At 42.7% G+C, this 57,671-nt stretch carries 44 protein-coding genes (1 of these 44 cut by a window edge); 17 read left to right on the top strand and 27 right to left on the bottom strand.

Annotated features, from left to right (window positions below; translation table 11 throughout):
• On the bottom strand, window positions 1-459 hold the 5' portion of the coding sequence (locus BN35_RS06660; RefSeq protein ID WP_028900913.1) for a CobW family GTP-binding protein. The gene continues 747 nt to the left of window position 1, outside the view; the window shows 459 of its 1,206 coding nt (coding positions 1-459); it begins with the start codon at window positions 457-459; its stop codon lies beyond the left edge, outside the window.
• 167 nt (window positions 460-626) lie between these two features.
• The gene (locus BN35_RS06655) at window positions 627-1,547 is read right to left on the bottom strand and encodes a helix-hairpin-helix domain-containing protein (RefSeq protein WP_025071885.1); all 921 of its coding nucleotides are present in this window, start codon (window positions 1,545-1,547) and stop codon (window positions 627-629) included.
• Between the two features lie 147 nt (window positions 1,548-1,694).
• On the opposite strand from BN35_RS06655, the gene BN35_RS06650 reads away from it, so the two are divergent.
• Window positions 1,695-2,102 carry a VanZ family protein gene (locus BN35_RS06650; protein WP_025071884.1) on the top strand — a complete coding sequence of 136 codons (408 nt, stop codon included), beginning with the start codon at window positions 1,695-1,697 and terminating at the stop codon, window positions 2,100-2,102.
• Here the strand turns inward: BN35_RS06650 and BN35_RS06645 are convergent.
• From BN35_RS06645 to mraZ, 19 genes are all read right to left on the bottom strand, one after another.
• Entirely contained in the window at window positions 2,050-2,550 is a 501-nt protein-coding gene (locus BN35_RS06645; RefSeq protein ID WP_025071883.1) for a CYTH domain-containing protein, read from the bottom strand. The two genes, BN35_RS06650 and BN35_RS06645, sit on opposite strands and share 53 nt — an antisense overlap.
• 2 nt (window positions 2,551-2,552) lie before the next feature.
• The gene (locus BN35_RS13815) at window positions 2,553-2,690 is read right to left on the bottom strand and encodes a hypothetical protein (RefSeq protein ID WP_169337608.1); all 138 of its coding nucleotides are present in this window, start codon (window positions 2,688-2,690) and stop codon (window positions 2,553-2,555) included.
• Window positions 2,691-2,713: 23 nt separating this feature from the next.
• Complete coding sequence (prfB, locus tag BN35_RS06640; protein ID WP_028900914.1) at window positions 2,714-3,838, bottom strand: peptide chain release factor 2; 1,125 nt, start codon at window positions 3,836-3,838, stop codon at window positions 2,714-2,716.
• Complete coding sequence (locus BN35_RS06635; protein ID WP_025071882.1) at window positions 3,835-5,643, bottom strand: AMP-dependent synthetase/ligase; 1,809 nt, start codon at window positions 5,641-5,643, stop codon at window positions 3,835-3,837. Before BN35_RS06635 ends, prfB begins: the two co-directional genes overlap by 4 nt.
• 70 nt (window positions 5,644-5,713) lie before the next feature.
• Complete coding sequence (gene nhaA / locus BN35_RS06630; protein ID WP_028900915.1) at window positions 5,714-7,048, bottom strand: Na+/H+ antiporter NhaA; 1,335 nt, start codon at window positions 7,046-7,048, stop codon at window positions 5,714-5,716.
• A 1,014-nt stretch (window positions 7,049-8,062) separates the two neighbouring features.
• Window positions 8,063-8,515, bottom strand: coding sequence for a GatB/YqeY domain-containing protein (locus tag BN35_RS06625; protein ID WP_025071881.1), 453 nt, complete (start codon window positions 8,513-8,515; stop codon window positions 8,063-8,065).
• A gap of 64 nt (window positions 8,516-8,579) precedes the next feature.
• The gene (ftsZ, locus tag BN35_RS06620) at window positions 8,580-9,911 is read right to left on the bottom strand and encodes a cell division protein FtsZ (protein ID WP_028900916.1); all 1,332 of its coding nucleotides are present in this window, start codon (window positions 9,909-9,911) and stop codon (window positions 8,580-8,582) included.
• 48 nt (window positions 9,912-9,959) lie between these two features.
• Complete coding sequence (ftsA, locus tag BN35_RS06615; RefSeq protein WP_025071880.1) at window positions 9,960-11,399, bottom strand: cell division protein FtsA; 1,440 nt, start codon at window positions 11,397-11,399, stop codon at window positions 9,960-9,962.
• 67 nt (window positions 11,400-11,466) lie between these two features.
• The gene (locus BN35_RS06610; RefSeq protein ID WP_028900917.1) at window positions 11,467-12,261 is read right to left on the bottom strand and encodes a cell division protein FtsQ/DivIB; all 795 of its coding nucleotides are present in this window, start codon (window positions 12,259-12,261) and stop codon (window positions 11,467-11,469) included.
• Window positions 12,258-13,631 carry a UDP-N-acetylmuramate--L-alanine ligase gene (gene murC, locus BN35_RS06605; RefSeq protein ID WP_025071879.1) on the bottom strand — a complete coding sequence of 458 codons (1,374 nt, stop codon included), beginning with the start codon at window positions 13,629-13,631 and terminating at the stop codon, window positions 12,258-12,260. The genes BN35_RS06610 and murC overlap by 4 nt, the downstream gene beginning before the upstream one ends.
• A 30-nt stretch (window positions 13,632-13,661) precedes the next feature.
• A complete protein-coding gene (gene murG, locus BN35_RS06600) occupies window positions 13,662-14,780 on the bottom strand; it encodes an undecaprenyldiphospho-muramoylpentapeptide beta-N-acetylglucosaminyltransferase (protein ID WP_025071878.1) in 1,119 nt (372 codons plus the stop codon).
• An 86-nt stretch (window positions 14,781-14,866) separates the two neighbouring features.
• Window positions 14,867-16,150, bottom strand: coding sequence for an FtsW/RodA/SpoVE family cell cycle protein (locus BN35_RS06595; protein WP_008123853.1), 1,284 nt, complete (start codon window positions 16,148-16,150; stop codon window positions 14,867-14,869).
• Window positions 16,150-17,481, bottom strand: a complete 1,332-nt coding sequence (gene murD, locus BN35_RS06590) for a UDP-N-acetylmuramoyl-L-alanine--D-glutamate ligase (RefSeq protein WP_025071877.1) — start codon at window positions 17,479-17,481, stop codon at window positions 16,150-16,152. Before murD ends, BN35_RS06595 begins: the two co-directional genes overlap by 1 nt.
• A 151-nt stretch (window positions 17,482-17,632) precedes the next feature.
• Window positions 17,633-18,901, bottom strand: coding sequence for a phospho-N-acetylmuramoyl-pentapeptide-transferase (locus BN35_RS06585; RefSeq protein ID WP_008123857.1), 1,269 nt, complete (start codon window positions 18,899-18,901; stop codon window positions 17,633-17,635).
• Window positions 18,902-18,932: 31 nt separating this feature from the next.
• A complete protein-coding gene (locus BN35_RS06580; RefSeq protein WP_025071876.1) occupies window positions 18,933-20,384 on the bottom strand; it encodes a UDP-N-acetylmuramoyl-L-alanyl-D-glutamate--2,6-diaminopimelate ligase in 1,452 nt (483 codons plus the stop codon).
• 19 nt (window positions 20,385-20,403) lie between these two features.
• A complete protein-coding gene (locus BN35_RS06575; protein ID WP_028900918.1) occupies window positions 20,404-22,560 on the bottom strand; it encodes a penicillin-binding protein in 2,157 nt (718 codons plus the stop codon).
• A complete protein-coding gene (locus BN35_RS06570; RefSeq protein ID WP_025071875.1) occupies window positions 22,557-23,045 on the bottom strand; it encodes an FtsL-like putative cell division protein in 489 nt (162 codons plus the stop codon). The genes BN35_RS06575 and BN35_RS06570 overlap by 4 nt, the downstream gene beginning before the upstream one ends.
• Window positions 23,042-23,977 (bottom strand): 16S rRNA (cytosine(1402)-N(4))-methyltransferase RsmH, encoded by a 936-nt coding sequence (gene rsmH, locus BN35_RS06565; protein WP_028900919.1) that lies wholly within the window; start codon window positions 23,975-23,977, stop codon window positions 23,042-23,044. Before rsmH ends, BN35_RS06570 begins: the two co-directional genes overlap by 4 nt.
• Window positions 23,977-24,453 carry a division/cell wall cluster transcriptional repressor MraZ gene (mraZ, locus tag BN35_RS06560; RefSeq protein ID WP_025071874.1) on the bottom strand — a complete coding sequence of 159 codons (477 nt, stop codon included), beginning with the start codon at window positions 24,451-24,453 and terminating at the stop codon, window positions 23,977-23,979. The genes rsmH and mraZ overlap by 1 nt, the downstream gene beginning before the upstream one ends.
• Before the next feature lie 344 nt (window positions 24,454-24,797).
• Between mraZ and BN35_RS06555 the strand changes: the two genes are divergently transcribed.
• The 4 genes from BN35_RS06555 (at window position 24,798) to BN35_RS06540 (ending at window position 32,837) form a co-directional block, all read left to right on the top strand.
• Entirely contained in the window at window positions 24,798-25,625 is an 828-nt protein-coding gene (locus tag BN35_RS06555; RefSeq protein ID WP_025071873.1) for a glycerol acyltransferase, read from the top strand.
• A 116-nt stretch (window positions 25,626-25,741) separates the two neighbouring features.
• The gene (locus BN35_RS06550; protein ID WP_025071872.1) at window positions 25,742-26,731 is read left to right on the top strand and encodes a GNAT family N-acetyltransferase; all 990 of its coding nucleotides are present in this window, start codon (window positions 25,742-25,744) and stop codon (window positions 26,729-26,731) included.
• A gap of 171 nt (window positions 26,732-26,902) precedes the next feature.
• Window positions 26,903-29,260, top strand: coding sequence for a GH92 family glycosyl hydrolase (locus BN35_RS06545; protein WP_025071871.1), 2,358 nt, complete (start codon window positions 26,903-26,905; stop codon window positions 29,258-29,260).
• A 673-nt stretch (window positions 29,261-29,933) separates the two neighbouring features.
• Window positions 29,934-32,837 carry a glycoside hydrolase family 27 protein gene (locus BN35_RS06540; protein WP_028900920.1) on the top strand — a complete coding sequence of 968 codons (2,904 nt, stop codon included), beginning with the start codon at window positions 29,934-29,936 and terminating at the stop codon, window positions 32,835-32,837.
• A gap of 162 nt (window positions 32,838-32,999) precedes the next feature.
• Here the strand turns inward: BN35_RS06540 and dgt are convergent, their stop codons facing one another.
• The gene (gene dgt / locus BN35_RS06535; protein ID WP_025071868.1) at window positions 33,000-34,337 is read right to left on the bottom strand and encodes a dGTP triphosphohydrolase; all 1,338 of its coding nucleotides are present in this window, start codon (window positions 34,335-34,337) and stop codon (window positions 33,000-33,002) included.
• A gap of 163 nt (window positions 34,338-34,500) precedes the next feature.
• On the opposite strand from dgt, the gene dut reads away from it, so the two are divergent.
• Genes dut through BN35_RS06515 form a run of 4 tightly spaced genes read left to right on the top strand, consistent with a single transcriptional unit; the run spans window position 34,501 to window position 39,276 of the window.
• The gene (gene dut / locus BN35_RS06530) at window positions 34,501-34,938 is read left to right on the top strand and encodes a dUTP diphosphatase (RefSeq protein ID WP_025071867.1); all 438 of its coding nucleotides are present in this window, start codon (window positions 34,501-34,503) and stop codon (window positions 34,936-34,938) included.
• Window positions 34,939-34,967: 29 nt separating this feature from the next.
• Entirely contained in the window at window positions 34,968-36,752 is a 1,785-nt protein-coding gene (locus tag BN35_RS06525) for a tetratricopeptide repeat protein (protein WP_051275174.1), read from the top strand.
• Complete coding sequence (locus BN35_RS06520) at window positions 36,749-37,648, top strand: DUF4292 domain-containing protein (protein WP_025071866.1); 900 nt, start codon at window positions 36,749-36,751, stop codon at window positions 37,646-37,648. The genes BN35_RS06525 and BN35_RS06520 overlap by 4 nt, the downstream gene beginning before the upstream one ends.
• Window positions 37,645-39,276, top strand: coding sequence for a murein hydrolase activator EnvC family protein (locus BN35_RS06515; RefSeq protein WP_025071865.1), 1,632 nt, complete (start codon window positions 37,645-37,647; stop codon window positions 39,274-39,276). Before BN35_RS06520 ends, BN35_RS06515 begins: the two co-directional genes overlap by 4 nt.
• Window positions 39,277-39,900: 624 nt before the next feature.
• On the opposite strand, the gene recO is transcribed toward BN35_RS06515, so the two are convergent.
• Window positions 39,901-40,626, bottom strand: coding sequence for a DNA repair protein RecO (gene recO, locus BN35_RS06510; protein ID WP_025071864.1), 726 nt, complete (start codon window positions 40,624-40,626; stop codon window positions 39,901-39,903).
• 219 nt (window positions 40,627-40,845) lie between these two features.
• Here recO and rpsT point away from each other — a divergent pair, with 219 nt between their 5' ends.
• Window positions 40,846-41,100 (top strand): 30S ribosomal protein S20, encoded by a 255-nt coding sequence (rpsT, locus tag BN35_RS06505; RefSeq protein WP_008123888.1) that lies wholly within the window; start codon window positions 40,846-40,848, stop codon window positions 41,098-41,100.
• Between the two features lie 59 nt (window positions 41,101-41,159).
• Here the strand turns inward: rpsT and BN35_RS06500 are convergent, their stop codons facing one another.
• On the bottom strand, window positions 41,160-41,852 hold the full coding sequence (locus BN35_RS06500) for a hypothetical protein (RefSeq protein ID WP_028900922.1): 693 nt from the start codon (window positions 41,850-41,852) through the stop codon (window positions 41,160-41,162).
• A 196-nt stretch (window positions 41,853-42,048) separates the two neighbouring features.
• Here BN35_RS06500 and gyrB point away from each other — a divergent pair, with 196 nt between their 5' ends.
• The gene (gene gyrB, locus BN35_RS06495) at window positions 42,049-44,022 is read left to right on the top strand and encodes a DNA topoisomerase (ATP-hydrolyzing) subunit B (protein ID WP_025071862.1); all 1,974 of its coding nucleotides are present in this window, start codon (window positions 42,049-42,051) and stop codon (window positions 44,020-44,022) included.
• A gap of 92 nt (window positions 44,023-44,114) precedes the next feature.
• Here gyrB and BN35_RS06490 read toward each other — a convergent pair whose 3' ends face one another.
• Window positions 44,115-45,155, bottom strand: coding sequence for a C1 family peptidase (locus BN35_RS06490; RefSeq protein ID WP_025071861.1), 1,041 nt, complete (start codon window positions 45,153-45,155; stop codon window positions 44,115-44,117).
• 569 nt (window positions 45,156-45,724) lie between these two features.
• On the opposite strand from BN35_RS06490, the gene BN35_RS06480 reads away from it, so the two are divergent.
• The 3 genes from BN35_RS06480 to BN35_RS06470 are packed head-to-tail and all read left to right on the top strand — an operon-like array spanning window position 45,725 to window position 47,975.
• Window positions 45,725-46,981 (top strand): peptidase U32 family protein, encoded by a 1,257-nt coding sequence (locus BN35_RS06480; protein WP_028900923.1) that lies wholly within the window; start codon window positions 45,725-45,727, stop codon window positions 46,979-46,981.
• Window positions 46,982-47,006: 25 nt separating this feature from the next.
• Window positions 47,007-47,429, top strand: coding sequence for a SufE family protein (locus BN35_RS06475; RefSeq protein ID WP_008123896.1), 423 nt, complete (start codon window positions 47,007-47,009; stop codon window positions 47,427-47,429).
• Between the two features lie 15 nt (window positions 47,430-47,444).
• Window positions 47,445-47,975 carry an RNA methyltransferase gene (locus tag BN35_RS06470; RefSeq protein ID WP_025071859.1) on the top strand — a complete coding sequence of 177 codons (531 nt, stop codon included), beginning with the start codon at window positions 47,445-47,447 and terminating at the stop codon, window positions 47,973-47,975.
• Between the two features lie 93 nt (window positions 47,976-48,068).
• Here BN35_RS06470 and BN35_RS06465 read toward each other — a convergent pair whose 3' ends face one another.
• Window positions 48,069-51,239: a glycoside hydrolase family 2 TIM barrel-domain containing protein gene (locus tag BN35_RS06465; RefSeq protein ID WP_028900924.1), complete on the bottom strand. Its 3,171-nt coding sequence runs from the start codon at window positions 51,237-51,239 to the stop codon at window positions 48,069-48,071.
• Between the two features lie 184 nt (window positions 51,240-51,423).
• On the opposite strand from BN35_RS06465, the gene BN35_RS06460 reads away from it, so the two are divergent.
• Complete coding sequence (locus BN35_RS06460) at window positions 51,424-52,419, top strand: YqiA/YcfP family alpha/beta fold hydrolase (RefSeq protein WP_025071858.1); 996 nt, start codon at window positions 51,424-51,426, stop codon at window positions 52,417-52,419.
• A gap of 65 nt (window positions 52,420-52,484) precedes the next feature.
• Here the strand turns inward: BN35_RS06460 and BN35_RS06455 are convergent, their stop codons facing one another.
• Window positions 52,485-52,952, bottom strand: a complete 468-nt coding sequence (locus BN35_RS06455; protein WP_025071857.1) for a nucleoside deaminase — start codon at window positions 52,950-52,952, stop codon at window positions 52,485-52,487.
• 171 nt (window positions 52,953-53,123) lie between these two features.
• On the opposite strand from BN35_RS06455, the gene BN35_RS06450 reads away from it, so the two are divergent.
• On the top strand, window positions 53,124-56,555 hold the full coding sequence (locus tag BN35_RS06450; protein ID WP_028900925.1) for a DEAD/DEAH box helicase: 3,432 nt from the start codon (window positions 53,124-53,126) through the stop codon (window positions 56,553-56,555).
• 158 nt (window positions 56,556-56,713) lie between these two features.
• Window positions 56,714-57,286, top strand: coding sequence for a porin family protein (locus BN35_RS06445; protein WP_025071855.1), 573 nt, complete (start codon window positions 56,714-56,716; stop codon window positions 57,284-57,286).
• The last annotated feature ends 385 nt before the right edge of the window (window positions 57,287-57,671 follow it).

Below are 57,671 nucleotides of genomic sequence, written 5' to 3'. Positions count from 1 at the left end.
GTCGTCTCCAACATTAAACTCATCGCGCAACCGCAAGGCATCAACCACAGTGACTATAGCATCCAGTTTCGCAATGCCGTTTTTAGCCAAATGAGGATACAGTTCGGGATATGCACAGATAGTTTGAGCTATCGGAGCTGGCTCACAAATGCCACTTGCCTCAATAACAATATAATCGAACTTATTCATCCGAACAATGTCATTCAGTTGTTCTATCAGGTCTACCTTCAGTGTGCAACAGATACAACCATTTTGAAGAGCCACCAAACTATCGTCTTTCTGACCCACGACGCCACCCTGTTCAATCAGGTCGGCATCGATATTGACTTCTCCAATATCGTTGACAATAACAGCGAACTTGATACCTTTCTTATTTGATAAAATGCGATTCACCAAAGTGGTCTTGCCACTTCCCAAATATCCTGTAAGCAATAAAACAGGAATTTCTTGTATTTTCATTTCTTCTTATATTTTACATTGTTCATGCAAATGTAGACAAAATTCTTGAATTCTCACCTTATTGGAATTAAAAACGGAAATAAAACTTGCCAAAAACTTAACGCCTAAAAACGCAAACAAATAGAACCAACGAGAGTACCAAAGGGCATCAAAAACGATAAAAACGGTTATTCCGAGAAAGAAACATAAGGCGAAAGTCGTGCTATCACGTCAGGTGTGAAATCTGGAAGCATGCTTAAATCCTCCCATCGATGTATGGGACCCTTCAAACGTCGATAATCTACTATGGCTCGAGCTCTGTAATAACCCATATAAGGATGTCGCTTGAGCTGATGTATGGATAACCGATTGATAAACAGACGTTGGATATGTTCTGTGTCGTGCGTTGAAATACGGAAATAAGGTAAAGATTCTTCTGGGAAATCTTCTATTTCTAACAGTTGTTGTGTCGAATAAAACCCTCCCAATCGGGTACGGTAACGAATGATTTGACGTGCGTAATAGCTCCCAATGCCAGGCACCTTTTTTAATAAATTGGTATCTGCCGTGTTCACCGAGATATGTTCTGAAGATTTTATTTTGACAGGAAAACGGAGCGTATCACGCCCATAGCCCACAGTTTTGTTCACCGATGCAACTGCTTCCGCAGCAGGTTGATAATCTGAACCAATATGGATATAAGGCTCAAGTGTTCGATATTGCTTCTGTGTTAATCCATAAAGACGTGCAAAATCGCTGCGTTGGCGATATACGCCTCCTGCTGCTCTATACTTATATATATTCCGAACTTGCCACGGCTGGAGTCCTAAGCGCAACAAGGCTGTGCTGTCTGCTGTATTAGGATCGAAAGGGAAAAGTTCTATTTGTCGACCTTCTACACGGTAATACACAGCAGGTTGCTGTCCATAGCGGTCAACATGAGCATCCCGATAAGCAAATATCGTATCATGAATGGGAGTATTGGCGTCAATATTCTTTGGGTCACTGAAGACATAGAACAGTATTGTCGCTCCAATACCTAAGAGCAACAGAAATAAAAGTGCCTTGCGATCTGACTTGTTAAAATAAAAAAAATCCTTGAAAGACATCACTATTCAAGATGATTGTTAAGATATGGGCGGACTTCCATAGCAGAGATAGCACCTCATCAGCACGAACAAATAACATTCACTCCACAATTGTTTCTTATCATGAACAAAATACTGTAACTTTGCACCGTACATTGTCGATAGCAAATGAAACAACAGGTCTCACATTTTTTGCGAACATATCCCGTGACTTTGACTTTGGTCATTGGCATTTGGATTGTATGTCTCATTCCAATTCCAGAGACACCACTGAGCGATGTTGCCTTAATGGATAAGTGGACACACATTGCATTATACTTTGTGCTCACGTCTTGCATTTACTGGGAGGACCTCAAGAGTCGACGACCGCTCACCTCTAAACGACTTTTCATCATCGCTTTTCTGACTCCTCTATTGATGGGAGGCCTCATTGAGATTGTTCAAGCAACATGCACCCATGGCAATCGAAGTGGAGATTGGTACGACTTCCTTGCCAACAGCATTGGTGTCATCTTAGCGCAACTTATTGGTATTCTTCTGGTAAGGTATTTTTCCAGTCGGAATAAGGATGATTGAGCATGTATTTGTTGTAAAACCGTGCATCTCCAGTCACCTCCATTCCAATAAAATCGGGCTTCACATAAGGCTCTTGTTCATGAGCCAATTCCACTTCTGCCAACACCAAACCTTCATTGTCTCCGTAGAATTCATCCACTTCAAAGGTGTGTGCTCCGCTTTTAACCAAGTATCTACGCTTATCTATCACACCCCCTTGACATAATTTGAAGAGTTGTGAAGCCTCCTCCATGGCTATTTCTGTCTCAAATTCATAGCGAGACAAGCCCCCATTGGTAGCCTTTCCTTTAATGGTTAAGTAAGCTTTATCGTCACGAGTTCTGATTCTGACGGTCGCCCCAATGCACGGAAGGTAGCCTTGTTGGATGTGACTGCTTGAGAAAGCAAACTGCTTATAGGCGTCACCTTTCTTTACCAAGAACTTCCGTTCTATTTCTAATCCGCTCATTATTAAACATTCAGCGCAACAATCATCCATATAATGGCACAAACAAGCAATGCGATAGAGAGCCATTTGATGACATTCTTTGCCTGCTTCTCTTGTCTTGCTTCACGCTTTGTTCTGTTGAATTTGTTTTTTCCACTCATCTTTGTATGATTTAAAAGGTTAGTTAATCTTCACTTTCCACAATGGGGAACTCCATTAAATAGGCTTTTATAAAATCATCTATCTTCCCATCCATCACTCCGTCAACATCAGTTGTTTGGAAATTGGTACGATGATCTTTCACTCTTCGATCGTCAAAAACATAACTTCGGATTTGACTTCCCCATTCTATTTTCTTCTTTCCTGCTTCTATTTTTGCTTGTGCTTCAAGCCGTTTCTTCATGGCACGATCGTACAGTTGGCTCTTCAGCAGCTGCATCGCCTTGGCTCGGTTCTTCGGTTGGTCGCGCGTTTCGGTATTCTCTATCAGAATTTCTTCCTCTTCTCCAGTGTCTGGGTCATGATATTGATAGCGAAGACGCACCCCAGATTCTACCTTATTGACATTTTGTCCACCTGCTCCACTCGATCTAAACGTATCCCAGGAAACACATGCGGGGTCTACAAAGACCTCTATGGTGTCGTCTACCAATGGAGAAACAAAGACACTGGCAAAGCTTGTCATTCGCTTTCCTTGCGCATTAAACGGTGAAACGCGCACCAAACGATGCACTCCATTCTCACTTTTCAAGAACCCATAGGCGTATTCGTTTCCCTCTATCTTCATGGTGACACTCTTAATACCTGCTTCTTCACCATCTTGGATGTCACTCACCGTACACTTATAGTCATGTGCTTCAGCCCATCGCATATACATACGCATGAGCATTTGCGCCCAATCTTGGCTTTCTGTACCGCCAGCGCCCGAATTTATCTTCATGACACAGTCCATAGGGTCTTCTTTCTGGCGCAACATATTCTTGAGTTCCAAATCCTCTATGGCGGCTATGGCTTTGACATAATCATGGTCCAACTCTTCTTCGGTGACCATTTCATCACGATAGAATTCAAACGCCAACTGTAACTCATCAGCCATCTGACGAACTTGCTCATAACCTTTCAGCCATTTCTCAATGCCTTTCACTTTTATCATTTGCTCTTGAGCGCGCTGTGGGTCTTCCCAAAAGTCAGGGGCTTGCGTTCGCAGTTGTTCTTCTTCGAACTCTATCTTCTTTTGGTCAATATTCAAATAATGATGTAACGCCTGTGTGCGCTCTATCACATCCTTGAGTTGGTCACTTGTTATCATTCTTCATACATCTTATTAATGATGTCCTTGTAATTCTTATTGATAGCAGGACGTTTAATTTTCAGCGTATTGGTTAATTCGCCTCGCTCCATGGTGAAATGATGAGGAACGAGTGTAATACGCTTCACTTGTTCGTAATGCGCCAACGATTGTTGTAACGTCAAAATACGGTCAAGCATCATCTTTACGATTCGAGCATCTCCACAAATTTCCTCTCGGCTATTAAACGCAATTCCATGATCGTGCGCATACTCTTCCAATAAGCGGAACTCTGGCACGATTAATGCTGAAACAAACTTGCGCTGGTCGGCAATGATGACCGCCTGATCGATGTATTTGTCTACCAGCATCATGGCTTCTATCATTTGCGGAGCGACATATTTACCATTGCTGGTTTTGAAAAGGTCTTTGATTCTTTCGGTCAGATATAATTCTCCGTCCTTCAAATAACCTGCATCACCTGTATGAAAGAAGCCATCTTCATCAAATGCTACTTCATTGATATGCTCTCGTTGATAGTATCCGCTTGTAATTGTAGGGCCCTTTAATAAAATTTCGCTGTTCTCTCCTATCTTGATTTCTATTCCTTCAATGGGTCGTCCCACCGAACCAATCGTATAAGGTTTGTCCACATGATCGCAAGATACTGTTGCCAAACTCTCCGTCAGTCCGTACCCTACCTGCATACAGATGCCAATAGAGTGGGTAAACATCTCGACTTCGGGAGAGACATAGGCTCCTGCCGTCGGAAAGATGTGCGCCTTTTCCAAACCAATTTGCTTACGCACCAATGCCATAACCGTCTTATTATACATCTCATATTCTATGGACAATGCCCTCGGAGGACGTTTGCCATGACTCAAATAGTCGATATTGTATTTCTTTCCTACAGCTAACGCACGGTTAAAGAGCTTTTTCTGGAGTGGATTAGAATTGTCTATCTTTTCTTTCACAGCGATATACATCTTTTCCCAAAAGCGAGGAACAGCACACATACACGTGGGATGCATCTCACGCATCGATTCTTGAATCTCTTTGGGATAGGTGTTAATAATGATATGGGCGCCCACCGTGAGACATAAATATAGCCACCCGCGCTCGAAAATATGCGTAATGGGAAGAAAATCCATCACACGGTCGGTCTCTCGAATAGGGACACATTGATAGTTGGCTATCATCGCTGCATGATATTGTCCATAGGTCAATACCACTCCTTTGCTATCACCTGTTGTCCCACTGGTGTACAGAATATTACAAATATCCTCATCATTCGCCGCTGCCCAGCGTTCTTCTACCTCTGTTTGGTGCGGATGATCCTCGCCCAACGCAATAAAATCTTCGAAATAGAGCGCAAAAGAATCTTGTTCTCCAATTTGTACACTACGGTCGAAGATAATCACTCGCTCTAAAGAAGGACATAAGGCAAAGATTCTGCGAGCTTTTTCAAATTGTTCTTGTTCGCCAACAAAGAGGATTCGTACCTGTGCATCATGAATCATGTACTTTATCTGTTGCTCACTACAGGTGGCATAGAAGGGAATAGTGATGGCTCGTACGCCATAAGCACCAAAATCTGCATACAGATATTGTACGCAATTTTGTGCAAACACACCAATGCTCTCCTGTGGCTTCACACCCAAATGTATCAGCGCATTTGATACTTGCATCACACGCAAGGAGAAGTGTTTCCAGGAGACTGTCTTCCATGATTTACTCCCAAAGTTACGGAAAGTCAAGGCGCCCCGTGCTCCGTATTTTTTTGCTTGTTCGTGTATCAGAACAGATAGATGACATCTTGTTTGCATAAAAGTCTGTATTTTTTTATCCTATGACAAAGGTACGATAAATTGCGAAACCTCCCAAGTATTGCTTCTCTTATTTTCCTTGCCGAGAGAGTTTCATCAAGAGATAACCAAGACATCCACCCACGATAGAGGCAGCAAAAATACCTATCTTGGCTTGCGTCAGCAATAAGTCGGTACGAAAAGCTAAGGTAGACACAAACATGGACATCGTAAAACCAATAGATGCCAAAAAGCCCAATCCAAATAAATGCCTCATCGACATGTCATGAGGGCGTTTGGCAATGTTCAGCTTATCCAACAACCACGTAATGCCCACCACTCCGAGAGGTTTCCCCAACAGTAAGCCGAGGGCTATACCGATAGCAACATTGGTAGCAAATATCGCCGACCAGTCGATGCCCACCAAACTGATGCCAGCATTGGAAATGGCAAAGATGGGAAGGACAAGGAACGTGACGAATGGATTCAAATGGTGCTCTATCAACTGCAAAGGCGGAATGGCTATCTTGGCATCTTCCCTAATGGTGGCTAATATCTTCACCTGTTCGTTTTCCAACGTGCGATGCTCATTGGTGTTGGCGGTCATAAAGCGTAGCCCCAATTTACGCATCCTATAAAGATAGGTGCTCTCGTCTATCGTAGAGTCGGCGGGGATAGTTAAGGCGGCTAACACCGCAGCAATAGTGGCATGAATTCCCGACAAGAGGAAAGCAATCCAAACACCTACGATGCCCAAAAATGCGTAGAAGAAAACATTTTTGACTCCCAATTTATTCCCAATAAACATCAATAATAGGAAGCCCAAACCCAATGCTAAATTGGCAACGGAGATTTCGGAGGTGTAGAAAAGGGCTATCACTATCACCGCTCCTAAGTCATCCACAATAGCCAAGGTGGTTAAAAACACTTTAATGGAGGTGGGTACATGCTTTCCTAAAAGGAACAACACGCCTAAGGCAAAGGCGATATCCGTCGCCATAGGAACTCCCCAACCAGCATATTCGGGGGTACCCGCATTGAAGAAAAGATATACCAAAGCTGGGACCGCCATTCCACCAATAGCAGCCCCAATAGGCAGAATAATGTTGCGAGGATTGGAAAGCTCGCCTGAAATAAGCTCACGTTTAAGCTCCAAACCTACATGGAAAAAGAAAATAGACATCAAACCATCGTTAATCCAATGGTGAAGACTAAAATACAGATAGGGTTCTCCATTCCATATAAAACCTAACTTTTGCTGGAAAAAGTCATAATAGCGATCGCTGAGTGCAGAGTTTGCCAACAAGATGGCGAGTAGCACTGCCACAGCGAGCACTATTCCTCCCGACTTTTCTTGTGCCATAAAGCGTTTGACACCCTTCACTACCTTATCATAAATATTCCTACTTCCTTGTTTGTCGGACATTAATATGTTGATTTTAAGTTGATCAATAATGTTCAAAAAGATATAATCTCTAAAGAATTCGATACAAAAATAACAAAAAATCAACTAAATACAAGTAATCTTGTTATTTATTCATGTAAGCATGCCACGACTCGCTCATTGAAGAAAGGTAGTTGATTGTGAAAACAATCTTTTCTCTTTTGTCTCAACAACAAATGCGAGCGAAGCAAAATGCATGATTTTTGTTCACAGTTTTCCTTATACTCTTTCATTAATCGTCACAAAAATTACCTTTCCATTTTGCTCAAGCCAGTAGTTGTTTTTGTCCTATCATTTTACCAAAAAAAGGTCATTGAAAATCTTCAAAATAGAAAAATTTAATAGGCAAACGATGGGCAAAAATGCACTGATTTTAACAAAATAAACGTCTTTTTAAGTTAGAACATTGATTTATCGGTCTTGGAAACATGTATTAGAGGCATTATTCACATGCTTCCACAACATTAAAGCATGCAAATAGTAAGCTTATCTCAATGCTTCAGTCGCCAAAAAATGGTAAAAACAGGCAAGAAAAACGACATCATAAACGTAACGTACTCAATCACAACAAATTACAAACCTTTCTCATTTTTCGCGTATTTGCGACCAACTTTGCCCTTGGTGGTTTACACGCGAGTTATGAGAGGCGCTTTGTAAAGAAAATTCAGCATTTATTTTCATTTCATGCAGCGTACCACCCATCTTACAAATAGTGTTTTCCTGATGTTTTTCTCAATAGAAAAATCATTCTCAAATGAAAAAGTTGCGATTATTCCATACCATTAACGTTTTTCCATCTGTGGACTGGAACTATATCTAATAGAGGTGTGTTAGAGATGAATAAACGATTGATTTTCTTACTTTTTTGGAAACCTCAACAAACATGCTTATCCAACAGAAAGTAAAAGCCCATCAAATCGAATGGATTTGATGGGCTTTTACAAAGAATATTGTTCCCACATGAACGAGGGATTACACTTCCTTAATGTGTGATGATTATTGGGCGAGTAACTTCTTTACTACCTCAGAGATAGCACGACCATCCGCTTTACCAGCCAACTTTTTCGTGGCTATCCCCATTACCTGCCCCATCTCTTTCATACTTGATGCGCCCACTTGCTCAATAATTTCTTTGACTGCTGAGGCAATTTCTTCCATAGACAACTGCTGTGGCAAATAACGCTCAATCACTTGAACCTGCTGCAACTCTACATCTGCCAAGTCTTGTCGACCCGCATCAATATAGGTTTGTGCGGCTTCTTTACCTTGCTTCGCCAATTTCTGTATAATCTTGAGTGCCGCATCATCGTTAAGTGTATCGTTGGCTCCGGGTGCTGTCTTGGCTTCGAGAAAAACTTTCTTGATATTTCTAAGTGTGTCGAGAGCCACTTTATCTCGCGCTTTCATCGCGGTTTTGATGTCTTCGCTAATCTGTTCAAATAGTGCCATATCATTTATTTTTAGAGGTATTACTTCATATCACATTTTGATTGCTGCCAAACTGCAAGTCTCTTTATCCAAAACTGATGACTCCTTGAATAGGATCATTGTTCTCCTTATGTTCAGATTCTTCAGTTTCTCCAGCCGCTTGTTTGCGGATATCGTCCAACATTTGACGTGTTCGTTTATAGGTGGGATAACTCTCCACAGCCAAGATGACATCCTCATTGTCCAAATCTTCGTTACTAAAGAGATAGATGTGCGGATGACGTTTGTACTTGGAGTTCTTGCCGTCCTTATAATATTGGTCTTTTCTGATGAGCAATTGTGCTTTTCGCTCTTCTTCTTCAGCAATGCGCATGGCTTCTTCTTGCGAGTGGCGTTTGCCAATATGGCTGTTCATGCCTTCCACATCATTGATACCGAAGCCTGTTGCCAAGATAGTTACCTTGACTTTCTTGCCGAGATCGGGATCGATGGCGAGTCCCCATTTGATTTCAAAGTCGCTATCAAAACGCCCCATAAAATCGTTCACATCATTCATCTCCTCCATCATCAGACCGCTGTTGTCATTCTTTTCGTTGCAGAAGTTAATGCTCAGCAAGATTTTCTTAGAGTTAAAGATGTCGTTATCATTGAGTAGCGGTGAGTTAAGTGCATCTTCAATCGCAGCCTTCACACGTCCCTCGCCTTCGCCAAAGCCCGTACTCATAATGGCTACTCCACCATCTTTCAGCACTGTTTTCACATCGTTAAAGTCCAAATTAATGAGCCCATGGTTGGTGATGATTTCTGCTATACTCTTGGCTGCAATGCTTAACGTGTCGTCAGCCTTGCCAAAAGCGTCTAAAACGGTCAAGTCTGGATAAATTTCTCGCAAGCGTTCGTTATTGATAACTAATAGCGCATCGACATGCTTTGCCATTTCTTCCACACCGTCCAAGGCTTGGTTAATCTTCTTGTCACCCTCAAAACGGAAGGGGATAGTAACGATACCGACAGTTAAGATGCCCAGTTCTTTAGAGATACGCGCAATGACGGGTGCTGCACCTGTACCCGTTCCACCACCCATTCCAGCGGTGATGAATGTCATGCGAGTGCCGTCATTGAGCATGTTCTTGATGTCTTCAAGGCTTTCCTCGGCTGCTAATCTTGCCTTTTCGGGTTTGTTACCTGCCCCTAATCCTTCTTTTCCTAATTGTAGATGATAAGGTACAGGACTATCATTGAGGGCTTGATTATCGGTGTTACAAAGAACAAAAGTGACGTCATGGATTCCTTCACGGTACATGTGATTAACGGCATTACCTCCGCCACCACCAACACCAATCACCTTGATGATGCTATTTGCTTTGTCTGGTTCTCCGAAATCGAGAACATCAGGAGTATTTTTTCTATCTGGCATAATTCTAAATCTTAAAAGTTAATATCTGGGATTCATCTTTCCCACGTTTTATTCTTCTTCTTCCGTTATTTTACGAGCAAAATTTTTAATGCCTTTCCAAAGCTTGTTCATTGGAGAGTTTTCTCGTTTTTCTTCCGCAATGCGTCGCTCCTCCTCTTCTTTCGCCAGTCTTTCTGCTTCTTCTTGAGCCTCTTTCTGCTTGCGAAGTCGTTCTTTTTCTTCTTCTGTTTGCACAATACCAGTCCCTGATGTCTCTGTAAAAGATCTGGGTTCTTTGGTTTGAGTGGGAGTGGTAGCAGTGTGTTTGGCATCATTTGCTTGGAACAAATCGGTGTTGATTTCTTCTCCAGCACAGTTGATATCCCCCTTAGCCAACAAACCAAGAATGGTATTCAGCGTTGCGTCGTGGGCTGTAATCTCTGGTAAATTTGAATTGATTTTTAGATTAACGAACTTAGCAATACGTATTTTCTCTGTTGGCGCCTGATCCGTGAAAGCCTTTTCGATATTTGGCATGTTGGCACCACCACCCGTCAGGATAATTCCGCCTATCAGCTTATCGGCATATTCGTTAGGAACTTGATAAAAAACGTTTTCGATAATTTCTTGTAGTCTCGACTCAACAATTTCAATAAACTTACGACTTTCAACTTTTCTGTCACTGTCGATTGGATATTTCTTGTTCTCGTCAATATCCTTATTATCCGTATATGCCGATGCATATTTTAGCTTCATATCTTCTGCTTGGCTCTCTTCCATGAGCAAAGAGGTGATGTCTTTTGTGATATTTTCTCCTCCAAGTGGAATGACTGCCAAATGACGCAGAATATTTTTGTAATAGACAAGAACAGTAGTCGTATCTGCTCCAAGGTCTACCAAGATGCAGCCCGATCGTTTCTCCGTTTCTGTGAGCACAGCATCAGCAAGAGCTAAGGGAGCAAGGTACAGCTCGGCAATCTCCATACCAGCTTTGTTAATACACTGATTGAGATTCTTATAGAATGTTTTCCGCCACAGAATGTTGAGGAAGTTTCCTTCTAAACGCAAACAAGGAATGCCCACAGGGTCGAGTTGATATAAAGAGTCGACTTTATATTCCTGAGTGACGGCGTCCAAAATCTCTTGATCCGCATAGCTCATACTACGATTGGCGTCCATCAATTCGTTAATCATGTCCTGACTAACGATGGTTTCTGCAGGCAGTGTTTTCACAATAATATTCTTGACACTGCGTATGCTTTGACCGCCAACACCAACATATACACGGGCTATGTTGGTTTTGAGACTGGTCTCTAACTTCTTAACAATGTTAGTCAAGCACAATACCGTCTTGTCAATGTTGAAGACTACACCCTTGCGTATGCACGAGGTGGAATCCTCTTTGACAACAGCAAGAATTGAAATGCTGCCATCAGGATTCTTTTTTCCTGCAATACCGGTAATCTTAGAAGATCCCAGTTCTATAGCTACGATAAATTCCTTTGTCATACGTTTATATCTTTATCAATTCAAATTCGTTATAATTTCTTTTTTCAAGCGCCGTTAGCCGAACATCTTATGGTTGAGCCTCCCTCTTTTTACAAATAATCTGGTTATCAAATTCCAAGTTGATATACGAGTACTTGTTCCAACCTGCTTGGGCGAGCCCATATTTGTAGAACTTTTCTAAGCGTGTTAACTTCTGCTTTGTAAAGTCTTGTATCAAAGCCAATCGTTTTTGCTGATTACTGCTTGTCGGCAAGTATCCGAGATAAACGATATGGTCTCCTACTCTTGGAACCAACTCGACACCCCGATCTGGCAAGATGTTGATTTGGACAATTTGGTTCTTCCAAAACTCGTCCTGCATGATTGTTTTGCTCAAGGCAGAAACATAATGGGTGGCAAACCATCGATTAATATATCCTGTGGCGATGATTAAGTCGCTTGTGTAGTTAGAGTTTGGCATGATAGCATCTTGATCATCTAAATAATAGTCATCATTATTTATCGATTTGATGCGTACCACTGGCATTCGCTGTGTGATAGAAATATTGACGTGTCCATTCTGGGTCTTGAAACACTCTGCATTCTTGACAAAAGGACTGGTTTTAAGCATGTCCTCTATCTTGCGAGCATCCACATATTTCATAGGTTTTTCCAGCGGATAAAGACGATGCTTTTCAAGTCGGTCTTGTATCTTTGCCGCATTGATAAAACCATTTGCCGTTTCATCCGCAATATTGATAGTCACCTTGGTACACACATTTGCCGTTTCATCGGGTTTGTTAAACGCGGTGAATGCAAATACTAAGTATATTCCCAAGATAACATCAAGTACGATTGTCAATATCTTTTTCCAACGTCTCACTTATTTTCAATGATCTTAGTCATTTGTGGTACATAATTGTCGAGGTCGCCTGCGCCCAAGACAACAAGTACATCAAAATCGCGTTTTTTAACCAAATCAATCACATCTTCCTTATGTATCATGCTCTTCTCTTTGCAGGTGAGCTCATTGTAAATAAGCGCTGAGGTAACTCCTGGTATCGGGGCTTCTCGTGCAGGATAGATGTCGCATAAGATAACCTCGTCAAGTTGGCTCAGTGCTTCTGCAAATTCTTTATAGAAATCTCGCGTCCTTGAATAAAGATGTGGCTGAAATATCGCTGTGACATGCCGATCGTGATACAGCTCACGCAGGCTTTTTGCACTTTGATAAATTTCCTTTGGATGGTGTGCATAATCTGAAAGGAAAACATGTCGCTCATTGTTTACCTTGAAATCAAAGCGTCTGTCCACACCCTTATAGGTTGACATGCCATATCGCAACTCCTCTGCAGTGCAACCGTTGAGTTGCGCCATTGCCATTGCAGCGACAGCATTCTCCACATTAATGGGAATAGGATGTCCCAATTCTACTTGGGTAACGTTCTCTATCGGCGAGATAAAGTCAAAGGTGATGGTTCCATTTTCTATCTTGATGTTTTCAGCATGGAAATCACCTCCATTGAGACTGTACCGAAACACCCTCACCTCATCGTTTACATCCTCTTGCATTTCCAACCCTTCATGAATAATCAAGGCGCCTCCAGGCTTTATCAAGGTAGTGTAATGCCTAAAACTTTCTAAATATGCCTCTTTGGTTCCATAAATGTCTAAGTGGTCAGGATCTGTCGATGTGATGACACTCATCCAAGGGCGAAGCCAATGAAAGCTACGATCAAACTCGTCGGCTTCAATGACGATGTAATCACTTGTATCGGAAAGGATGTAATTGCTGCCGTAGTTCTTGGAGATTCCTCCAAGGAAAGCATTACAATCCACATGACTTTGGTGCATGATGTGTGCGCACATCGTACTGGTTGTTGTCTTGCCATGCGTACCTGCAAAACAAAGTCCTCGATGGGTTCTTGTCAACGAACCCAAGACTTGAGCTCGCTTTAAGACCTCAAAGCCGTTCGACCTGAAGTACTGCAACTCTACATGAGATTCAGGAATGGCAGGGGTATATACAACCATACAAACTTGCGAATTGCGACATGCGTGCGGAATCTCATCGATATTTTCATCATAGTGCAGGAGCATCCCCTCTTGTTCGAGTCGATGTGTCAGTGCAGAAGGCGTCTTATCATACCCCGCAACTACCAATCCTTTATGTAGAAAATAGCGTGCGATGGCACTCATTCCTATGCCACCAGCTCCCAAGAAATATACCGATTTGATTTCTTTTATATCCATTTTTTTTATTTCCTATAATCTCTTATACGTTCAATGTTGTTGACGAGCAGCCAATTTGAGAACCTCTTGCGCAATGATTTCAGCAGAATTTGGTAATGCGAGTTTCAAAATATTTTCGCTTAGGGATGCTAACTTTGCATCGTCCTGCACTATTTTCATCGCCTGTTCGAGCAAAATGTCTTTGGATTCTACATCCTTTACGTAAATAGCCGCATTTTTATTGACCAGTGCCATTGCGTTTTGCGTTTGATGATCCTCCGCTACATTGGGGCTTGGAACCAGGATAACAGGTTTTCCAATTAGACAAAATTCGCTAATCGAGCTTGCTCCTGCACGACTAATCACCAAATCGGAAGCCTGATAAGCCACCCCCATATCACTGATAAAGTCGGTGACATAGAGGTTGGGCAATGGCGCTTGCGTCTTCAATGCGTTGCAAATATCCTTATAGTAGTATTTTCCTGTTTGCCAAATAAATTGAACGTCACCCGTTCGTATCATATCCAAGTGACTTTGGATGCTTTCATTCAATGTTCTGGCTCCCAAACTTCCACCTACTAAAAGTATCGTTTTCCGCTTCGGATCTAATCCAAAGGTCTCCCTGGCAGCTTCTTTTGATAATGTTGTCTGCAACACGTTTTGCCTTACGGGGTTTCCTGTCATGATAATTTTGTCTGCGGGAAAGAAGCGTTCCATACCTTCGTACGCCACACAAATCTTGTCTGCTTTCTTACCTAACAGTTTATTGGTGACCCCTGCATACGAGTTTTGCTCTTGTATGAGACAGGGAATATGAAGCTTGGAACACACGTTGAGCGTGGGTCCACTGGCATATCCGCCAACACCAACTGCCACCATTGGCTTGAAATCCTTAATAATGGCTTTTGCCAATCGTTGACTTTTCCATATCTTGACCAACACGGAGAGGTTCTTAAGCAGATGATGCCGATCGAATCCTGCGATAGGCAGTCCTTTGATTTCATATCCTGCTTTTGGCACGCGCTCCATTTCCATTCGACCTTGAGCACCGACAAAAAGAATCTTTGCATCGGGTCTTTCCTTCTTAATGGCATTGGCTATAGAGATAGCGGGAAATATATGTCCTCCCGTTCCACCTCCACTGATGATGATTCTCAAATCACTGTTCATCTTTTATATTTATATGAATAGGCAAAAGTAATCAAAATTTCTTTGATTTTACCATATTCAATGATATTTATCTTATCTTGCGTTTCTTATGCTGAAGCCACTGCGGTGCTCATTTCCATGTCTTTATCTTCATCGGTTACTTGTTTTTTCTTCGCCGACCGACTCACACTAAGGATAGCCCCAATATACACACAGTTGATGATTGTTGACGTTCCGCCCTTGCTCACTAAAGGAAGCGGCTGCCCAGTAACAGGTGCCAAGCCCACTGCAACGCACATATTGAACAACGCTTGGGTCACCAAAAGCAAAGCCAAGCCCATGGCAAGAAAGGCAGGGAAGTTGTTTTCACAGCGATTGGCTATCTGTCCCGTCCTGAAGAGAAGGATGATATAGAGCATGGCGACAAAGACACCCCCGATAATTCCCATCTCTTCGATGATGATTGCATAGATGAAATCGGAGAAGGCTTGGGATAGGAAATCGCGTTCCACCGAATTTCCTGGACCTTTTCCAATCACGTTGGAGGAGACAATGGCAATGTTGGCATGCCCAATCTGCCCGTCTTTGTCCAAATCGAAATCCTCAGGAGCAATCTCTTTACCATCAATGAAACGATCTATGCGCGCTTTCCATGTGTCAAAACGGTGAAAGACTTTCGTGAACATCGTTGTTTCCTCTTTCTCCGCTGTATTGGATACTTGTACAACTTGTTGTCCCTGGGCATTTATTTTTTCCCTATCTTGTCCCACTAACATAACGAGTGCGAACACTGTTACTATGAGTAACGTAACGATACCCAACACCTTGCCTAATATTTTGCCAGGCACTCGTCCTATCATCATCATGAGGAAGATAACTAAACACAGCAACATGGCTGTAGAAAGATTTTCCACCATAATGAACGGTACGATGCAGCCACTGACAATAAGGATGTATTTGAAAGCATTTTTGTCTGCTCCCTGCTCCGTTTGCATGGCACTTAAAATCTGTGCAGTGGCCAAAACCATCGTGCCTTTGGCTATTTCGGACGGTTGAAACTGAATGCCGATGATGCTAATCCAACGTTGGGCACCATTGGTGGACTGTCCTGCAATGAGTACTGTAACCAAGGCAATGATTGAGATTACGAGCAGGAAAGGAGTCACTATCTTGAAATATTTGCACTTGATATTCAGCGTCACGACCATTGCAAACACACCAACGAGCAAGATTCCAGTGTGCTTGACGATAGGAGCCCAGTAATGTCCGCCCTTATAAGTCAAACCTGCGGAGGCAGAATATACTTCGACGATCGAGATGATACATAAAAAGAAAAAGACCATCCAAATCACCTTGTCTCCCTTAAAGATATTTCCTAATGTTTTATCCATTATAAATTTCTTACCAATGTCTTAAACTGATTTCCTCTATCTTCCATATTTTTGAACAAGTCGAAGCTGGCACAGCAAGGGCTTAGCAATACCGTGTCGCCAGGACGTGCCATGTCATAGCAGGCTTCTACACATTCTTTCATAGAATGGGTATCACGCACAGGGATGCCCAAGGAGTCGAAATTGTTGTGAAGTTTCGTATTATCTGCGCCTAAATACACTAATCCAACGCATTTCTTTTTTACCAACTCCTTAATAAGTTGGTAGTCATTCCCCTTATCTTTTCCTCCAAGAATCAAGATTGTCGGTGTATTCATGCTCTCCAATGCGTACCAACAAGCATCGACATTCGTGGCTTTCGAATCATTGATATATTCTACACCACCCACTTTGCACACCTTTTCCAACCGATGTTCCACGCCAGGGAAGTCGCTCAAGCTTTTCCTTATCACATCATTTCGTATTCCGGCAATGTCAGTGGCAATACCTGCAGCCAAAGAGTTGTACACATTATGCTTCCCCGTGAGTGAAAGTGCTTCTTGTTCCATGTTGAAAGGAGTGGGCTTTTCGATGGTGTATTGTCCTTCCTCAATATAGCCTATCGAACCTTTCTCTTTCAGTTCTGAAAATGGACACTGTACGGCTTTGATATCATACTTTTGCAATTCTCGCTTGATGATAGGGTCATCGTTCCAATAAATGAAGCTATCTTTTTCGGTTTGGTTTTGGATAATGCGCATTTTGGCGTCTACATAGTTTTGCATGCAGTTGTCATAGCGGTCCAAATGGTCGGGAGTGATATTCAACAAGATAGCAATATCTGCCTTAAACTTGTACATGTTATCCAACTGGAACGAGCTTAATTCTATGATATAGTATTCGTGTGGGTCTTCCGCAACTTGTAAAGCCAAGCTCCGTCCAATGTTGCCAGCTAATCCGGCGTCATATCCCGCTGCTTTGAAGATATGATAAATCAGCGAGGTCGTCGTTGTCTTACCGTTGCTGCCCGTAATGCAAATCATTTTAGAATGCGTATATCGTCCTGCAAACTCTATTTCGCTAATGATATTGGTACCCTGCTTCATGAGCTTTTGTATCATAGGAGCTTCCTTCGGAATGCCCGGACTCTTAATCACCTCGTCTGCATTTAGAATCAGTACGGGTGTATGTTGCTTTTCTTCCCAACGGATGTGGTGTGCATCGAGCATCTTTTTGTATTTGTCTTTAATCTCACCCATGTCAGATACAAATACATCAAAGCCTTCTTTTTGGGCTAATATGGCAGCTCCTACTCCACTCTCTGCTGCACCGAGAATAACGATTCGTTTCATATCTTTTTCCTTTCTATTCTAATCATAGTCACGTATCGACGAAGTTTTACAAGTTGCTAACGAACAATGCTTTATCTTTTAATATTAGTGGATACGTCTTATTGCTTTATTCACTCAATGACTTCATTTTATTGGAGCTAACCACTATCATTTATCTTATCTTAAGAGTAATAATCGTCATGGCTGCTAATATAATGGTGATAATCCAGAAACGAATGGTAATTTTCGATTCATGGATGGCCGAATGAGGTTTTTTAATGAGGTAATTGCATGCAGGATCCAGCTGAGAATCTTGTGTGCGAAAATTGTCATGGATAGGAGTACGCTTGAAAATTCGTCGCTTTATCCCTTTTCTCTTCCCACTCTTGTAATAATATACTTGGAGTATCACGCTCAAACTCTCTACAAAGAAGATACCACAGAGTATAGGAAGTAACAACTCTTTATGAATGATAATGGCAGAGACCGCAATGATACCCCCGATAGTTAGTGAACCTGTATCGCCCATGAACACCTGCGCAGGGAAAGAGTTGTACCATAAAAAGCCGATGAGCGCACCAACAAAGGCGCACATAAAGACCACCAACTCCTGCGAGCCTGGAATATACATAATGTTGAGATAAGCAGCGAACTCAATGTGTGAACTAACATACGCCAAGATTCCCAGCGTAACGCCAATGATAGCCGAATTGCCTGCACACATTCCATCCATGCCGTCGTTAAGATTGGCACCGTTAGAAACTGCGGTCACTACGATAATTGTCATGATGACAAACAATATCCATCCTGCCGCAGTCTTGTATTTTCCGCACCAACTCATCACCCCCGAATAATCCAGATTATGACCTTTCACGAAAGGGATTGTTGTTTTGAGCGATTTCCGAGCATCCGTTCGATGCTTAATCACCATTTCATGACCTTGCTGCTCAATCGCCAAATTTTCATTGATTTTTACATCTGGTGAGGACCATAACACCAATCCTACTATCAAACCGATGCCTACTTGCCCAATAATTTTATATTTGCCTTTCAGTCCTTCTTTGTTCTTGCGGAAGATTTTGATAAAGTCGTCCATCCCACCAAGAAATCCCAACCAAACGGTAGTAATAATCATCAGAATGAGGTAGATGTTGCGAAGTCGTCCCAACAACAGTACGGGTATGAGTATGGCAGCAATGATGATGACCCCACCCATGGAGGGAACACCTATTTTATTAACTCCAAAGGGGTCGATAGAGGCATCACGTTGGGTTTCCGTGATTTGTTTTTGACGAAGATATTTAATGAATTTCTCGCCAAACCATGCTGAGATAACCAACGAAAGAATGAGGGCAAGCAGCGATCTAAAAGAGATATACCCCCATAGATGCGCACCTGAAATGCCGTATTGCTCTAAAAATCTAAATAAATAGTATAACATCCTCTAAGTTTAATAGGGTTGTGGAAACGTATTATGATTGTTTGAAAATTTCGGCCAGCACTTCTTTATCGTCAAAATGATGCTTTACGCCTTTGATTTCTTGATAAGTTTCGTGTCCTTTCCCTGCCACAAGGACAACGTCGTTCTTATGAGCAAGCATGCAGGCAGTGCGTATGGCTTCCTTTCTATCTACAATGCTCAACACCTTTTTCATATCCTGTGCATCCAAACCCGCCAACATATCGTTGATAATGTCTTGCGGGTCTTCAAATCGTGGATTGTCACTGGTGATAATCACTTTATCACTTAGCTGTACTGCCTGCTTTGCCATTAACGGACGTTTACCCTTGTCACGATTACCACCAGCCCCACAAACAGTGATAACATGACCTTTACCGTCTACTTCATGAATGGCAAGGAGTACATTTTTCAATGCATCAGGAGTATGCGCATAGTCCACTACAGCCGTAAATCCCTGTGGGGAGTGAAGCGTGTCCATACGTCCGTTGACACTGTGTAGCGTACTCATCGCTATCAGAATTTCTTCGCGTTGTTTACCCAACATGCGTGCAGTAGCGTAAACGGCTAAGAGATTGCTGACGTTAAATTTACCAATGAACTGCACTCCCACTTCCTGACCATCAATCTCTAAGTACATACCTTGAAAATGGCATTCAATGATACGAGCTTTGAAGTCAGCTGCGGTACGGACAGAGTAGGTCTTTACTGTTGCTTTGGTATTTTGCACCATGACCATGCCATTCTTATCGTCTGCGTTTGTAATGGCGAAAGCCGACTTGGGCAGGTGGTCGAAGAAAGACTTCTTAGCGTTGCGATAGTTCTCAAAAGTCTTATGATAATCTAAGTGGTCACGTGTCAGGTTGGTAAAAATACCTCCCGTAAAGTTCAATCCACCAATTCTCTTTTGCGCAATGGCATGTGACGAGCATTCCATAAATACATATTCACAATGCTGCTCTACCATTTTTGCCAACAGTTCATTTAGCTCTATGGGGTCAGGTGTGGTATGGTCGGCAGGTATTTGCTCATCCTCGATATAATTGCACACCGTTGAGAGTAAACCACAGCGATGCCCCAACTTACGAAACATATTATATAATAAGGTGGCAATGGTTGTCTTGCCATTTGTTCCAGTGACACCAATAAGCTTTAAGTGCTTGGAGGGCTCTCCGTAAAAGCGTGTCGCCACCTTACCGACAGCATCTTCGGTTGATGTGACGACAATGTAGGTAATGCCAGACAACGGTTCTTTCGGTGCTTTTTCGCATAGTACTGCGACAGCTCCTAACTGTATGGCTTTATCAATATAATCGTGTCCATCCACCTGTGTCCCTTTGATAGCCACAAACAGATGACCAGGTTTTATCTTTCGGGAATCAATGTTTACTCCCGATATACTGACATTCGTATCGCCCAAAATGTCAGTGCATTTAATGTCTTTGATTAATTCGTTACAAATCATATATTTGAATTATTGTGCATTAACTTAATGTAAGGAGGCATACTTGTTTTTTCTGAATGCGATGTCCTGGTGGAAGACTTTGTTGAACCACCTTCCCGCGACCGTTGAGACGCACCTTGACACCTCTGTTCTCGAGGATGTAGACAGCATCACGCGCACCCATTCCTAAAACATCAGGGATGTATTGATGCGTATACATCTTAGCTTTTTTTAGCTCGACAATCGAATTGTTTTGAATCTCAGCTGTTCCCCAGATTGGATTACCGTTTGCAAAGGTTCCACTCCAGTTACGGTTGGTGTTGATGCCCAAATGAGTCAACACATAATTGGCAGCAAGCACGTTTCCGTTCTTTACCTTTGGAACAAGAATGGAGGTAGAGTCTTTGGCATCTTTTACATCTAACTTTAAGTCTTGAGCCATGACGCCTTCCGAGATGTGATGAAAGACAACGCCACTCATCCCACCGCCCGAGGCAGGAAGTCCCGACTTCTGAATGCAGACAATACAACTGTAACGAGGATTGTCTGAAGGGAAATAGCCTGCAAAACTTAAGAGATAGTTGGTTCGCCCAACCTTATAACCGCCAGAACCTTGCGAGATTTGTGCCGTTCCTGTTTTACCAGAGACTTTGAAAGATGGCGACCCTGCTTTGCGTCCCAAGCCTTGACTCACCACATGCTCTAAGATTGTTTGAATCTCTCCCAGCGTTTTAGGTTTGCAAATCTGTGAACGCAATACCTTTGGAGGAAAATCAATGAGTACTTCACCGTCTTTTACCACCTGTTTGACAAATCTGGGTTGCATCATTTTACCATTGTTGGCAATGGCATTATAAAAGGTAAGCGTCGAAATAGGAGGCACTTGTGTCTCGTAACCAATGCTCATCCATGGCAAGGCAGTCTTGCTCCAGTTAATCCATTGTCCACGTTCATTTTTCTTAGGCATACGAATGACCGCAGAGGAAGAGCCTACCAATGGTATGTTAAGAGCGTCTGCTAAACCTGTACGGTAGAGACCTTGCACAAATTTCTCTGGGTTGTCACGATAATGATCATCAATGATGCGACTCACACCAATATTAGAACTATATAAAAGAGTTTGAGGTAAGGTGAGTGTTCCATAACCTCCGCGACGCCAGTTGTGATCTTTCATTTGTCTTCCATACATGGGCCAAACACCTCCAGCTGTTTCTATACGAGCCGTTGTATCCACGACACCATCATCAAGTGCAACCATCATTGAGGCAACTTTGAAAACCGAACCCGGCTCTAACAAATCACTGACCGCATGATTCTTAACTTCCCGATACTCGCCATCAAAACATTTTTCCATGTTTACAATTGCCTTGATGTCACCCGTTTTCACCTCCATGACTAAGGCAACGCCCACATTGCCGTTAATCTTCTTCAACTCATCAATGACAGCTCGTTCGGCTAAATCTTGCATTCCTACATCAATGGTAGTCACGATGTCTGCACCGTCAATGGGAGGGGTATCCATGATGTCCAAGAACTTGTTGAGTACTTTGCGACGATGTACGATACCGTTTTTACCACGAAGAATAGAATCGTAAGACAACTCCAATCCAAAACGAGCCGTATCCTTTGCCCCATACATGGCACCAACCGTACGTCCCGCTAACGAGCCATAAGGACGTTGCCGAGCGTTAAACTCCTCATAGTGAAAACCGCTCATATATTTGGAGAGATTAAATATGGGCAATGCCTTGATCTCCGTGAAAGAATTATAGTCGATACGTTTCTTCCAAATAGGCCAGTGACGACTTTGTTGCTGCCGTCCTGTCTCCAATTCTTTTCTAAAGGCAGAAGCAGGCTTTTCTGGAAATATCTGATGCAGACCTTCACAGATAGAGTCGAGCTTCGCTTCCCAAAGAGAATCGTTTTTCGAGGTTCGGAGACTCTTGAAATCCATGTACACCTTAAATTCAGGCAACGAACTTGCCATTAGTTCTCCATTACAACTTAAAATGTTTCCACGCATGGGCTTGATATCTACACTATCGCGCTTTACTCGATCGGCAACCTTTGTCCAATACTCGCGTTTTGCTGTCATAATATAGAGTGTTTTACCCACTACGGCAACAGCTACCAAGGTCATCATAATGGCGATGGCGCTGTAACGAGGCATAATTTTTTTATAATCAAACTTATTCATTTATTTGGAACTTGGATGATATATGGTGGTTGATTCGCAATCTTTAATACACTGTCTTGATTATTTTTAAGCATATCCAACACGTTGCTTTCCCTGCTTTTCTCGGTAAGCTGACTGCTGCTGGATAAAGCCTTATATCTTGCATCTTTAAGTTCTTTCTGAAGTTTATCAATCTCGATAAGGTTTTGCTGAACACTGTAACGATTAGAGATGTAAATGATAGTAAAGAACGTAATAAGGAGGAAAATCCAAATTTGTTTGCGCACAGTAGACGTGGTTAGAATATCTCCACCAAGAATCTTTCTTAAAGTAAAGTTTCTCGATAAAGGTGCCTCTTCTTCACGCGCTTGCTCTTTGATAACCTCTTTCAAGGTAGGCGCTTCTTCGCTGTTTTTATCTACCGAAGAATCCAACGCTGCATCCGCATCTTTATAAGCGTCTGTGGGAATGGGCTGTACATCTATGTCTTTTTCATCCGTTGTCATATCTTCTCAGCGATTCTTAGTTTAGCACTTCGGCTACGTGGATTTTCCAGTTGCTCTTGTGGTGTAGGCGTGATAACCTTATTGTTCAAAAGTTTGAAAGTCGTTTCAATTTTTCCAAAGAAGTCTTGCTGCACTTTTCCTTGTACGTTGCCTGTCTTCATGATGTTTTTTACCATGCGATCCTCTAAGGAGTGATAGGTGATAACAACCAATCTCCCACCAGTAGTCAACAACTCTTGAGCGCTATTGAGCAACTCTTTTAATGCCTCCATTTCATGATTAACTTCGATACGGAGTGCTTGAAATAGTTTTGCGAGGTCTTTCTTCTCACGCGCTTTTCCAAACACAGCTTCCACTGCTTGTATCAAGTCATGGGTACTTGTTATGTTCTTTTGACTTCTGGCTTTGACTAATAGTGATGCTATCCTTCGTGCATTTTTGAGTTCTCCATACAAATAGAAAATATCAGCCAACTGTTCTTCATTGTAGGTGTTAATCACATCAGCAGCTGTCAGCGACGCCTTGGTGTTCATGCGCATATCAAGTGGAGCATCAAACCTGAATGAGAACCCCCTATTTTCATCATCGAAATGATGACTCGAAACACCGAGGTCAGCCAATATCCCATCTATCTTATCTATCTTGTAATATCTCATCCAGTTCTTCAAGTATCTGAAGTTTGAACGTATAAAAGTAAAGTTATCCTGCAACAGCACCTCATGCCCTTCTTGTTGAATGTTTTTTTCCGCATCCAAATCCTGATCGAAACTGAAAAGATGTCCTTTTTCATTGAGATGAGAAAGTATTTTCATAGAATGACCCCCTCCACCAAAGGTGGCATCCACATAAATGCCCTCTGGGTGGATGTTCAATCCCTCAATACTTTGTTCTAAAAGAACGGGGACATGGTAACTTCCTGCTGTCTTTATCATCATTTTGAAGAATTGATTGTCGTCTCTTCTGTCGCCGAATTCATCAGGTGTTGCAACGCCTCTCCAAACTCCTGTGAGTCCATGAAAGGCTCTTTGACACGCTCATTGCACCACACTTCTATGGTATCGTCCATTCCAATAAATCTGACTGATTGCTCAATATGAGCCAATATTTGATATCTTTTGGGAATGAGAAAGCGACCATTTCCATCTAAGGTCAACAATTCTGCATCTGACACAAATTGTCGAAAGATTTGTTGCTCTGCCGCATTCCATCGAGATAGTTTTGCACGCAAGTTATCTAATTGCTCATTCCAAACGCTTTCGGGATAGAGCGTGAGGCAAGATTGAAATACATCTTTGCGCAACACCAACACTTCTTCGCCAGATGCTTGTAGCACCTTGCGGAAAGTGGCTGGGAGAAAGACTCTGCCCTTGGCATCAACCTTGGCTTCTATATTTCCTAAAAAACGCATGTGTACCTATTTTATAAGCAAAAATTTATTTGCTGTCAAAGATACATAAAATTCCCCACATTTCCCCACTTTTATACTTAAAATCTATATTTCAATAAAAATTTGCAATATTTAACGATTTAACTCCTGTGTTATCTACCTCCTCAAATGAAATAATTACCCTTGAAAAAAATATTATCTTAATGATAACCGACTTGTCATGAGCCAACTTTTGAGCTTGAAGAATGAAATGCCTTGTTGCAATGAAGTAACAGTTGAGATAATTTTTGAACAATTTTGCATAAAGAAGCGGTATATTACAAAAACTTATGTTACATTTGCAATCTATAAGTTTTATTGTTTCAATGCACGAAGAAATAGAGAAAACCATAGATATTGATGAAATCTTGAAAAATAAATTGGGAGACAAGGTCAACTATCTCCCCCGTTTTGTTGCGTCATGGCTCAAAAAAATTACTCATCAAGACGAAATCAATGTTTTTCTTTGGAATCATCGACATCTAACAGGAACAGAATGGTTGGAAGCTTGTATCGATTTCTTGGATGTCACCTTGGAGATACAAGGCGAAGAGAACCTGCCCGATCCGCACAATGGGAAACTTTATACCTTTGTGTCCAACCACCCCTTAGGAGGCGCAGACGGTGTGGCGATAGGTGCCATTATTGGGCGTTATTATGGTAACCAGTTCCGTTATCTGCTCAACGATTTGCTTCTCAATCTTCCTGCATTAAAGCCTGTGAGCATCGGTATCAACAAAACAGGCAAGCAAGGGAGGAACTTTCCTGCCATGGTAGAGGAAGGATTTAAGAGTGACAACCACATCATCATGTTTCCGGCAGGACTCTGTTCGCGAAAAATAAATGGACAGATTCGTGATATTCCATGGAAGAAAACTTTTATTTCCAAAAGTGTGGAGCATCATCGGGATGTCGTCCCCATTCACTTTGATGGTCGAAATTCTGACAGATTCTACCTTTTAGCTCATCTCTGTAAAGTTTTTCGCCTAAAGGTTAACCTGGCGATGCTGTTCCTTGTAGATGAGATGTTTAAGAATAAACATCAAACTTTCCATGTGAAAATTGGAAAACCTATACCTTGGCAGACTTTTGACAAGTCTAAGACACCCATAGAATGGGCGCAATATGTTCAAAACATTGTTTACCAATTATAGCCCGCAAAGGATGAAATAAAGAAATATAAATATCAATCAGACGTAGAAAGATGAGCGTTGACCCTTACCCAACCACCAGTAAATCTATTCTTTCTCACCAACCCTCGAAAAGAACCATGCAGCAAGAGATTATTGACCCCATAGATAAAGAGCTTTTGAAAGCGGAATTAACGCCTGACAAGCGTCTAAGGATGACCAACAAAAGTCATAATAAGATTTTCGTAATCACAGCTCACAACGCCCCTAACGTAATGAAAGAAATAGGACGTTTGCGCGAAATTGCTTTCCGTACGGCTGGAGGAGGAACAGGAAAATCAATGGATATCGATGAATACGACACCTGCGAAAACTGTTATAAACAACTCATCGTCTGGAATCCTGATGCGGATGAAATTATTGGGGGGTATCGCTATCTGTGTGGTGAAGATTGGGAACTTGACGAAGATGGGCAACCTAAATTAGCAACAAGTCATCTCTTCCATTTTTCTGAAAAGTTTTTGAAAGACTACATGCCCTACACTGTGGAGTTAGGACGCTCGTTTGTCAGTTTAGAATATCAAAATGTGCGTAGAAACACCAAGAGTATTTTTGCCTTGGACAACTTGTGGGACGGCTTAGGGGCATTGACGGTACTCAACCCCAAACTCAAATATTTCTTTGGAAAGATGACCATGTATCCGTCGTACATTCGTAAAGGGCGGGATATGATACTTTACTTTTTAGAAAAACATTTCGGAGACCGCGAGCATTTAATTGTTCCCATGCGACCTTTGAAGATAGAATCGAATCCGCAGGAGTTAGACGCATTGTTCTGTGGGAATGATTTTAAAGCCAATTATCGAATACTAAATCGCGAAATTCGACAGTTAGGCTATAACATTCCGCCATTAGTCAATGCCTATATGGGCTTGAGTCCTACCATGAAACTTTTTGGTACAGCAATCAATGATGGGTTTGGCGACGTGGAAGAGACTGGCATCTTAATCGCCGTGGATGAAATATTGGAAGAAAAAAGAGTAAGACACATCGAGAGTTTTATCAAGGAACACCGCGAATCGCTCGAAATCACATCAGGTGCGAACAAGGTCATTTACAAAGATAAATAAAACTTGTTCTGCTAATTCTGGCAGACGTTGGGAGAACGCAAAAACTGACAAGCGTTGATTCCTCCAATAAGATTATGCGCTCCACGGATTCTTCCACCTTCGCTTTTGGAAAGGAAACGTTGAATTTTATACTGAATATAAATCTATTATTAATTAATAAAACAAATGATTATGAGAAAAATTTCGATGATGCTATTAGCATTCGTTGGCATGTTGGGAATGGTGTCGTGTACGAATACTGGAAGTACATCCAAAGAAGACTTTACTACTTATGTAGAGCCTCGCATAGGAACGGCTCATTGTCGCTATTTCCACATGGCACCAGGTGCCTTGCCTTTTGGTATGGCAAAGCCCGGACCGTCTACCAATGGTCATTATGGTAACAAGTCTGGATGGGAGGCTACTGGGTATGATTATCGTGACAAGAGTATTGAGGGATTTCCTTGTTTGCATGAATTTCAGATTGGTGGCATCACGCTGATGCCTACCGTGGGACAGCTTTTCACCGTTCCGGGCGATACCGCCATGACGGGTGAGCGCAAAGGTTATCGTTCTACATTCTCACACGATGATGAAGTGGCAACAGCAGGTTATTACTCTGTATTGCTAAAAGACTACAACGTCACGGCAGAGGTTACTGCCACCACACGTGTGGCATTTCAGCGTTACACTTTCCCTGAAAGTAAAGAGAGCCGAATATTGTTCGACATCGGCAATCGACAAGGCGAGAGTGGCGCCGTAAAGGATGCCAAAGTAGAAATCAAAGATAATGGAACGGTCGTAGAAGGCTGGGTGATTACCTTGCCCGAATACGTGAAGAAATATCAGCCAGGGGCTGAGGTTCCTCTATATTTCTATGCGGTCATCGACAAGAAACCTACCGCTGTGGGAACTTTCAACGGCGAAAAGGTAAAGAAAGACTCGCTGACTGCTAACGGACTCGGTGCGGGTGCGTACCTTACTTTCGAGACTTCCAATCAGGAAAAGATTACCGTGAAAGTGGGTGTCTCCTACACTTCTGTAGAAAATGCGCGCTTGAATTTGGAGACAGAGGCAAAGGACATGGCTTTTGATGAAGCCAAGAAGCAGTCGCACGACACTTGGAACGAACATTTGAGTCGCATCGCAGTAGAAACAGAGAACAAAGACGACAAGGTAAAATTCTACACAGGATTGTATCATGCCATCTTGGGTCGTGGCATTGCCAGCGATGTTAATGGTGCTTATCCCAAACACGACGGTACGATAGGACAGATTGAAATGAAGGATGGAAAGCCAGCTTTCAACCTCTATAACACTGACGCCATGTGGGGAGCACAATGGAATCTCAACCAAGTATGGATTATGGCTTACCCAGAACACATGTCCGACTTTATCAGCAGTCACCTGCAGGTGTTCAAAGACAGTGGTTGGTTGGGCGATGGCTTAGCCAACAGTCGCTATGTGTCGGGTGTGGGAACCAACCAACTCAGTTTGATGATTGCAGCGGCTTATGCTTGTGGCATTCGTGATTTTGATGTCAACTTGGCTTACGAAGCTTGCCGAAAGAACGAACTGGATAGCGAGAACCGCCCATTTGGTGCAGGAAAGACCGATACCAAACTCTTTGTAGAACACGGTTATGTGCCTCATCAAGACACAGGTGAGGGAGCTGATGAAATGTTTATGTTCTCGGCATCGCACACTTTGGAGTATGCGTTTAGTGCATGGGCAACGGCACAAATGGCAAAGGCGTTGGGAAAAACCGACGATTACAACCAGCTCATGTCGCTGTCGAAAGGTTGGGAGCGAATTTATGACAAAGAAACCAACTTTGTACGTCCAAAGAAAGCGGATGGAAAGTTTATCGACAACTTCAACCCAATGCAGGTATGGCGCGGTTTCCAAGAGGGTAACGCATGGCAATATACTTTCTATGTGCCTCACGATGCCAAGGCTTTGGCGGATAAAGTGGGGACGGAAGTTTTCACCAACCGCTTGGACAGCATCTTTACCCAGTCGCAAAAACTAATCTTTAGTGGCGGTACAGAGGTAGGAGCATTCGCTGGTTTGGAGACCCTATACAACCAAGGTAACCAACCTTGCTTGCACATTTCATGGATGTTCAACGAAGCAGGCAAGCCGTCGCACACGCAAAAATGGGTTCGTGCCATTTTGAACGAGTTCTATGGCACCGACGGCATCCACGGTTACGGCTACGGTCAGGATGAAGACCAAGGGCAGTTGGGCGCATGGTTCGTACAATCTTCCATTGGTATGTTCGACGTGAAAGGCTTGACGGCACAAGAGCCAGCCTTTGGATTAGGTAGTCCTCTGTTCAACAAAATAACCATTCGTCTTAACAAGAACTATTATCCTGGCAAACAATTCGTTATTCAGGTGAAGGACAACAGCAAGGACAATATCTACGTGCAAGAGTACAAACTCAATGGAGATGTGCTGAACAGTACCTACCTGCCTTTTGCTACCTTTGCCAAAGGTGGGAAATTAGAGGTCACAATGGGTAACACGCCCAAAGATAAATACTAAGAAATGTAAAGATATTTCACATCTTATTTGGAAGTAAAATAACCTCCAAAATCTCAAGAAAACGTGCATAACTATTCAAAATTTAATAGTTATGCACGTTTTCTTTTCTCTTCATAACTTCCTTATATTCAATGCTTTAATTATCCCTCTTAGGAACATTGACGTCGTTCACATATCATAGCGTTATTAACTCATGGAGATAAGCGGCTTATCTCCGTAACTTTGTTGCCTTATCTCCATGGGTTAGTCGCCTTATCTCCATGAGTTAAGAAAAGCACCTAAATGACGCAAGGCAAACAAAAGCAAATTGTCAAGAATTTTACCAATTCTTCTACGTGACATAGACGAAAATGAGATGACTACTATTTGACTATTTAGGATGCTCGCTGTCCACATTTAATAACCGACACCAATTTTCATTCTATGATTGGGTGGTGGCTATCGGAAAATGATTGATTTCAACAACGCTAAACGTCCGCACATGAGCATAGGAATGAAAACTCACATCACCTTGTATTTAAGCAAGGTGTTTGGATGTAACCCCTTTGGAAAATGAAGAAAAATAGTTGTGTATCTGCTGAATATTAGTTATCTTTGACACGCTAAAAACTGATGAACGATACTTACAGGCTCACTTACCCACAAATTTACTGACTTAACTTAAATCATTGGAATGAAGAAATTTTTATTTTTAACGTATGTACTAACTATCGCATTCACTGCCATGGCAGCTATCCAAACAAGCCAAACGCTACCTACGGATGGAAAGCCTGAACATTGTTACACGATAGCCAATGGACAGGGTTATTATTGCAACGCAACCACATCTCCAACAAAGAACTCGGCAAATTATGCCAAATTTGCCTTTTACAAGAGTGACAAAGACGATTCCTACTACATCTATAATATGACCGTCAACAAATGGGTGAGCTATCAGGTAGCTGACCAGTATTCTCCCAAACAAGGCTTCGTGTTAATGACTGATGCAAAACAAACGGCTGCCATTTATAAAATCACGGAGATTAGTGGTGGTGCTTTCGAAATTCAACCCTACACCACCACTGGTGTTGCAAGTATCTACTTAAATTGGTTTCAAGGCGTAGGCAACTCTAATCCTGAAGACGGCACCGTTACGCTTGGACTTTGGACGGACAACGGCACTCAAGACGCTGGTTCAAGGTGGTTCTTGACAGAAGTGGGTGTAAAACACAACTATATTCTTTTCAGCGACGGTATGCCCAGTTCTGCAACGGTTACCATCAACGGGCAGGTGTTCAAAGGACTGAATGCACAGGGAAATCAATCGATTGCTATCGAAGGCGATCTTCGGCAAAGCGATGTGAAGGTAAATGTTGGTGGCGGTAGTGTGGCAAAGGTGACGATAGACAACCTCAACTACCAAATAGACGTGAAGTTCATCCAATTCTTTACGCCAACCAATGGCATTGAGGCAGAAAAGAAATATCCGTATTTGTTGCAAATGCCCATGGCTTATATCAAGATGACAGGCAACAACTTGCATCATACCACCAAACGAAGTGAGGCGGATAAATTTATCATGATTGAATCTGAAAGCCAAGGGCATTATTTCATCTATGACTTGTCTGCGAAGTGCTACCTTACTTATATCAACGTGGCAAACGGTAGTAGTCAAACACATACCAACGAAAGTTATGTGAGATATGCGACAGAAAAGTCAAAGGCAAGCACTTGGCAGATGTACTATCTCTCTGATCAAAGTGTGGCTATTCTTCCAAGCGAAATTACAAACCCCACAGCAAGTTCTCCCTCGCTCAACTTTACAGGTGGCATTGACTATGGTTGTGTCCTCAACCTTTGGCGTGCCGATGACGGCAATTCCGCATGGAAGTTTGTCGATCCCTCTGCAGGTTCTATGCCCTGCGCCACATTAATGTATGCCCTACCCGGTGCGCCATACATGCACAAGTTGACACCCAATGAAGGAGAGAAAGTCATTGATGTTGACCTTCAGGCAATCCCGACCCTGTCGCTGAAAGAGGATCGTATCGCCTTGGGCAATAAATACAAGTACGTATCAGGCACAGCGCCCACGAATGAGGGTGAATATGTGTACACTGTTAAGACCAAAGGGGACAACGGAGGAGAAGAGACACTGACTAAAGTGCGCCTTATCGTAGACTCTCACATGCAGTCTCCTACTCCTATGATGAGCTGGCTGACATGGAACTGGTTTGCGCATTCCATCGCTCACGATAAAATAATAGACATTGCCAAAGGCATGCAAAAATACGGACTTGTTGATGCTGGTTTCAATTCCATTGTGTTGGATGACACATGGGCTAAACAAACTACCGACAAGAACGACTTGACATATGACGCCTTAAAGTTTCCTGATGGCATTACTGGCTTAAAAACCGCCCTCAAGAAAATCAATCCGCAATTGAAGGTTGGCATTTACAGTGACGCTGGGTCTATGACTTGCGAGAATTATCAACCGGGGTCGTACGGACATGAAGCCCAACACATTGCGTTATTCGACTCATGGGGCGTAGATATGCTTAAATATGACTACTGTAACCGTGAAGCAAGCACTCAAGTAAGTTATTCCCGAATGGGCAAGGTGATAGCCGAACTCAACAAAACACGCAAAGCCAAGGGCGAAACGCCTTTCGTTTTCAATATTTGTGAGTGGGGTAAAACCCAACCATGGACATGGGGTGCCGAAGCTGGAGGATCAAGCTGGCGTGCCACAAGTGATGCTCGTGAAGACTGGATAGGTAACAACTCGAGACCTGGTGTGATTGGTGGCGTTGATGAAGTTCGACGCTTATGGATGTATGCAGGAGTTAACCGCTTCAATGACCTTGACATGATGTGTATCGGACTTCATGGCTTAGGAGGACCGAGCAACAATACGGCTACACATCAACAGAACGGTGGAAAGATTAATGGTTTGACCGATTCGCAGGCACGTACACAAATGTCATTGTGGTGTATGCTTGCAAGTCCACTGGCGTTGACGTGTGACCTCCGTGAAACACCTAAAGGTGAGGCGAACTCTATTCAAGACCTACCTACCCCACTGATTACCAATGCCGACATAGAAACGCTAACTGACAAAGAAATTCTTGCCATTAACCAGGATGCACTCGGACAACAGGCTGAATATATGGAGTCGCTTTCGACAGGTAAGGTGAACTACTCCAGTACGGGGTACGATGTCTATGTGAAAGATTTGACAGGTGGACGCATGGCGGTATCTGTGACTAACCGCAGTGGTTCGATGGTAGAGATACCCACACTAAAACTCATCAATCTTTATCTCAAAGCGGATACGAAATACGATTGCCACGAAATTTGGTCGAAGACTGACACTCAAATTGAAAACAAGTTGGTGGTGGGGTCGCTCAAAGCTTACGAGACAAAAGTTTATGTTTTAGCCGCTCATAAAGGTGAAGACACTGCTATTAAAAACATTGTAGGGTCTTTACAAACTAACAATGAAACACCTCGCTACGATCTTTCAGGTCGCATCGTGAACGAAAACTTCAAAGGCGTTTCTATAAAAAATGGGATAAAGACCATTCGCCTATAACCCTGAGCATACCTCATCGCATAAGATGCAATGGAGTTCTATGAAAAACTTCATTGCGTCTTATTTTTGAAAAAGAGCGTTCTTATGAACTTTATCTTTTTAGACAGAGAGGTAAGACCTATATAAAAAGGTGTGACGATACAGCAAATACTTTACAATGTATCAAATGATGGGCAAAGAAATGCCATTGATTTTTTGATAAATCTCCAACGCATACACATCGGTCATGCCACTGATATAATCGATGACAGCCATGATGCGTGTTTCAAGGTCGGGGCTTTGTATATCGTATTGGCTACTAAAACGGCGGAGGAGCTGTTGCGAATAAAACCGTTCGGGATTTACTGCGGCCTCAATCATCGTTTCCATCAGCGTTTGCATAATTTTATAACCAGCTAACTCTACATCCAACACGGGCTTGCTGTGATAAATGCGCTGATATGAAAGTGCTGAACAATGCTTGTAGGCCTGACGTTGCGTTTCGTCAATGTGGTCGATGAGGCTCCCTTCGAACGTTCCATTCAAGATTGCCTCCTCGTTAGCAACAAAGGCTTCAACGCATTTGTTTTCCAGTTTACCAACGGCACAGGCTCGCATATACACAACTTTTTCGTTGTTATCGGTAAGTCCCTCGTCAGCTATACGCTGTTTGATGTGCCGCTGTGTTTCTTCATCAAAGAAGCCCATCAGCAAATGTGCAGTTTCTTCAAAAGAAAGAATCTTGAGCTTATGGGCATCTTCAATATCCATAATCTCATAACAAATATCATCTGCGGCTTCTACCAAGTAAACCAAAGGATGCCGTGCATAGCGTATCGGTTCGCCTGGTTGCGAAAGTTTCATGATTTCTAACTCGTCTGCCACCTTTATATATGTTTCCTCTTCGCTGGAGAAAAAGCCAAATTTGCCGTGAATTCCTGCCAAACTGCTGGCAAAGGGGTACTTTACAATGCTTGCCAAGGTGGCGTATGTCATGACAAACCCACCGATACGTCTGCCGTTGAAACGATGAGTAAGCAATCTGAATGCGTTAGCATTGCCCTCAAAGTGGGTGATATCATCCCAAAAACGTTTGCTTAAACGTGATTGTAAGTAATTTCCAGCTCCTTCGGTGAAAAAAGTTTGTATGGCTCGTTCACCACTATGACCGAATGGAGGGTTCCCCATGTCATGCGCCAAGCATGCGGCACTCACGATGGTACCGATTTGTTCAAACAAGGTTCCACGCAATTCGGGGTGTCTTTCGCAAAGCAAAGTGGAGACATCCATTCCTAAAGACATACCGACAGAAGCCACTTCCAGAGAATGAGTCAGACGGTTGTGGACAAAGATAGACCCCGGTAGCGGAAAAACTTGCGTTTTGTTTTGCAGACGCCGAAATGGCGCAGAGAAGATGAGACGGTCGTAATCACGCTTAAATTCCGACCGATCGTCATGACGCTCGGCATGTTTTAGCTCTTGTCCGAAGCGTTTGTTAGAAATTAGAGTTTGCCACTTCATAGCACAAAAGTACAAGTAATTTGTGTAATTTGGTTCTTTTTAAGGATAAAAATGCCACATTATGGCGATTATTCGTTATTTTTGCATCTTATAATCAGCATCATACGAAGTAGAACCACTTGAGTGATGGCATGATTTCCAGATTAAATGAAGAATGAATGAGATGATACAGATAAAAGTTATCAACAAAGGACACCAGCCTTTACCAACCTATGCGACAGCACAAAGTGCTGGCATGGATTTGCGAGCAAACATAGAGGCTCCGCAGATCTTAAAACCTATGGAGCGCAAACTCATAGCTACGGGGTTGTATATCGCACTGCCCGAAGGCTATGAGGCACAGATACGGCCACGCAGTGGACTGGCTCTGAAACATGGCATAACTGTATTGAACACACCAGGAACAATCGATGCCGATTATCGAGGTGAGATAATGGTGCTGTTAGTGAACTTCTCTGACAAGGAGTTTGTTATCAATGATGGTGAGCGCATTGCTCAAATGGTCATAGCTCAGCATGAGCAGGGACAATTTGTTGAAGTGACACAGTTAGATGAAACCGAGCGAGGAGCAGGAGGATATGGTCATACTGGTGTCAAATAATTGATGGTTAGACGTAAATATTGAATAAGTTGAAAATATTGTATCAATATCATACCCCTTGGACATGGATTTTATTCATGCTTCTGTTTCTCTCTAAGCCCATGCTTGCACAAGAGAGACAAGATGAAGTTGTGACCGAAGAAGGACTGAAATCCATGCTTTGGGATGATGCTCAAACACGCTATGACTATCTGTTCTTGCAAGCCGTGTGCCAACAACTCAATGGGAAAAATGACTTAGCCTTTGACTTGTTGAAACAATGCCTTGCCATTCACCCACAAGCTGCCGAAGCTTATTTCTTACAAGGACAGCTGTACGCCAAACAGCGCAATGACTCATTGGCACTTCAAAATTTTGAAAAGGCTGCTTCACTCCAGCCAAAGAACACCGATTATCAAGAGCGAGTGGCACAATACTATATCGGTACGGGTGCTTACGAAAAAGCAATTACTGCTTATGAACAAATCTACGAAAGCCATCATGAGCGGTCGGACGTGCTCAATATTTTGGCACAGTTATACAATCAACAGAAGGATTATGACAAAATGTTGTCAATCATAGATAGAATAGAGTTGGCTGAAGGCAAAAGTGCAGAACTGACTTTGTCGAAAATGAATATCTATGAGATGCAGGGCAACAAGACCCGAGCCTATGAAACATTGAAAGCGTTGACAAAATCTTTCCCAAATGATGTTGAATATCGGGTAATGTTGGGCAATTGGCTGATGCAGAACGATAAGCAGAAAAAGGCTTATCAACTATTTGCACAAGCTTACAAGGAAGAACCTAACAATGCTACAGTACTGGCTTCACTGTACGATTACTACAACACGGTGGGTGATAAAGACAAGGCTATTGATTTGCGCGATCGTATTTTGATGAGTAAACAAACACCATTACAAACCAAATTAACGATGTTTCAACAGGTGATTCGTGACAATGAAGCGCATCAACGTGACAGTACAGAAGTACTCAACCTGTTCCAAAAAGTAATGAAAGCTAATCCCAAAGATGCAGATATCGCCTCTTTAGCTGCAACGTATATGTACTTGAAACACATGCCAACGGACACAGTACAGGCGGCTTTGCAGCATGTGATTGATATTGCACCAGAACAATCGGCTGCTCGACTGCAACTCTTGCAGACATATTTGCCCAAAAAGAATTGGCAGAAAATCATAGAGATTTGCGAACAAGGAGCACAATTCACTCCTAATGAAATGGCTTACTACTACTATTTAGCATGGGCGCACGTTCAGCAAGATCATCAAAAACAAGCCATTGAGGCTTTAAGGAAAGGCGTGAGTACGATTAACGCCAATAGCGATGCGGGATTAGTGAGTGAGTTTTATGCCATGATGGGCGACCTATTGCACCAACAAGGTGAAAAAACAGAAGCGTTTGCCGCCTACGATAGTTGCTTGCAGTGGAAAGACGACAACATCAGTTGCCTGAACAATTACGCTTACTTCCTGAGTGAAGATGGGAAACAGTTGTCAAAAGCCGAGGAGATGAGCTATCGAACCATCAAGGCAGAGCCTTCCAATGCCACTTATTTGGACACATACGCTTGGATTTTGTTCTTACAAGAGCGATATACAGAAGCCAAGTTGTATATTGACCAAGCACTTCAAAATGACACGGACTCTTTGCAAAGCAGTGTTATCATAGACCATGCTGGAGATATTTATGCTATGAACGGTCAGATGCAGCAAGCATTGGAGTATTGGACGAAAGCCTTAAAATTGGCAGACAAAAATGACAAAGCTTTCATTGAAAGAAAGATAAAACAGAAGAAATACATCAAAAAATGAAATACATCATACACTTTTTATACTTGAGTTTCGGGCTTCTCTTCATTACCTCTTGTGCATCTAAAAAGAGTATGACGAAGGAACCCGTAAAAGGAGAGATTTCCAAGCCATCCACTCAAATACCTGGGGAAGAGATGAGTAAACACCTCTTCGTGAAGAAGGTGATAGACAATAGGGTATATGCACCGAACATTGTGGGAAAAATATCTTTTCAATTAACACGTGGCAGTCAGCGCATCTCTGCACCGGGTTCATTGAAAATGCGTAAAGACAAGGTGATACGCCTGCAACTATTCATTCCGTTTTTGGGTAGTGAAGTAGGTAGGATAGAATTTACACCCGATGGAGTGCTGGTTATTGATAGAATTCACAAAGAATATGTCAAAGCCACTTATGACGATGTTGCATTCCTGCGAAACAATGGATTAAACTTTTATAGCTTGCAAGCACTGTTTTGGAATCAATTGATGATTCCTGGTGAAAAACAAGTTAAAGTATCTGACTTAGAAAACTTTAGAGTAAATCTAACTCAAGCTGGAGACTTTTACCCTATTACTTTAGTGAAGGGAGCTATGACCTATCTTTGGAATGCCAACAAAAACAGTGGGCGAATAGCTACTGCGGTGATAAATTATGAGAACAGTCAACAAGAAAAATCTGTTCTGACATGGAATTACCAAAACTTTAAGAGTGTTGGGTTGCAATATTTTCCTTCAACACAGTCGTTTACCTTTACAACTCGCCAAGGTGCAAAGACCCGTCAGCATGGAGAAGTAACGATAGCAATGGACGACCTAAAAACAGATGCTGATTGGGAAGAACGCTCCACCGTTTCCAATCGCTATCAACGAGTAGATGCAGAGGACATAATAGGAAAGCTTTTATACAGTAAATGAAACGATATCTAATTATACTTGTAGCACTGTCTTTGTCGATTTCTCTTTCGGCACAGAAGAAACGGACTCCTATTAAAAGGAAGGCAAAGACCACAAAGACTACAAAGAAGACCACAAACGGCAAGAAAAAAAATAGTAAGACAGCCAAGTACTCTACGCCATCCATCAAGGGCTTAGAGAATCAACGTAGTCAGGTCCGGCGTAAAATCAAGCAACAAGAGCGTGCATTGAGAGCAAATCAATCTGATGTGAAGAAGCGTTTACAAGATCTTCTCATTCTCAACACTGCCATCACGGACAGACAAAAAAACATAGAGACCATTGAGAACGATATTCAGCATTTGGATGGAAATATCCAAATACTGCATACACAGCTCCAAACCTTAGAGGAACAACTGGCTGAACGAAAGAAGAAATATATCAAATCGATGGCGTATATGACTCGTAGCCATACGATTCAAGAAAAACTAATGTTTATCTTTTCGGCAAAAGACTTTGCACAGATGTACCGTCGCTATCAGTTTGTGCGTGACTATGCTGCCTACCAACGTGCCCAAGGTGAAAGCTTGAAAGCCAAACAGCAACAAGTAAACGACAAACAAGCACAGCTGCATCGCGTAAAAGGACAGAAGAATAACTTACTTTGGAAAGGAAAGAAGGAAAAGGAAACACTTGAAGGCCAACAAAATGAACAGAAGCAGAAGGTAAGCAGTCTGCAGAAAGAACAAAAAACCATTCAAGTTGTCATTTCGCAACAGCGGCAAAAAGATGCTGCTCTGAATGCCGAAATTGATAAGTTGATAGCCATAGAAGTAGCAAAGGCAAAGGCACGTGCCGAAGCCGAGGCGAAGAGAAAAGCAGCATTGGCAGAGGCTGCACGAAAGAGAGCTGCAGAGGTTGCCAGGAAGAAAGCTGAAGCCGAAGCTGAAGCCCGTGAGAACGCACGACGTATCGCTGAAGCCAAACAGCGAGAAGAACAACAAAAAGCGCAAGCACGAGCTGCAGCAGCCGCAGCAGAGAAAGCTCGACAAGAACAGTCAGAAGCGCAAGCACGAGCTGCAGCACAAGCTCGAGAAGCGGCTGAACAAAAAGCTCGAGAAGCTGAAGCAGCGCGTGTGGCTGCCGAACGAAAAGCGGTAAGCGATGCTGTTCGCAACAAAGAAAACATTGAAAGAGCCCAAAAGAGAGCGGACGAAAGCTTGAAAATGAGTTCTGTGGATAGAATGTTGAGTGGTGGATTTGAAGCCAATCGGGGAAGATTACCTATCCCTATCACAGGAGGTTATAGAATTGTGAGCCATTTTGGACAGTATCAAGTGGAAGGACTCAAAAATGTGACGCTTGATAATAAAGGTATCAATATCTTAGGAAGTGCTGGCTGTCAAGCTCGCTCTATCTATGATGGCGAGGTGAGTGCCGTCATGACGTACGGAGGAACAACGGTCATCATGGTTCGTCACGGTTCGTACATTTCTGTTTACTGTAATTTGAGTTCCGTCAGAGTTGTGAAAGGACAAAAAGTAAGTACGCGGCAGGCACTCGGTACCGTAGGAAAAGATAACATTCTACAATTCCAACTACGCCATGGCACCGCTAAACTGAACCCTGAATCTTGGTTGGGAAGATAAGTTTGGGCTAACTTTGGCTGCATGATGTTTTGAAGAATACAGTGCATCTACATGGGACGTCTATTCTTAACAATGAGTATTATTTTCAATTATAACAAGAAATTGATTTTAACCTGCTAAATAATGGAAAAGAAGAGTAAAGCGAGTTCCGCACACATATGTCCTCACTGTGGGAAAATACTACCTCCCAAAGTGGTGAACAGATATTATTTTAGAGGTAAAGATAGCACATCCACATGTCCCCACTGTCAACAACTGATAAAACTTGAAAAAGAGCCATTGCCTATTTATATCACCTGCTTATTTTGTTGCCTGACATTTTTAGCTAGTCAGTTTTATCTTTATTATATAGGTTCTAATTCTTTCCACGCATTTCTCTTCGGTTTATTGTCGCTTTTCCCTTTCGTAGTTTTATTTATACGTTATCGGTTGCAACGCATTCGATTTATCAAGGGTTAATATCGTAAGACCAATTTCGGTCTATTTACAGAACTTTTTAACTCCAATCAACCGTAAGCATCTAACATTTTTCGATTAGATCTTACTCAGTTGTCTCATCACTCATTGCCACTACTGTCCGCATAACAGGCGATATGACTCACAATTTAGCACAAAAGACGTATTTTATTGAAATAGCGTTTGCAACACCGAGAGCGATTTTAGCTCTGGGAACGAAGGTACATGCAATCGATAAAACTTTAATATCATCTCAACACAACGGTTGCGTTCCTGTCTGGTAAACTTAAAAACATGCATGGAATCGTAATTCATTCGCATGAGAAGGCGAATTTTTGATGCCTCACTCGGCACAATAAAATCCCCATGCGTAGGTTGATTAGGTGTAAAGACGCCATTGCGCAAGTCAAAGAAATCATGACCCGTGTCATCCTCCAAGTTAGGATAAAATCCAATAAATCGGGTCAAATGCAACATAAAAACCAAATGGAAATTGGCAAAACCTGTTGTCGCAGCATCTAACCAATGTACACTTGTTGCTACATATTGATACAACGCCCCACTGGCTTGTTCTCCTTTCACACATTGATACAGAAATTCGGCAATGAAAAGCGAGATGGAAAGCTTCAATGCGTCAAAAGGAATACTTAAATATGGATTAACCATACGCACCTCTTTCAAGCGTGGAAGACGTCCATTGTGAAGTGCATCATATTCGATTTCTAAATGAGTAAGCGGCTGAAAAAACTGTACTCCTATGCGACCGTGCTTCGTTTTCTTGACACGGTGTATAAAAGTGACGCAACCCATTCGTTCTGTAAACAAATCCACGATCAATTGAGCATCGCCATACTTAAGTGCACGCAGTACAATTGCTTCTGTATTTACCAACATAAATTCTGATTTTGAAGAACAAAAATACTAATTTTCATTGATTTATTAAAAAATATCAGATAATATTTGGTACATAAAGAAAATTGTCCTACCTTTGCACCCGCTAATCAAATGGCACGGTCCCTTCGTCTATCGGTTAGGACGTGAGATTTTCATTCTCAAAAGAGCAGTTCGATTCTGCTAGGGACTACTACTGAAATAAAAAGAAAATCAAAGAAGATGGCAAACCACAAATCATCACTTAAAAGAATCCGTCAGGACAAAGTTAAGACTTTGCACAATAAGTATTATGCAAAGACAATGCGTAATGCAGTGCGCAAGTTGCGTGCTATGGACAACAAGGATGAAGCTATCAAGCTATTTCCTGTAGTACAGAAAATGTTAGACAAATTAGCTAAGACTAATACCATCCACAAAAATAAGGCTGCAAACTTGAAATCAAGCTTGTCACAACATATTAACAGCCTCGGATAAGTCTATTTGAACATTGAAAATATTCAAAGGTCACATCTCTTATGAAATGTGGCCTTTTACTATTTTCTCGAAGACTTGGTATGCGCATCGTGGTAATATCCACCACGTTTGGAACCCAACAAAAAAGGTTCTGCAGCCTGATAACGAATCCGAAAAGGTGCACCCGTATAATTTCGTGCAGGACCTATCACAACAATCCAGCCATCAATAAATCCCACTTCTCCCACTATCAAGTCGTTAGCCGAAGCCACCTCCACAGGTAAATCGCCTCGCCATTCCCACATTAATTGTTTAATTCTTTCTTCGGAACAATTAAAAATTTCATTCACCTTTAGGCGATGCCCGTCTTTTTTGCTAAATGTAGCACAATCACAAGTTTTCCAAACCACAGAATCTTGATCTGTAATGACGGATTGAAAGGTCACACAATCTTCATCCTCATAAGCTCTATAAATCTCGATGTGCCGACTCCCTTCAGGATTTGTCTCGAGATAATCTTGATAACTACGCTCTAAACCCTGACAGAAAGCACGCTCATCGCTCGCCAGTTCGCCTTCCACCCCAACCACATCGTTAATCCAATCCCGAATACTCCTTACAGCTTCAGCATCACCTTCTAACGGAAACTCAACAGATACTTGATAACGTTGTCGTTGAAAGCTGACCATTTTTGTCGTAGTAAACACGACACCCGCCATTGAAGAAAGGGCGAATAAACCTAAGACGAATAAAAAAGTAATTTTTTGCACCATGATTTCTACCTGCAAATTTAATAAAAATTCGATGGAAACAGCTCTCGTTTTTAGGCATTTTTAGTTGTAAAACATTTCATCAATTCCCATTAATTTCGTATCTTTGCAACAATGTACGAAGTATTTCTGCAGACAAAGAAAACTTGTCTGCTTTAAGTTTTCTTCAATTTGCAAATATAATTTTACAAGATATAAAATGGCAGAAAAACAAAATACCGAAAATAACTATTCAGCCAGTAATATTCAAGTATTGGAAGGGCTGGAAGCGGTTCGCAAACGCCCTGCAATGTACATCGGCGACATCAGTGAGAAAGGTCTTCATCATCTCATCAACGAGACTGTAGACAACTCTATTGATGAGGCGATGGCAGGCTATTGCACGGACATAGAGGTAACCATTAACGAAGATGAGTCCATCACTGTGCAAGATAATGGGCGTGGTATCCCCGTAGACCAACACGAAAAACTACACAAGTCCGCCTTAGAAGTGGTCATGACGGTACTCCATGCCGGCGGAAAGTTCGACAAAGGCTCGTACAAAGTCAGTGGAGGTCTTCACGGAGTTGGTGTGAGTTGTGTCAACGCATTATCATCTCACATGACATCTCAGGTATTCCGAGATGGCAAAATCTATCAGCAAGAATACGAAAGGGGAAAAGCGCTCTACCCTGTAAAGGTCGTTGGAGAAACCGACAAGCGAGGTACACGCCAGCAATTCTGGCCCGATAAGTCCATTTTTACGACTACCCATTTCCAGTGGGACATCATCGCAAGGCGCATGCGTGAGCTGGCTTTCCTCAATGCAGGCATCCGCATCACCCTTACAGACCTGCGTCCTAACGAGGAGGGCAAGACACGAACAGAGGTATTTCATGCCAAGGACGGACTCAAAGAGTTTGTTCGCTACGTAGACAGGCACCGCACACACCTGTTTGATGATGTCATCTATCTCAAAACAGAGAAGCAAGGCATCCCTATTGAGGTAGCCATCATGTACAATACTGACTATTCAGAAAACATCCATTCATACGTCAACAACATCAACACCATTGAGGGAGGAACTCATCTCACTGGCTTCCGTGCCGCATTGACACGTACGCTGAAAACGTATGCAGACAGTGAGCCTACAATCTCCAAACAAATTGAGAAAGCAAAAATAGAGATTGCTGGCGAAGACTTCCGTGAAGGACTCACGGCTGTCATCTCCATTAAGGTGGCAGAACCCCAGTTTGAAGGTCAGACGAAAACTAAATTAGGCAATAGCGAGGTATCTGGTGCTGTTCAACAGGCTGTAGGAGAAGCCCTCAGCAACTATCTTGAAGAACATCCCGCAGAGGCTAAACAGATTTGCGAAAAAGTTGTATTAGCTGCAACCGCACGTATCGCCGCACGCAAAGCGCGCGAAAGTGTACAGCGCAAAAACTTTATGAGTGGCGGAGGATTGCCAGGTAAGTTGGCAGACTGTTCTAACAAAGACCCAAAAGATTGCGAAATATTCCTCGTCGAGGGTGACTCTGCAGGTGGTTCTGCTAAGCAAGGGCGAGATAGATACACACAAGCAATTTTGCCTTTACGTGGTAAAATTTTAAATGTCGAAAAGGTACAATGGCATCGTGTCTTTGAAGCAGAGTCGGTAATGAATATCATTCAAAGCATCGGAGTGCGCTTTGGTGTAGAAGGAGAAGCCGACCGTGAGGCAAATATTGACAAACTACGCTATGACAAGATTATCATCATGACCGACGCCGATGTCGATGGTTCACACATCGACACCCTCATTATGACGCTCTTCTATCGATTCATGCCGAAAGTCATTGAAGAAGGACACCTTTACATTGCTACTCCACCGCTCTACAAATGTTCGTACAAGAACAAAGCCAGCGAGTATTGCTACACCGAACAACAACGACAGGCATTCATTGACAAATACGCCAATGGCGAAGAAGACAGCAAAAGCATTCACACGCAGCGCTACAAAGGTTTGGGAGAGATGAACCCCGAGCAACTTTGGGAGACCACTATGAACCCCAAGACTCGTTTGCTCAAGCAAGTAACTATTGAGAATGCTGCCGATGCAGATGAGATTTTCTCCATGCTCATGGGCGATGACGTAGAGCCACGTCGTGAATTTATTGAAAATAATGCTACCTATGCGAACATTGATGCATAAGTAACTCACTCCTTATTTACACGGAACATGATAAGCGTTATCATGTTCCGTTTTTTATTGAATGACACGATAAGTCATTGCCTTTCAGCGCTTCACCGTGCCGTTGATTGGTGGTAAGCTGCTTGACTCATATACAGCGCAATCGTCTTAAAGCGCACATACTCCTCGCTGAGATACATATAACCTTGATAACGGGAGTTTGTACCCCATGAATTTTTCGCCTTAAAGAACACTCTGCCCCGTCTATCGTGCGCCATCCCCACTAATACCATACAATGGTCATCTGTGGTTTTTAAGGTTTCAAACGCGCGCTGCCGCATTTCTGCGGTCACATGAACGGGCGTATTGTCCAACGTTGCCACACCATTGGCAAATGAGAAGCCAGGCTCACTGATGTCACCTTCCCAGCAAACAGGATGTCCAGCTTGCAACGCTTTTTTGAGATGCGTCATTAAAGTATCCAAAGGAAGATTCTTAAACGCTTGCCTAAACTGATTGTCTGGTATCTCCAACACAAACGAATGCCCATAAGGATGGTGCGTAAAACTGGTCAATGAGAGATATTCTTGAGGCAGACACACACTGTGCGCAAATTCCAAAGGCGTGTATTCGGCGTGTAAAAAGAAGACAAAGCGAGGCAAAGAGCCAAGCTCTTGGTCTAACTTATCCTCCATGAGATGCTGCAATTGACTTAACGAGGACACGCAAGAAGCCAAATGTCGCATTTTTCTACGCAACACATTGTAATTCAAATTTTTAGCTGGATATGAATCTTCATGTAACAAGCCGTAACGCTGTATCAAATCAAGTGTCATGGATGCAACTCCTCGCAACAGAATGGGCTTCTTTCCCCTCATAAAGAAAGCCTCTTGTGTCTGCTCCTCTAACAACTTTCTTGCCAAATAGTCGACCGATAAATCTACCGAGTCGCCCATCATCAAACGCTCAGATTCTATGGTTCCCAACATGGCGTAGAGCCAACACAGCGAACTCGCTCCTTGATTTTTTACGGGAGTTGTCTTGATGAGTACATCGTCGGTAAACCTCTCGTCCACACGTGTTGGAGGAAGAGGCTGGCTGCATCCCATTAAAATGGCGATGACTAACAAACAGGCTGTCCATGTTCTATTCATGCGAAAGCAAAGTTAGCAGTATTCTAATGAATAACAAAGAAAATCAAGTAATTTCATATTGTAAGCGTCGCCATTCTGTATTATCGTATAAAAATCACACACATTCATGAGAAAGAAAACGAACAAATTGTAAATATAATTCAGAAAAATAAAAGTTGATTCTAGCTTCCAACTGGCATCAAAAATAGCATTTTTATCTTCGTCACAACGCATTTTTTCCGCAAAAGTAATGAGTTAATCGCGCTATAATGTCTGTTTTGGCTCACTACTCCATTACCTTTGTGGTGTTATTACATTACTCTAAGCACCTTAACTCAACGCTTCAACACTTGTATCCGGCAAGTAAAAACACGAAGTAATTGATAATAAGACAGTTAAAATACTCGCATATTTGCGACCCAACTAACAGTTGCTCGCAAATATGCGAGTTTTGAACCCCGTAGTAAAAATTTTTCAGAAAAAAAGGGCGACGCTATAGCCCAATTATCCATCCTTTATTGAACTGTCTCATGAACAAAACAAAGCGGTTTTGTTTTGTGATTATTACAAATAACCTTAACTTTGCAACCATGAACTATCAGCTATCAGATTTTGAAATCATGGCTCCTGTTGGCTCTCGTGAAAGTCTTGCAGCAGCCATACAAGCAGGGGCTGGTGCCGTTTATTTTGGCATCGGACAATTAAATATGCGTTCGCACTCAGCCAATCATTTTACGATTGACGACCTGCACGATATTGCCGATACTTGCAAAGCACATGGCATCAAAACCTATCTCACCGTCAACACCGTTATATATGGCGAGGACATTCCCACCATGCACCAAATCATTGATGCCGCAAAAGACGCTAACATTTCGGCAGTGATAGCCAGCGATGTAGCTGTAATGACCTATTGCGTGGAGAGAGGTGTGGAAGTACACCTATCAACCCAACTCAACATTTCGAACATAGAAGCCTTAAAGTTCTACGCACGCTTTGCCGACGTAATGGTTTTGGCACGCGAATTGAACATGAATCAAGTCAAAGAAATCCACCAACAGATAGTGGCGCAACAGATATGTGGGCCGCATGGTGGGCTGGTTCGTATTGAAATGTTCTGCCATGGTGCCTTCTGCATGGCAATAAGTGGAAAATGTTACATGAGTCTTCATGACGCTAATCGCTCCGCCAACCGTGGAGAATGCGTGCAAATATGCCGCCGTTCGTACACCGTCACCGATAACGAAACGGGCAACCAACTGGAGATAGACAACAAATATATCATGAGTCCGAAGGATTTGAAGACCGTTCGTTTCATCGATCGCATGATGGATGCAGGCGTACGCGTGTTCAAAATCGAAGGTAGGGCTCGTGGTCCAGAGTATGTGTACAACGTGGTAACGTGTTACAAGGAAGCCATTCAGTCGGTCATCGACGGCACTTTCACCGAAGAGAAGAAAGACGCATGGGACGAACGTCTGTCTGCCGTTTTCAACAGAGGGTTCTGGGACGGCTACTATCAGGGGCAGAAGTTAGGCGAATGGACAAAGAACTATGGCAACAAAGCCACCGAGAAAAAAATCTTAGTGGGCAAGGTAGTGAAGTATTTCTCTAAGTTGGGCGTAGCTGAGTTGGCAGTTGAAGCCGCTGAAATTGAGGTTGGCGAGCACTTGCTCATTACGGGTCCCACCACTGGCGTGATGTACTTTGACGCCAACGAGATACGCTATGAGCTACAACCCGTGCCGAAAGCCGAAAAAGGTTGGCGCATCTCCATTGCCGTTCCCGACAAGGTGCGCCCTAATGACAAGCTTTTCAAATTGGTAAAAACACAAAGCAAGAGATAAACAAACAAGGAAAAAGGAGAAAGATATGACCATAAACGAACTGCAAGACGAGGTAATAGAAGAGTTTTCAGAGTTCACCGACTGGATGGACAAGTATCAGATGCTCATTGATTTAGGCAACGAATTAGAGCCATTAGATGAGCAATACAAAACAGAATCAAACCTGATAGATGGCTGCCAAAGTAGGGTTTGGCTGCAATGCGACGAGAAAGACGGCAGATTGATATTCACCGCAGACAGCGATGCGCTGATTGTTAAAGGCATTATTGCCTTACTTATTCGCGTGGTGAGCAATCACACACCGAAAGAAATTATTGATGCAGACTTGTATTTCATCGACCGCATCGGACTTCGTGAACATCTCTCGCCCACTCGTGCCAATGGACTGTTGGCGATGACAAAACAAATGAAAATGTATGCTGTGGTGTATCAATCCAAGCTGTTATAATCATTTATCAAAAAAGTGAGAAAGCTCAAGACCATAGAAATGAACCGCTTGTCGGTAGAAGAGTTCAAAGAAGCCGACAAACTACCTCTCATCGTTGTGCTTGACGATGTGCGCTCATTATATAATGTAGGGTCTGTATTTCGGTCGTGCGACGCCTTTCGAGTAGAAGCGGTATATCTGTGTGGCATCACCGCCACGCCCCCACATCCCGAAATACACAAGACTGCTCTCGGTGGAGAGGATAGTGTAGCGTGGCGATACTTTGCATCAGCCACAGAAGCGGTAGAAGAATTGAAAGGAAACGGATATTTCGTATATAGCATTGAGCAGGTAGAAGGTTCTACAAAGCTACAACACCTCACACTCAACCGTCATCAGCGATATGCCGTAGTGTTTGGCAATGAGGTGAAAGGTGTGAACCAAACCACTGTTGATGCGTGCAACGGATGTTTAGAGATACCCCAATTTGGCACTAAACACTCGCTCAATGTCTCGGTAACTGCTGGCATTGTTGTGTGGGAGTTCGCACGTAAGATGTTCTTGTAAACTTACGCTAACAACATTCTCACCCAACTTTCGTCCTCTGCCATTCGCCACTCAGCTGACGAATGGCAGAGGATTTTTAGAGATTTCGTTTGATTAACGCCCAATAGGGAGCAGTGTAAAGCGAAATGCCTTGTCGCCATAAACCACACGATAGGCTTCCAAAGCCTCGGCTTTGGCACTCCACGAATCTACTCCTCCTACACCAGCCATCTCACTGTTGATATAAAGATTGGTGAAAAGAGACTTTGGTACTTGTTGCACATGCCTTTGTTCCTTGGCAACACCATCGTCCAAATCTTCTACCGTATAATGCAATGCCGATGCAGAGAAAGGCTTATCCGAGCGCACTAACAGTCCCATACCTCTTTTGTTGGTTTGCTTCCACCAACGCATGTCGCTCTTGGTACCTGTTTCTTGTGGTCGGATATATGGATAGAACTGTTCGTCTGCTGTCTGTTGGTAGATGCCGAAGCGTTGAGAGAACTTACGGTCAGCGTAATTCTCAATAGGACCTCGCCCAAAAAACTCACTTTGTTCCATGTCGTAAGGCAGCTGCATCACCATGCCAAAGCGCAACATGTTGGGAATGTTCGCTCCTTGTGTTGTTTGTAACTTTTGCTCTATTCGCATTTCACCAGATGGATAGATGGCGTAATCTACTATCAACTGCGCCTTTACCTCGGGCATATCGTAAGTAGAGGTTACTACCTGAATTTTCTTGTCCTTGCTTTTAAGTTGTTTCACCTTCATGCCGATTAACTTCAAAGTGGGATTACGCCACACCTGATACTTGGTACTAAGTCCCGCACCCATGTCATTATCCGTCACTGCTCTCCAGAAACAAGGTTTTAATGTACCTCCTTCACCCAAGTAAGAAACACCATTCACCATGTATTGAGCAAGTAAACCGGTTTGCTTATCAAACGCCACAGTTACTTGACGACTGGCAAATGTCAATTGTGCATCTTTCTTTTTGCTTATTTTCTTCAATTTCCCATACCACACAAGTGGTTCCATCTCGGGAAGTGGCGTAGTACTTTTTTCTACATAATAATCTTTCACAGGAAACTGTTGGTAGGCTACTCGCTGCCCTTTCTTCATGAGAGGTTCCGGCTGCTTCAATACAAAATCAACATTGAACTGCACATCCTCATTTTCAGGCAAGCTGACGATTTGTGCCAAATGACATGGAAGCACCACCTCGACACTTTGCTGTGGTTGCACTTGTAGCTCGTTGACGGTTCCCGATTGCACCGCCTTACCATTGGCAAGCACTGTCCACACTAACGCATAATTGCTCAAGTCTCGGAAGAAATATTCGTTCTTGACCTTTATTTTCCCTTGCATTAAGTCAATCGGTTGTACCCAAATGTTCTGATACTCATAACCCAATTCGTACATATGGGGGTTGGGTACACGGTCTGGACTGATAAGTCCGTTGCAGTTAAAGTTGTTATCGCTGGGGTCGTAATCGTTATAATCGCCACCGTACGCATAGATTCCACGCTTTTTATCACGCAAAGCTTGGTCGACGAAGTCCCACACAAAACCTCCTTGGAATTTAGGATATTTGCGTACCAAGTCCCAATATTCTTTCAAACCTCCGCCCGAATTGCCCATGGCATGATTGTATTCGCATTGGATGAGCGGCTTTTGATCAGCGGGTGCAGTAGACTTTGCATACTCTTCACATGCTTGTTGAGAACGATACATGGGGCAATACACTTCGGTGTTGGCACCCTTTTCTGCACGTTCCCAATGAATGGGACGCAATTTATCCACACTCTTAATCCAGTTGAACGCTGCCGTGAAGTTAGGTCCATCAACGGTTTCGTTCCCCATCGACCACATAATGATGCTCGGATGGTTGTAGTACATCTCCACGTTATGCTGATTACGTTCCAATATCTGCTTTGCAAACATGGGCTGTTTTGCTGGAGAATCGTCTCCATACTGGAAGCCATGACTCTCTTGGTTGGCTTCTGCCACCACATAAAGTCCATACTCATCACACAAATCATACCACTGAGGGTCGTCTGGATAGTGGCAAGTACGCACTGCATTGATATTGAATTGCTTCATGATTTGTATGTCCTGTATCATGCGTTCTCGACTCACAACATACCCACCATCAGGGTCCATCTCATGTCGATTGACTCCTTTTATATAGATGGGCTGTCCATTAACGAGCAACTGACTGTTTTTTATCTCTACTTTCTTGAAGCCTATGCGCTGCGGTATCACCTCAACAACCTTGTTACCTTTCTTTACTGTTGTCAGTAGGGTAAAGAGGTAGGGCGTCTCCGCTGTCCACTTCTTAACGTTTTGAATGTTGAATTGCACATTTCCATGTTGCAATCCTTTGAAGTTTACCGTTTGTTTGGACACCGAAACCCCATTGGCATCGAGCAAATTGAAGTCTACTGTGGGATTTCCTTTAACGTCTAAGTCAACAGATAGCACGCCATCTTTATAACCATTCTGCAGGTCTGTGTTGACTTTCAAGTTACTTACTTGCACGTCTTTATTGCGCGCATACAGGAAACAATCACGCCCCACGCCACTTAATCGCCAAAAATCCTGATCTTCGCAATATGACCCATCACACCAACGAAACACTTGGAAGGCTATTAAGTTACGTCCTTTTTTCAAGAAAGGTGTAATGTCAAACTCGGCAGCCACCTTTGAATCTTCTGCATAGCCAACGTATTTGCCATTGACATACAAATAGATGTTGGAGGTAACACTTCCGAAATGGGCAATTACCTGTCGTCCCATCCAATTGTCGGGAATATTGATAATGCGGCGATAGCTACCCACATGGTTGTCTTTAATAGGAACCAAAGGTGGATTGTTCTTGAAATGTCCACGCCAAGCAAAGCCCACATTTACATATACAGGGTCGCCATATCCGTTCAACTCCCATAAGCCTGGTACGGGCATACTTTTCCATGAGGAGTCATCATGATTACTTAAGTAAAAGTCTTTGAGTCGGTCATCGGGGGTTTCTGCATAATGAAACTTCCAAGTGCCATTGAGTGAAAGGTAGTTCTCCGATGCCTTACGGTCACCAAACAATGCCTTTTCCACCGATTCATACGCAAAACAATTAGTGTGCAACTTGAATCTGTTTACTTCATTATCTTGCAAGTCTCGCCATTCTGTATCGGTGGTTATTCTCTGTTCTTCGATAGGAAAACCTTGACTGCTTGCTGGGAATCCCAAAAACGACAGACATCCAGCCATTAAAAGTATTATTTTCATGTGAGTAGTGGTTAGGTATAAATTCTACAAACTATCCTATGAGGTTAGCATTACTGCCACAAAGATAACGATTTTTTCGCTGATTCAATAGCCTTATTGATTAAAAAAACGGAAGAGACGACGAGGGACACTTGTACAATTCCTCAAAAAAAGCTACATTTGCACATCACTAAACTCTAAATAAATGGACACCATACGCCAAAAACAATATCCTGATTTGATGGTTGGTAAGACCATTATGTATGTGCATGGCTTTATGTCATCCGCTCAATCGGGAACGGTCAGCATTCTCAAAGAATTGCTCCCCGAAGCGAATATCATAGCAGAAGATTTGCCAATACACCCAGCCGAGGCTATTGAATTATTGAAAAAGCTGTGCCAAGAACATCAACCCGACCTCATCATTGGCTCTTCCATGGGTGGCATGTACACAGAGATGCTGAAAGGTTACGACCGTATTGTGGTAAATCCCGCTTTCCAAATGGGCGAAACCATGCATGACCACAACATGATGGGCAAACAAACATTTTTGAATCCACGTAAAGACGGGGTTCAAGAAGTCATCGTTACGAAATCTTTAGTCAATGAGTATAAAGAGATAACCCAACAATGTTTTCAGGCTATCACGGACGAAGAAAGGCAAAGAGTGTATGGCTTATTTGGCGATAAAGACCCACTGGTGCATACTTTTGACCTGTTTTATGAACACTACCCCAACGCGATACGCTTTCACGGAGCGCACCAATTAACCAACAAGGTGGCATTTCATTATCTCATTCCCGTCATTCGATGGATTGACGACAAGCAAGAAAAGCGTGAAAGACCCGTTATTTACATTGATTACGAGACCTTGCATGACAGCTTCGGCAAAGCCACATCGAGCATGCACAAGGCTTATGAGATGCTCATAGAGCAGTACCACGTGTTGATTACTGCACCTGCACCAACGAATGAGCATACGAGTTTGACCGATGTACAAACATGGGTAGAGGAATACCTATCTACACCAGCATACAACAAAGTAATCTTTACCAACCAAAAGCATTTGCTCTTGGGCGATTATCTCATTACGCCAACCTTAGAAAACGATTTCATGGGTACTTGTTTGGTGTATGGTAGCGATGAATTCAAAACGTGGGAAGAACTCATCACCTATTTTAATAGGTTGGGTGGACAATAAGACTTTCTTGCCAAAAGCGTAGAAAGGCTGCCGTATTTTCTTTACTACGGCATTCCTAAAGGGCATCAATATTCGGTTTTGTCCAACTTTTCTGCCCAACTGTCAAAAGCCTTTCGAGCCTCATCGGGTAGTAAAACTTGCATTTGTTTGTGTCGCTCAGCGGGACTCAAGGCTATCTCTTGATAAATAAAGTCGTCATCAAAACCTATACGGGCGGCATCTTTCCGATTGTTGGCGTAAAAGATACGGTCCAAATGTGCCCAGTAAATGGCACCCAAACACATGGGACAAGGTTCACACGATGTGTAAATATCACATCCCGTCAAATCGAATGTCCCCAATTTTTGCGTTGCTTTTCTAATCGCATTCACCTCTGCATGAGCCGTAGGGTCATGGTCTATCGTTACTGTATTCGAGGCTTCTGCGATAATATTGCCTCCTTTTGCAATGACAGCACCAAAGGGTCCCCCACCCGACAACACACTCTCTTCAGACAAGGCTATCGCCCTGCGCATAATATCTTTTTGATTCATCATTGTTATATAGTAAGGATTGCAGCTATCCTGCACACAAATATAACCAAAAATGAAAGAATAATGGCAAGATGAAGTAGATATTTTTGGTTATCTTTGCACTCCATGCGGACGATGAACGCAAACGAAACACTATTTAACTTGCACACCATGGAGGTGAACTTTTGATGTATGAACAAGACAGATACCTATATCACAGCCAAAGAGCTTTATCAACAAGTGGGGACAATCATTGAAACAAATGAACACTCTCCTGCACTTGTCAATAAAATGATGCATGAAACCTTGGTCATGACGTGTGCTGCTGGCTTACGAAACAGTACTTACAGCTTTGGTGACCTTCGTGCAAGGGTAGACCGTCTCTGCTCGCAATGCCAAATATCAGCCCAAGATACCCACGCCATTCATAGGATGCGGCGTCATTCCAACAGCAGTTCACGTTTATTGCCCGAGGATGTTTTGTACGATCTTCGTTCCCTTTGTGTATTTATCTCTTCGGTGTTTCGTGAAGCCATCCCTTCCTTTTTGGTGGAAAAATTACCCGCTCGTGGGCAGGAGTTACAGAAAGGATTGCGACTGGACAAACGCTACATCCGTTGCATTGTGAGACACTGGGACGACCAATATATATGGGTACTGCCAGATGGTGATACGGACGAACAGCTCCTTCAAGTGGAATACGCCAGCAAACAACAGTTTGCAGATATGTCGTATCTCCAAGAAATCCTGCGAACTGGCATGCAACTCAACCTTTTGGATTGCCAGATAGAAGAATATCTCATTACACCTCGTCTGATTGTTGTAGAACCCGATTGCCTCATTGACATTAGTTCTCTTGCTGCTTGCTTTACAGATTATGGTCATCACCCTGCCGTTTACACGCTAAATCGCATGAGGGAGAAACCAAACACGCAACATACCATTTTAGGAAACTTTGCGGGGTGCGCATTAGACAATATGGTTTTTGCACAGCCAGACCGTCCCTTTAGTTTGGCGGAGACCTTGAAAGAGAACTATCAAGAAAAGGCTTTGGAATACTGCACCTGCACCACACTCAACCCAACTTTGTTCAAGACCGATGCTGCCAAGCAAGCGCAGAACATGCAACAGATTGTCACGGAACTCTTCAAGACTTATCAGCGCAACCATGCCATATTGGAACCGTCATTTGTTTGCGAGACCTTAGGCATTCAGGGACGTGTAGACTTGATGACAACAGACTTCCGATTGTTAGTAGAACAGAAGTCGGGAAAGAATATGAACTTGGAGTACAACCGCCGCAACTCACATGGTACACAGCACGTTGAGCCGCATTATGTTCAGGCGTTACTATATGCTGGTGTGCTGAAATACAATTTTCAGCTGTCCAACAGTGCAACCCAGATTTTTTTGTTGTATTCTAAATATCCGCTCCCTGCTGGTTTACTTTCTGTTACCAGATTGGACATGCTGCTCCAAGAGACCATCAAGCTCCGCAATCTTATCGTGGCTACCGACATGAGCAGTGCTGTCGGCGGCTTTGGCGACATGCTGAACCTGTTGAATGCACAGACGCTGAACACTGCAAAAAACGACACTTTCTTCTACAATCGCTATCTGTTGCCTCAGATAAAAGCTATTACGCAACCACTACAGGAGATGTCTTTGCTTGAAAAAGCGTATTTCTGTAGAATGATGACATTTGTTTTGAAAGAACAACTCATTTCAAAAGCAGGGTCTGCCGATGGCAATGGGCGCAGCAATGCCGACTTGTGGAGTATGCCTCTGAGTGAAAAAAGGGAAATGGGGAACATCTACACTGGGCTATACATCACCAAGAAAACACGGACAGGACAACGGGGTTTTGATGAAATCACGCTCTCCGTACCCGACCAAGGTGCAGAATTCCTGCCCAACTTTAGACGTGGAGACATGGTATATCTCTATGGTTATCATCCCGATGCCGTACCCGATGTACGTCGAAGCATCTTATTTAAGGGATTTATGAAAGACATCAAAACCCATGAAATCGTGATCCACCTTGCCGATGCACAACAAAATGAAGATATCCTCTTTGTTCATCGTGATGAAGAAACACATCCTCGTCGTACACCTTTGGTGTATGCTGTGGAACATAGTGCCTCCGATGCCAGTGGTAGTTCTGCTTTTCATGCCTTGCACACGCTGATGACAACACAAAAAGATAGGCGTGATTTGTTGCTTGGTCAACGCAAACCACAGATTGACAAAACAAGAACGCTGACGAAAAGTTATCACCCTGATTATGACGATGTGTTGCTTCAGGCGAAACAGGCATGCGACTATTTCTTATTAGTTGGACCTCCCGGTACGGGTAAGACATCCATGGCACTGCGCTATATGGTGGAAGAAGAGTTAGCTAATTCAGGCACTAACTTGCTCCTAATGGCATACACGAATCGAGCTGTTGATGAAATTTGCAGTATGTTGACAAGTGCTGACCTTGATTATTTGCGTTTAGGCAATGAATTTAGCTGCGAGCCACGCTTCACATCTCATCTTTTGGGACAAGCCATTAAACACCATACAAAGCTCACCGACCTGCAAAGACGACTTGAAAAAACACGCATCATTGTCAGCACCACCTCAATGATGATGCACAAACCCTTCATCTTTGCATTGAAGCATTTTAGCTTAGCCATCGTTGACGAAGCCAGTCAGATACTCGAACCCAACCTCATCGGTATCTTGGCGCATCATTGTTCTACTGCAAATGCCACGACATCGAACGAAGGAAACAAGCCCAGCATCGACAAATTTATTCTCATTGGCGATTATAAACAATTACCTGCCGTTGTTCAACAAAGTGAAGAGGAATCAAAGGTGGACGTCCCAGAACTACTTTCCATCGGACTTTCCAACTGTCGCAACTCGCTTTTTGAACGTCTCATACATTGGGAAGAGCAACAAGGGCGAACCGACTTTACGGGCATACTGCACAAACAAGGAAGAATGCATCCTGAACTTTCGGCTTTTCCCAATCGCATGTTTTACTTCAAAGAGCAGCTACAACCCGTACCACTCCCTCACCAATTGTCAGTTGATATTGGTTACTTAGGCGAGCCTAAGGACGAGACAGACCAACAACTGGTACAGCATCGACTGCTATACTATGCCTCTAAGAAGAACGAAGCCATGGGGAAATCGGACAAAGTGAATATCGACGAAGCGCAGAAAGTGGCAGATTTGTTGAACCGTATCTATACATTGACACAAAAAAACTTTGATCCTTTACGCACTGTTGGCGTTATTGTGCCGTATCGTAACCAGATTGCAATGATACGACAGGAGGTAGAGAAGACTGGCAACACGGCGCTGAAAGACGTGTGCATCGACACCGTAGAGCGGTATCAAGGCAGCCAACGAGACATCATCATCTATTCGTTCACTGTCCAGCACCGATATCAATTGGATTTCCTGACGTCCAATAGTTTTTATGAGGACAACAAACTGATTGACAGGAAGTTGAATGTAGCGATAACACGCGCACGCAAACAGCTTATCATATTAGGCAACAAGTCCATTTTATCTGCCAATCCTTTATTCAAAGCACTGATAGAGCAGATTCCTCATCATTTGCGTTAATAAATTTGTAATAATATTTTTTTACCATAAAAAACAAGGGCTAATGATTGCTTATCGCATATTTAGGTCTATATTTGCCAGCGAACATTTACAAAGGAAATGTAAATTATTATTCTAATATAATTAGGTAAAGTTTTTAATTGTAAAAAAGATTGAAGATGAAAAAAATGATTTTAATGGCAGTAGTACTGCTATCGTCTGTAGGTGCATTTGCACAACATGAAGTAGGTTCACTTTCTTTGAAGCCTCAAGTAGGTGTAACGGGTGCTACTATGACCGAGTTTGACAACACCAAGATGAAGGTTGGATTTGTTGCAGGTGCTGAATTAGAGTATCAAATCACTGACATTGTAAGCCTTTCTGCAGGTGCCATGTATGCACAGGAAGGTGTAAAGTTCGATGACGGCTTTAAATTAGACTTCCTTGGCAAAGAATTTAAGAAGAAAGATACTAAGCTGGATTTAGGCTACATCAATGTTCCTGTAATGGCTAACGTATATGTTGTACCGGGATTGGCTGTAAAATTAGGTATTCAACCTGCATTCTTAGTGGGCAAGAACGACTTTAACAACAAGACGTTTGACTTCTCTATGCCTGTAGGTGTTTCATACGAGTTTGCAAATGTCTTCATCGACGGACGTTACAACTGGGGTATTACCAAAGCATGGGAGAACGGAAAAGCAAAAAACAGTGTATTCCAAGTAACATTGGGTTACAAGTTCGGTTTGTAAGTCGAACTCCTTTCAGCAAAAGGAAAACTTATCAAGCAACCAGAAATGGTTGCTTTTTTTGTGGTCTCTCCTTCCTCAACAGTACTCGAGGTGTTTTGCCAGCATATAGAAGAGAGCGATGTACAGAAAAAAGTCACAGCAACGGCAAATGGTAAAACTGTGAATTATCTTGACAAATCGCGTTTTTTATTTTTTTGATTTTAGAAAGAAAACCAGCTCGAAAGTGCATCTTTCCAACCAATTTTTGTCATGTTTTTGAGTTAAAACAACTCTTTAACGCACCTAAAAGCACTCTTTTGGGTGGTTATCTACATGGAGTTGTTGCCTTGAAGTAATGACTTAACCACCTTATCTCAATGCTTTAAGCAACGTAAAGAGCACATGT

This window comes from Hoylesella timonensis 4401737 = DSM 22865 = JCM 15640 (assembly GCF_000455445.1).
Lineage (GTDB): Bacteria > Bacteroidota > Bacteroidia > Bacteroidales > Bacteroidaceae > Prevotella > Prevotella timonensis.
The sequence above is the reverse complement of the archived record's forward strand: the minus strand, read 5'-3'. Positions and strand labels throughout refer to the sequence as shown.

Coding starts and splice junctions, on each gene's coding strand:
- BN35_RS06625 (WP_025071881.1), bottom strand. CDS start 8,515: ATGGCACTATTTGAACAGATTAGCGAAGACATCAAAACCGCGATGAAA.
- BN35_RS06575 (WP_028900918.1), bottom strand. CDS start 22,560: ATGAATAAGTTTGATTATAAAAAAATTATGCCTCGTTACAGCGCCATC.
- mraZ (WP_025071874.1), bottom strand. CDS start 24,453: ATGCGTTTTTTAGGAAATATAGAAGCCAAGGTTGATGCCAAGGGCAGA.
- BN35_RS06635 (WP_025071882.1), bottom strand. CDS start 5,643: ATGCAAACAAGATGTCATCTATCTGTTCTGATACACGAACAAGCAAAA.
- gyrB (WP_025071862.1), top strand. CDS start 42,049: ATGGCAGAAAAACAAAATACCGAAAATAACTATTCAGCCAGTAATATT.
- BN35_RS06490 (WP_025071861.1), bottom strand. CDS start 45,155: ATGAATAGAACATGGACAGCCTGTTTGTTAGTCATCGCCATTTTAATG.
- BN35_RS06515 (WP_025071865.1), top strand. CDS start 37,645: ATGAAACGATATCTAATTATACTTGTAGCACTGTCTTTGTCGATTTCT.
- murD (WP_025071877.1), bottom strand. CDS start 17,481: ATGAAACGAATCGTTATTCTCGGTGCAGCAGAGAGTGGAGTAGGAGCT.
- BN35_RS06650 (WP_025071884.1), top strand. CDS start 1,695: ATGAAACAACAGGTCTCACATTTTTTGCGAACATATCCCGTGACTTTG.
- BN35_RS13815 (WP_169337608.1), bottom strand. CDS start 2,690: ATGAGTGGAAAAAACAAATTCAACAGAACAAAGCGTGAAGCAAGACAA.
- BN35_RS06545 (WP_025071871.1), top strand. CDS start 26,903: ATGAGAAAAATTTCGATGATGCTATTAGCATTCGTTGGCATGTTGGGA.
- BN35_RS06570 (WP_025071875.1), bottom strand. CDS start 23,045: ATGACAACGGATGAAAAAGACATAGATGTACAGCCCATTCCCACAGAC.
- rsmH (WP_028900919.1), bottom strand. CDS start 23,977: ATGATAAAGACAGCAGGAAGTTACCATGTCCCCGTTCTTTTAGAACAA.
- BN35_RS06500 (WP_028900922.1), bottom strand. CDS start 41,852: ATGGTGCAAAAAATTACTTTTTTATTCGTCTTAGGTTTATTCGCCCTT.
- ftsA (WP_025071880.1), bottom strand. CDS start 11,399: ATGACAAAGGAATTTATCGTAGCTATAGAACTGGGATCTTCTAAGATT.
- dgt (WP_025071868.1), bottom strand. CDS start 34,337: ATGAAGTGGCAAACTCTAATTTCTAACAAACGCTTCGGACAAGAGCTA.
- ftsZ (WP_028900916.1), bottom strand. CDS start 9,911: ATGCCAGATAGAAAAAATACTCCTGATGTTCTCGATTTCGGAGAACCA.
- BN35_RS06540 (WP_028900920.1), top strand. CDS start 29,934: ATGAAGAAATTTTTATTTTTAACGTATGTACTAACTATCGCATTCACT.
- nhaA (WP_028900915.1), bottom strand. CDS start 7,048: ATGTCCGACAAACAAGGAAGTAGGAATATTTATGATAAGGTAGTGAAG.
- BN35_RS06655 (WP_025071885.1), bottom strand. CDS start 1,547: ATGTCTTTCAAGGATTTTTTTTATTTTAACAAGTCAGATCGCAAGGCA.
- BN35_RS06480 (WP_028900923.1), top strand. CDS start 45,725: ATGAACTATCAGCTATCAGATTTTGAAATCATGGCTCCTGTTGGCTCT.
- BN35_RS06645 (WP_025071883.1), bottom strand. CDS start 2,550: ATGAGCGGATTAGAAATAGAACGGAAGTTCTTGGTAAAGAAAGGTGAC.
- BN35_RS06585 (WP_008123857.1), bottom strand. CDS start 18,901: ATGTTATACTATTTATTTAGATTTTTAGAGCAATACGGCATTTCAGGT.
- BN35_RS06595 (WP_008123853.1), bottom strand. CDS start 16,150: ATGGATAAAACATTAGGAAATATCTTTAAGGGAGACAAGGTGATTTGG.
- BN35_RS06555 (WP_025071873.1), top strand. CDS start 24,798: ATGCACGAAGAAATAGAGAAAACCATAGATATTGATGAAATCTTGAAA.
- BN35_RS06460 (WP_025071858.1), top strand. CDS start 51,424: ATGGACACCATACGCCAAAAACAATATCCTGATTTGATGGTTGGTAAG.
- BN35_RS06550 (WP_025071872.1), top strand. CDS start 25,742: ATGCAGCAAGAGATTATTGACCCCATAGATAAAGAGCTTTTGAAAGCG.
- rpsT (WP_008123888.1), top strand. CDS start 40,846: ATGGCAAACCACAAATCATCACTTAAAAGAATCCGTCAGGACAAAGTT.
- BN35_RS06450 (WP_028900925.1), top strand. CDS start 53,124: ATGAACAAGACAGATACCTATATCACAGCCAAAGAGCTTTATCAACAA.
- BN35_RS06445 (WP_025071855.1), top strand. CDS start 56,714: ATGAAAAAAATGATTTTAATGGCAGTAGTACTGCTATCGTCTGTAGGT.
- BN35_RS06580 (WP_025071876.1), bottom strand. CDS start 20,384: ATGATTTGTAACGAATTAATCAAAGACATTAAATGCACTGACATTTTG.
- BN35_RS06455 (WP_025071857.1), bottom strand. CDS start 52,952: ATGAATCAAAAAGATATTATGCGCAGGGCGATAGCCTTGTCTGAAGAG.
- murG (WP_025071878.1), bottom strand. CDS start 14,780: ATGAACAGTGATTTGAGAATCATCATCAGTGGAGGTGGAACGGGAGGA.
- BN35_RS06465 (WP_028900924.1), bottom strand. CDS start 51,239: ATGAAAATAATACTTTTAATGGCTGGATGTCTGTCGTTTTTGGGATTC.
- BN35_RS06475 (WP_008123896.1), top strand. CDS start 47,007: ATGACCATAAACGAACTGCAAGACGAGGTAATAGAAGAGTTTTCAGAG.
- BN35_RS06520 (WP_025071866.1), top strand. CDS start 36,749: ATGAAATACATCATACACTTTTTATACTTGAGTTTCGGGCTTCTCTTC.
- dut (WP_025071867.1), top strand. CDS start 34,501: ATGATACAGATAAAAGTTATCAACAAAGGACACCAGCCTTTACCAACC.
- recO (WP_025071864.1), bottom strand. CDS start 40,626: ATGTTGGTAAATACAGAAGCAATTGTACTGCGTGCACTTAAGTATGGC.
- murC (WP_025071879.1), bottom strand. CDS start 13,631: ATGGATATAAAAGAAATCAAATCGGTATATTTCTTGGGAGCTGGTGGC.
- prfB (WP_028900914.1), bottom strand. CDS start 3,838: ATGATAACAAGTGACCAACTCAAGGATGTGATAGAGCGCACACAGGCG.